This is a genomic window from Algoriphagus confluentis, assembly GCF_036245625.1.
In the GTDB taxonomy this organism is placed as follows: Bacteria; Bacteroidota; Bacteroidia; order Cytophagales; family Cyclobacteriaceae; genus Algoriphagus; species Algoriphagus confluentis.
This window is the reverse complement of the sequence record NZ_BTPD01000020.1, coordinates 1-56,430: the sequence shown is the minus strand read 5'-3', so window position 1 is coordinate 56,430 and position 56,430 is coordinate 1. Positions and strand designations below refer to the sequence as shown.

General features: G+C 37.6%; 54 protein-coding genes and 1 pseudogene. 40 read left to right on the top strand and 15 right to left on the bottom strand.

Annotated features, from left to right (window positions below; genetic code table 11):
* From AAA943_RS21945 to AAA943_RS20790, 11 genes and pseudogenes are all read left to right on the top strand, one after another.
* Positions 1-162: pseudogene (locus AAA943_RS21945) on the top strand (IS30 family transposase); the annotation flags it as partial.
* A gap of 102 nt (positions 163-264) precedes the next feature.
* A complete protein-coding gene (locus AAA943_RS20835; protein WP_338226321.1) occupies positions 265-624 on the top strand; it encodes a hypothetical protein in 360 nt (119 codons plus the stop codon).
* A gap of 191 nt (positions 625-815) precedes the next feature.
* Positions 816-1,808 (top strand): glycosyltransferase family 2 protein, encoded by a 993-nt coding sequence (locus AAA943_RS20830; protein WP_338226319.1) that lies wholly within the window; start codon positions 816-818, stop codon positions 1,806-1,808.
* On the top strand, positions 1,805-3,625 hold the full coding sequence (locus AAA943_RS20825) for an ABC transporter ATP-binding protein (RefSeq protein ID WP_338226318.1): 1,821 nt from the start codon (positions 1,805-1,807) through the stop codon (positions 3,623-3,625). The genes AAA943_RS20830 and AAA943_RS20825 overlap by 4 nt, the downstream gene beginning before the upstream one ends.
* Positions 3,622-4,563 (top strand): glycosyltransferase, encoded by a 942-nt coding sequence (locus AAA943_RS20820; RefSeq protein WP_338226317.1) that lies wholly within the window; start codon positions 3,622-3,624, stop codon positions 4,561-4,563. The genes AAA943_RS20825 and AAA943_RS20820 overlap by 4 nt, the downstream gene beginning before the upstream one ends.
* Complete coding sequence (locus AAA943_RS20815) at positions 4,560-5,555, top strand: glycosyltransferase family 2 protein (RefSeq protein WP_338226316.1); 996 nt, start codon at positions 4,560-4,562, stop codon at positions 5,553-5,555. The genes AAA943_RS20820 and AAA943_RS20815 overlap by 4 nt, the downstream gene beginning before the upstream one ends.
* Positions 5,504-6,247: a glycosyltransferase family 2 protein gene (locus AAA943_RS20810; protein ID WP_338226315.1), complete on the top strand. Its 744-nt coding sequence runs from the start codon at positions 5,504-5,506 to the stop codon at positions 6,245-6,247. Before AAA943_RS20815 ends, AAA943_RS20810 begins: the two co-directional genes overlap by 52 nt.
* Entirely contained in the window at positions 6,244-7,110 is an 867-nt protein-coding gene (locus tag AAA943_RS20805) for a glycosyltransferase family 2 protein (RefSeq protein ID WP_338226314.1), read from the top strand. Before AAA943_RS20810 ends, AAA943_RS20805 begins: the two co-directional genes overlap by 4 nt.
* A 224-nt stretch (positions 7,111-7,334) precedes the next feature.
* Complete coding sequence (locus AAA943_RS20800; RefSeq protein ID WP_338226313.1) at positions 7,335-8,171, top strand: alpha/beta fold hydrolase; 837 nt, start codon at positions 7,335-7,337, stop codon at positions 8,169-8,171.
* A gap of 1 nt (position 8,172) precedes the next feature.
* Positions 8,173-8,667 (top strand): RNA polymerase sigma factor, encoded by a 495-nt coding sequence (locus AAA943_RS20795; RefSeq protein ID WP_338226312.1) that lies wholly within the window; start codon positions 8,173-8,175, stop codon positions 8,665-8,667.
* Positions 8,654-9,229, top strand: a complete 576-nt coding sequence (locus AAA943_RS20790; RefSeq protein WP_338226311.1) for a hypothetical protein — start codon at positions 8,654-8,656, stop codon at positions 9,227-9,229. Before AAA943_RS20795 ends, AAA943_RS20790 begins: the two co-directional genes overlap by 14 nt.
* A 288-nt stretch (positions 9,230-9,517) precedes the next feature.
* Here the strand turns inward: AAA943_RS20790 and AAA943_RS20785 are convergent, their stop codons facing one another.
* Positions 9,518-10,354: an alpha/beta hydrolase family protein gene (locus AAA943_RS20785; RefSeq protein WP_338226310.1), complete on the bottom strand. Its 837-nt coding sequence runs from the start codon at positions 10,352-10,354 to the stop codon at positions 9,518-9,520.
* A 295-nt stretch (positions 10,355-10,649) separates the two neighbouring features.
* On the bottom strand, positions 10,650-11,033 hold the full coding sequence (locus tag AAA943_RS20780; RefSeq protein ID WP_338226309.1) for a DoxX family protein: 384 nt from the start codon (positions 11,031-11,033) through the stop codon (positions 10,650-10,652).
* A gap of 267 nt (positions 11,034-11,300) precedes the next feature.
* Here AAA943_RS20780 and AAA943_RS20775 point away from each other — a divergent pair, with 267 nt between their 5' ends.
* From AAA943_RS20775 to AAA943_RS20750, 6 genes are all read left to right on the top strand, one after another.
* On the top strand, positions 11,301-12,146 hold the full coding sequence (locus AAA943_RS20775; protein ID WP_338226308.1) for a hypothetical protein: 846 nt from the start codon (positions 11,301-11,303) through the stop codon (positions 12,144-12,146).
* Between the two features lie 371 nt (positions 12,147-12,517).
* Entirely contained in the window at positions 12,518-15,142 is a 2,625-nt protein-coding gene (locus AAA943_RS20770) for a TonB-dependent receptor (RefSeq protein WP_338226307.1), read from the top strand.
* 53 nt (positions 15,143-15,195) lie between these two features.
* Positions 15,196-16,194, top strand: coding sequence for a DUF4249 family protein (locus AAA943_RS20765; RefSeq protein ID WP_338226306.1), 999 nt, complete (start codon positions 15,196-15,198; stop codon positions 16,192-16,194).
* An 890-nt stretch (positions 16,195-17,084) separates the two neighbouring features.
* The gene (locus tag AAA943_RS20760; RefSeq protein WP_338226305.1) at positions 17,085-18,146 is read left to right on the top strand and encodes a hypothetical protein; all 1,062 of its coding nucleotides are present in this window, start codon (positions 17,085-17,087) and stop codon (positions 18,144-18,146) included.
* Positions 18,147-18,724: 578 nt separating this feature from the next.
* The gene (locus AAA943_RS20755) at positions 18,725-19,117 is read left to right on the top strand and encodes a fibronectin type III domain-containing protein (protein WP_338226304.1); all 393 of its coding nucleotides are present in this window, start codon (positions 18,725-18,727) and stop codon (positions 19,115-19,117) included.
* A 760-nt stretch (positions 19,118-19,877) separates the two neighbouring features.
* The gene (locus AAA943_RS20750) at positions 19,878-20,987 is read left to right on the top strand and encodes a sialidase family protein (protein ID WP_338226303.1); all 1,110 of its coding nucleotides are present in this window, start codon (positions 19,878-19,880) and stop codon (positions 20,985-20,987) included.
* A gap of 61 nt (positions 20,988-21,048) precedes the next feature.
* Here the strand turns inward: AAA943_RS20750 and AAA943_RS20745 are convergent, their stop codons facing one another.
* The 6 genes from AAA943_RS20745 to AAA943_RS20720 form a co-directional block, all read right to left on the bottom strand.
* Entirely contained in the window at positions 21,049-21,444 is a 396-nt protein-coding gene (locus AAA943_RS20745; protein WP_338226302.1) for a TfoX/Sxy family protein, read from the bottom strand.
* Entirely contained in the window at positions 21,422-21,811 is a 390-nt protein-coding gene (locus AAA943_RS20740) for a VOC family protein (RefSeq protein WP_338226300.1), read from the bottom strand. Before AAA943_RS20740 ends, AAA943_RS20745 begins: the two co-directional genes overlap by 23 nt.
* Before the next feature lie 69 nt (positions 21,812-21,880).
* On the bottom strand, positions 21,881-22,696 hold the full coding sequence (locus AAA943_RS20735) for a DUF6597 domain-containing transcriptional factor (protein ID WP_338226298.1): 816 nt from the start codon (positions 22,694-22,696) through the stop codon (positions 21,881-21,883).
* Between the two features lie 223 nt (positions 22,697-22,919).
* Positions 22,920-23,708, bottom strand: a complete 789-nt coding sequence (locus AAA943_RS20730) for a hypothetical protein (protein ID WP_338226297.1) — start codon at positions 23,706-23,708, stop codon at positions 22,920-22,922.
* Between the two features lie 463 nt (positions 23,709-24,171).
* Positions 24,172-25,002: a DUF3108 domain-containing protein gene (locus tag AAA943_RS20725; protein WP_338226296.1), complete on the bottom strand. Its 831-nt coding sequence runs from the start codon at positions 25,000-25,002 to the stop codon at positions 24,172-24,174.
* 166 nt (positions 25,003-25,168) lie between these two features.
* Positions 25,169-25,702, bottom strand: coding sequence for a protease complex subunit PrcB family protein (locus tag AAA943_RS20720; protein WP_338226295.1), 534 nt, complete (start codon positions 25,700-25,702; stop codon positions 25,169-25,171).
* A 319-nt stretch (positions 25,703-26,021) separates the two neighbouring features.
* On the opposite strand from AAA943_RS20720, the gene AAA943_RS20715 reads away from it, so the two are divergent.
* Entirely contained in the window at positions 26,022-26,825 is an 804-nt protein-coding gene (locus AAA943_RS20715; RefSeq protein WP_338226294.1) for a glycoside hydrolase family 16 protein, read from the top strand.
* Positions 26,826-26,885: 60 nt separating this feature from the next.
* Here AAA943_RS20715 and AAA943_RS20710 read toward each other — a convergent pair whose 3' ends face one another.
* A complete protein-coding gene (locus AAA943_RS20710) occupies positions 26,886-27,566 on the bottom strand; it encodes a hypothetical protein (protein WP_338226293.1) in 681 nt (226 codons plus the stop codon).
* A 296-nt stretch (positions 27,567-27,862) separates the two neighbouring features.
* Between AAA943_RS20710 and AAA943_RS20705 the strand changes: the two genes are divergently transcribed.
* From AAA943_RS20705 to AAA943_RS20695, 3 genes are all read left to right on the top strand, one after another.
* Positions 27,863-28,492, top strand: coding sequence for a response regulator transcription factor (locus tag AAA943_RS20705; protein WP_338226292.1), 630 nt, complete (start codon positions 27,863-27,865; stop codon positions 28,490-28,492).
* 96 nt (positions 28,493-28,588) lie between these two features.
* A complete protein-coding gene (locus AAA943_RS20700) occupies positions 28,589-28,984 on the top strand; it encodes a Crp/Fnr family transcriptional regulator (protein ID WP_338226291.1) in 396 nt (131 codons plus the stop codon).
* Between the two features lie 653 nt (positions 28,985-29,637).
* Positions 29,638-30,558 carry an NAD(P)-dependent alcohol dehydrogenase gene (locus AAA943_RS20695; protein ID WP_338226290.1) on the top strand — a complete coding sequence of 307 codons (921 nt, stop codon included), beginning with the start codon at positions 29,638-29,640 and terminating at the stop codon, positions 30,556-30,558.
* A 15-nt stretch (positions 30,559-30,573) separates the two neighbouring features.
* Here the strand turns inward: AAA943_RS20695 and AAA943_RS20690 are convergent, their stop codons facing one another.
* Positions 30,574-33,744: a sensor histidine kinase gene (locus tag AAA943_RS20690; protein WP_338226289.1), complete on the bottom strand. Its 3,171-nt coding sequence runs from the start codon at positions 33,742-33,744 to the stop codon at positions 30,574-30,576.
* 664 nt (positions 33,745-34,408) lie between these two features.
* Between AAA943_RS20690 and AAA943_RS20685 the strand changes: the two genes are divergently transcribed.
* From AAA943_RS20685 to AAA943_RS20665, 5 genes are all read left to right on the top strand, one after another.
* Entirely contained in the window at positions 34,409-35,047 is a 639-nt protein-coding gene (locus AAA943_RS20685; RefSeq protein WP_338226288.1) for a Crp/Fnr family transcriptional regulator, read from the top strand.
* A complete protein-coding gene (locus AAA943_RS20680; RefSeq protein ID WP_338226287.1) occupies positions 35,016-35,624 on the top strand; it encodes a hypothetical protein in 609 nt (202 codons plus the stop codon). The genes AAA943_RS20685 and AAA943_RS20680 overlap by 32 nt, the downstream gene beginning before the upstream one ends.
* 43 nt (positions 35,625-35,667) lie before the next feature.
* Positions 35,668-36,174, top strand: a complete 507-nt coding sequence (locus AAA943_RS20675) for an outer membrane protein (RefSeq protein WP_338226286.1) — start codon at positions 35,668-35,670, stop codon at positions 36,172-36,174.
* 64 nt (positions 36,175-36,238) lie between these two features.
* Positions 36,239-37,108, top strand: a complete 870-nt coding sequence (locus AAA943_RS20670; RefSeq protein ID WP_338226285.1) for an alpha/beta fold hydrolase — start codon at positions 36,239-36,241, stop codon at positions 37,106-37,108.
* On the top strand, positions 37,105-37,506 hold the full coding sequence (locus AAA943_RS20665) for a DoxX family protein (protein ID WP_338226284.1): 402 nt from the start codon (positions 37,105-37,107) through the stop codon (positions 37,504-37,506). Before AAA943_RS20670 ends, AAA943_RS20665 begins: the two co-directional genes overlap by 4 nt.
* 99 nt (positions 37,507-37,605) lie before the next feature.
* Here the strand turns inward: AAA943_RS20665 and AAA943_RS20660 are convergent, their stop codons facing one another.
* Positions 37,606-38,217 carry a hypothetical protein gene (locus tag AAA943_RS20660; protein ID WP_338226283.1) on the bottom strand — a complete coding sequence of 204 codons (612 nt, stop codon included), beginning with the start codon at positions 38,215-38,217 and terminating at the stop codon, positions 37,606-37,608.
* Positions 38,218-38,501: 284 nt separating this feature from the next.
* A complete protein-coding gene (locus AAA943_RS20655; RefSeq protein WP_338226282.1) occupies positions 38,502-38,996 on the bottom strand; it encodes a hypothetical protein in 495 nt (164 codons plus the stop codon).
* A 174-nt stretch (positions 38,997-39,170) separates the two neighbouring features.
* On the opposite strand from AAA943_RS20655, the gene AAA943_RS20650 reads away from it, so the two are divergent.
* The 6 genes from AAA943_RS20650 to AAA943_RS20625 all read left to right on the top strand — a co-directional run bounded on the left by AAA943_RS20650 (position 39,171) and on the right by AAA943_RS20625 (position 44,435).
* Positions 39,171-40,307 (top strand): helix-turn-helix domain-containing protein, encoded by a 1,137-nt coding sequence (locus tag AAA943_RS20650; RefSeq protein WP_338226281.1) that lies wholly within the window; start codon positions 39,171-39,173, stop codon positions 40,305-40,307.
* Between the two features lie 253 nt (positions 40,308-40,560).
* Positions 40,561-41,460 carry an alpha/beta fold hydrolase gene (locus AAA943_RS20645; protein ID WP_338226280.1) on the top strand — a complete coding sequence of 300 codons (900 nt, stop codon included), beginning with the start codon at positions 40,561-40,563 and terminating at the stop codon, positions 41,458-41,460.
* A gap of 197 nt (positions 41,461-41,657) precedes the next feature.
* Positions 41,658-42,125 (top strand): hypothetical protein, encoded by a 468-nt coding sequence (locus AAA943_RS20640; protein ID WP_338226279.1) that lies wholly within the window; start codon positions 41,658-41,660, stop codon positions 42,123-42,125.
* A 44-nt stretch (positions 42,126-42,169) separates the two neighbouring features.
* Positions 42,170-42,778, top strand: coding sequence for a DUF2306 domain-containing protein (locus tag AAA943_RS20635; protein ID WP_338226278.1), 609 nt, complete (start codon positions 42,170-42,172; stop codon positions 42,776-42,778).
* A 118-nt stretch (positions 42,779-42,896) separates the two neighbouring features.
* Entirely contained in the window at positions 42,897-43,685 is a 789-nt protein-coding gene (locus tag AAA943_RS20630) for a CPBP family intramembrane glutamic endopeptidase (RefSeq protein WP_338226277.1), read from the top strand.
* 180 nt (positions 43,686-43,865) lie between these two features.
* Complete coding sequence (locus tag AAA943_RS20625) at positions 43,866-44,435, top strand: hypothetical protein (protein ID WP_338226276.1); 570 nt, start codon at positions 43,866-43,868, stop codon at positions 44,433-44,435.
* A gap of 75 nt (positions 44,436-44,510) precedes the next feature.
* On the opposite strand, the gene AAA943_RS20620 is transcribed toward AAA943_RS20625, so the two are convergent.
* Positions 44,511-45,008: a hypothetical protein gene (locus AAA943_RS20620; RefSeq protein WP_338226275.1), complete on the bottom strand. Its 498-nt coding sequence runs from the start codon at positions 45,006-45,008 to the stop codon at positions 44,511-44,513.
* Positions 45,009-45,705: 697 nt separating this feature from the next.
* Between AAA943_RS20620 and AAA943_RS20615 the strand changes: the two genes are divergently transcribed.
* The 8 genes from AAA943_RS20615 to AAA943_RS20580 all read left to right on the top strand — a co-directional run bounded on the left by AAA943_RS20615 (position 45,706) and on the right by AAA943_RS20580 (position 52,523).
* Entirely contained in the window at positions 45,706-46,278 is a 573-nt protein-coding gene (locus AAA943_RS20615) for an RNA polymerase sigma factor (protein ID WP_338226274.1), read from the top strand.
* Positions 46,275-46,742, top strand: a complete 468-nt coding sequence (locus tag AAA943_RS20610) for an anti-sigma factor family protein (RefSeq protein WP_338226273.1) — start codon at positions 46,275-46,277, stop codon at positions 46,740-46,742. Before AAA943_RS20615 ends, AAA943_RS20610 begins: the two co-directional genes overlap by 4 nt.
* A 39-nt stretch (positions 46,743-46,781) precedes the next feature.
* Positions 46,782-47,225, top strand: a complete 444-nt coding sequence (locus AAA943_RS20605; RefSeq protein WP_338226272.1) for a DUF6249 domain-containing protein — start codon at positions 46,782-46,784, stop codon at positions 47,223-47,225.
* A 121-nt stretch (positions 47,226-47,346) separates the two neighbouring features.
* Positions 47,347-49,029 carry a serine hydrolase gene (locus AAA943_RS20600; protein WP_338226271.1) on the top strand — a complete coding sequence of 561 codons (1,683 nt, stop codon included), beginning with the start codon at positions 47,347-47,349 and terminating at the stop codon, positions 49,027-49,029.
* Positions 49,030-49,524: 495 nt separating this feature from the next.
* Positions 49,525-50,097 carry an RNA polymerase sigma factor gene (locus AAA943_RS20595; RefSeq protein WP_338226270.1) on the top strand — a complete coding sequence of 191 codons (573 nt, stop codon included), beginning with the start codon at positions 49,525-49,527 and terminating at the stop codon, positions 50,095-50,097.
* Complete coding sequence (locus AAA943_RS20590) at positions 50,094-50,561, top strand: anti-sigma factor family protein (RefSeq protein WP_338226269.1); 468 nt, start codon at positions 50,094-50,096, stop codon at positions 50,559-50,561. The genes AAA943_RS20595 and AAA943_RS20590 overlap by 4 nt, the downstream gene beginning before the upstream one ends.
* A 39-nt stretch (positions 50,562-50,600) precedes the next feature.
* Entirely contained in the window at positions 50,601-51,053 is a 453-nt protein-coding gene (locus AAA943_RS20585) for a DUF6249 domain-containing protein (RefSeq protein WP_338226268.1), read from the top strand.
* Between the two features lie 96 nt (positions 51,054-51,149).
* On the top strand, positions 51,150-52,523 hold the full coding sequence (locus tag AAA943_RS20580; RefSeq protein ID WP_338226267.1) for a serine hydrolase: 1,374 nt from the start codon (positions 51,150-51,152) through the stop codon (positions 52,521-52,523).
* A gap of 1,063 nt (positions 52,524-53,586) precedes the next feature.
* Here the strand turns inward: AAA943_RS20580 and AAA943_RS20575 are convergent.
* Together AAA943_RS20575 and AAA943_RS20570 are read right to left on the bottom strand one after the other, a co-directional pair.
* Positions 53,587-54,174 carry a GrpB family protein gene (locus tag AAA943_RS20575; RefSeq protein WP_338226266.1) on the bottom strand — a complete coding sequence of 196 codons (588 nt, stop codon included), beginning with the start codon at positions 54,172-54,174 and terminating at the stop codon, positions 53,587-53,589.
* A 758-nt stretch (positions 54,175-54,932) separates the two neighbouring features.
* On the bottom strand, positions 54,933-55,613 hold the full coding sequence (locus tag AAA943_RS20570; RefSeq protein ID WP_338226265.1) for a hypothetical protein: 681 nt from the start codon (positions 55,611-55,613) through the stop codon (positions 54,933-54,935).
* Between the last annotated feature and the right edge of the window lie 817 nt (positions 55,614-56,430).

Genomic DNA, 56,430 nt, shown 5'->3' with positions numbered 1-56,430 from the left:
ATTAGAGCTTTCTTACCTAAAAAAACTGACCTCAATGAAATCTCAACAGAACAAATACAAGCAATCGAAGCTAAAATCAATAACAGACCCGTTAGAAAGTTTAATTACCTTAGTCCAATACAAAAACTCAAACAAAAATTAGGTGTTGCACTTATAAGTTGAACACGGCTTACCTCAATTTTCTTAACAGGACTAGTAGGAATTGCTTTTGCTCAAAACCAACCCTATTCACCCAGACCCAAGGAATTTAAAATCATCACTATTTTGGAGTCCATTGTTCCAATGGGAATTGGTCGAAGTGTCATAATCGATAATCAGGCATACGTGGATTCAAAAGATTTCACTACAACAAGAACTGAACAAAACCGAAACGGGCAAAAGGATATCAGGAGAAAAGATGTAAGAATAAAGGACATTGAGGAAACCAAATTGCTCAATTTCTATTCTTTACCAGGGATAAATATTGAAAACATTGCCTCCAACGACGCTATGATTTCTTCCAAAATTAACGATTTGCTAGAACAAGGATGGACTTTAGAATTTGTGACCTCCGGAGTTGAAAGCGATTCCGGCCTAGAAGATGGAAAGGGAATATTTATTACCAGATTATTTTTCGCCAGATAGAACCAGAACATTTTCCCTGACCACTTTATAACGGGAAACATAAAAAATTCAAATCGCTGATTTCATGGGTATTAGGGAATAGCATCAATAGCAAAAAAGAAAGGCATTATCGAATTGTGATTTTTTTTCAAGAATAAAGTAGCGATTCACCCAGACTAATTCGTTCTAGAAAAAACTAAACCACTAAAATTTTGACCACAAAAATTTCTGTGGTCCTGCCTAATTTCAATGGGCGGGACCTCCTAGAATCCTATTTGCCATTTACTTTTAAAGCCCTCCAGAATACTGGATTATTTTTCGAGATTATCCTGGTAGACGATTGTTCTACTGATGATTCGATAAAATGGGTTAAGGAAAATTTTCCTTCTATAGAAATTATTCAAAACCAAACCAACAGAGGTTTTGGCTATTCATGCAACCAGGGAATCAGAAAAGCCACCGGAGAACTGGTATTTCTTTTGAATTCAGACATTCAACTGACTCCCGAATATTTTCTCCACCAGCTAAAATATTTTGAATTGGAGGACACATTTGGTGTTATGGGCCAAATTTTAAAATCCAAAAATTCAGAATTAGAAATTGGCGCTAAAATCCCAAGAAGAAGAGGATTGATGTTAAAAGCAGACTTCCAATATCTTCCGGAAAAATCAGCTGTAAATCCCCCAACTTTATTTTTATCAGGAGCAAATGCACTTATTGATAGAAAAAAGCTCCTCACCTTAGGAGGATTTGACGAGGTATACAGCCCTTATTACTCCGAGGATTTAGATTTATCAATAAGAGCATGGAAGATGGGATGGAAATGTTATTTTGAACCAAGTTCCCTTTGCTTTCATTTAGGATCCTCTTCTATCAAGTCAAGTTCCTCCAAATCCAAAATAAAGGAGATTTATTTTAGGAACAGAATGGTTTTCCACGCCATCCACCTGGAGAGCCACCAGCTCGGATTGTGGAAGCTCCAAATCTTCTTCTTTGATGTCTTACCCAAATTACTACTAGGTAAAATTTGGATTGTAAAAAGTTACCAGGGCTTAAATCGGTTATGGCCTGAAATCTTACAATCTAGAAATAACCTTTATGGTCTTAGAACCAAAGAAAGATCAATTAAATCTTTGCGAGAGGTAGAAAAGGAAATAATAAGCCTTATTCCTCCAACATCATATTTAACGGGAGTAAAACCATGAGCACTTATTTCAGACTTTTAGGTTTTGCACAGCCTATAAGCCATTACGCAATTCCCTATTTATTGCTAATGGTTCTAGCCACCTTATTTGGAACCCTAAATCTGGCATTATTAGCTCCTCTTTTAACTGCATTATTTTCAGAACCGGGTGTAGAGGAATTGAGCGAACCATCAACTTGGACTGATTTAATGGGGTGGTTTGAATATTTAACCCTTTGGGTGCAAAAAGAATTGGGGCCAAATACGGCCCTTCAATGGATTTGTGTTGCAATCCTTTGTTCAGTGTTTTTCAGTAACCTATTTAAATATGGCTCTTTTAGAGTAATGGAGAATTTTAGAATCCATACTTTATTGAATTTAAGAAGGTCAATATTTAATCGGGTATTGGACAAAGACCTAGCCTATTTTAATGAGCAAAGAAAGGGACAGATCATTTCAAAAATTGCTTCCGATGTACAGGTAGTTCAATATTCGGTTACTTCAACACTTCAGGTGGTAATCAAGGAACCTATCCAACTTATCTTTTATTTATTGGTTCTATTCAGCATTTCTGTAAAGCTGACTCTTTTTTCAACCTTGGTAATTCCAATTTCTGCATGGATCATTTCAAAGATTGTCCAAAAACTCCGCTCTCAGGCTAAAGAAGCTCAGGAAAGATTTGGGATGATGATCAGCTATTTGGATGAATCGTTAACTGGTATAAGGATAATCAAGGCATTTAATGCTTCTGAAAGAATAAAGGAAAAGTTTCACCATGAAAATATCCAATATTCTAATCTAGGAAGAAAAATGGCCTATAGGCAGCAATTGGCTTCCCCGGTTTCGGAATTCTTAGGAGTGGCTATGGTATCCATATTAGTTTTATATGGAGGGAATTTAGTTATGTCTGGTCAAGACACCCTTTCTGCATCAGGATTTATAACCTACATCGCCATTTTCTCCCAAGTTATGCGACCTGCCAAAGCCTTATCAGAAGCATTTAGTCAATTGCATACAGGACTTGCCGCAGGTGAAAGAGTCTTGGAAATTTTGGATGAAAAGGATCCTTTTCAAGAAAGTAAAGAGTCAATATCCATTCTAAATTTTAGAGAAGGAATCAAATTTAATCAGGTCTCATTTGCCTATGAGAAAAAAAGAGTTTTAAGGGATATTAGCTTATACATTCCCAAAGGGAAAACCATTGCGCTTGTAGGTCCATCTGGAGGCGGAAAATCCACTCTGATGGATATGATACCCAGATTTATTCGGCCCACTTTGGGGAACATAACCTTAGATGGAATCGATTTAAACTCTATAAACGCCCATTCCCTTAGATCCATGATTGGAATGGTAAACCAGGAAACCATACTTTTTCATGATAGCATCAGAAACAACATTGCTTTTGGAAAGCCAGATGCTACCCAGGAAGAAATTGAGAAAGCAGCCCAAATTGCCAATGCACATGAATTCATTTTGAACACCTCTGGGGGATACGAAACGGTAATCGGAGACAGGGGAGCTAAACTTTCAGGAGGTCAGAAACAAAGAATTTGTATAGCAAGAGCTATTCTTCAAAACCCTCCTATTCTATTGTTGGATGAAGCTACATCTGCTTTGGATACAGAATCTGAACATTTAGTTCAGGATGCTCTCCAGCAATTAATGAAAAACAGAACAACTCTAGTGATTGCTCACCGGTTGAGCACCATTCAAAAAGCAGATCAAATTCTGGTTATCGAAAATGGGGAAATTAAGGAGGAAGGGACTCATTTTGAGCTACTTTTCAAAGAAGGGATTTATAGCAGACTAATTGATAAGCAAAGTTTTGAACAGGCATGAGCAATCCCCTCATTTCTATAGCACTTTGCACCTATCAAGGAGAGCGGTTCTTGGCAAGACAACTGGACTCACTATTGGCTCAAACCTACAGGCCGATAGAGATTGTAATTCAAGACGACTGTTCTACTGATCAAACGTGGGAAATCGTAGAGGCTTATAAGAGAAAATTCCCGGATATTATCCGGTCTTTTCGAAATAAAATTCAACTAGGAATAAGGTCAAATTTTGAATCAGTATTTCAAAAATGCCAAGGAGAGCTAATTGCTCCGTGTGACCAGGATGACATTTGGGATTTTTCCAAGCTTGAGGAAATGTCTTCCAGAATTGGGGACCATATTTTAATTTATCATGATTCAGCATTGGTGGATGAGTCCGGGGTCTCATTGGGAAGAAGAGTCTCAGAAAAATTCCAGTTTGCCAAGGGTTCTGATCCTGCCAAATTATTGTTAATGAATTGTGTTTCAGGGCATAGTATACTTTTTAAAAAGCAACTATTAGCTCATGCTCACCCATTTCCAGCAAAAGGTTACTATGATCATTGGTTGGCTTTTACAGCCATGTGTTTTGGAACAGTGGACTATTTAGATAAAACCTTGGTTTTATTCCGACAGCACCGAAACAATTATTCAAGCTTTACAAAAATGAAAAGGCATCGCTCCAATCATTCCATAAGGAAAATGGAGCAAGAAAATTATTGGTTATATACATGTAAAAAAGTGTTGGGGGATCATCCCTCAACATCTGCTGAGATTCAGCTAATAGAACATGCCCAGCGAAGAGAAAGTCAATTTTTTTCTCCTCGTCTAGGTTGGTTGATCTGGAAAAACAGAGGTCGATTTCTTTACCTCATTCCCGGCACTTCTTTGAGGAAATTTTTCTTCGCTCTGAGATATTGTTTTGGACTTAAAATCAAAAGACTAAAGTTCTTCAGGCTATGAAAGTATCCATCATCATTCCCTGCTATAATTACGGGCATTACTTACCTGACTGTATAAATTCTATACTAAACCAAACTTATCCAAATTGGGAAGCATGGATAATTGATGACGGTTCGCTGGATTGCACACCTCAAGTAGGACAATTTTGGGCGCAGAAGGATTCAAGAATTCATTACAAAAGGCAAAAAAATCTGGGAGTTTCACGGGCTAGAAATTTTGGTGTTGAACTATGCACCGGAGAGCTAATTCAATTTCTGGATGCGGATGACCTGTTAAGTCCAGAAAAACTAGAAGTTCAAGTTAGAGAATTTGCCCAAAACAAGAGTATCGACATTTCTTACACTGAAAATTTCTATTTCCAAGACGGAAACCCAAATGAATTCTACCTGGATCAGGAATTCAACAATAGAGACTGGCTGAGGAGATTTTCCGGTTCCGGAGAAAAAGCCCTTTCCAATCTTATCCTGAATAATCTGGCAGTTATCAGTAGCCCTTTGATTAAAAAAGACCTGGTTTTAAAGACCGGAGGATTTCAAGAGAAAATTGCCCACACTGAGGATTGGCAATTTTGGCTTCAGTGCGTATTGGCTGGTGCAAACGTCAAATTCATTGCACATTCTAGAGCTTATACTCTGATTCGTGTACACCCCCGAAGTGTAAGTCAAAATATTACCAAAATGCAGTATGGAGAACTTGCTCTTAGGACTTGGCTGGATAATGAACTTCGAAAATCAGAAAAACTTAATCATAGGGAAAAGCTGATTTTAATCCGAAGCAACCTACACAGAAAAGCTCTTCTAGTAAAACACATGATGTATTTAGGTCCTCTAAACAACTGGAATCATCTCCTAGAAATAAGCCGATTAATCCCTTGGTATAAAGTCATTTGGTTTTATCTAAAAGCATTGAATCGTAAAAGAAAAAACAAAAAGGAACACCCATGGAAGTCATTGATATCATCATCCTATCCAACGGACAAAGCAAGGAGTTGAGAAATCTAACGGAAAATTCGATACAAACTCTGCTTGATTCAGAGCCAGGTGACAAAATTAGATTTAACATTTTAGTAATTGAGTCTGCTAAGACTCTTCCTTATCATTATCCTTTTTGCAGAACCTTATTTCCAAATCAGGAATTTGGCTATAATAAGTTCATGAATTTAGGCCTTAGGATGACTAATTCATCTTTTGTCTGTCTTTGCAATAATGACCTTGAGTTTCATCCGGGTTGGGCAACTGCCATTTTAGAAGAATTCTCTAAAAATCCTGAGATAAAAAGTGCCTCTCCATTTTGCAGGTTTAATCACCCACCAAGAGGTTTTACTCCTAACCAAGGGGTGCACTTGGGTTATGGAGTAAGAGATGAAGTAGCGGGTTGGTGTTTATTTTTTAAAAGGGAGATACTCCAAATCACCGGTCCACTTGAAGAACGATTGAAATTTTGGTATTCAGATAATGATTTCGCAAAAACACTGGAAAAACATCATATCCTTCATGGATTGGTCACCAATTCATTTGTGGACCATTTGGAAAGTCAAACATTGAAAACAAAAAATGATCGTGAAAAACTAAGGCTCACCGGAGATGAGCGCTATTTCTTCGAATATAAATGGGGGGAAAGAAACTATTTCTCCTACCTAAACCATAAACGGAAACAATTCTTCAAAAAATTACAAACCCCATGAAAAATACCCCTCCTCTTCTATCAGTGGTAATCCCGGTATTTAATTGCGCAGACTTTCTTAACGAAACAATTGAATCTGTCTTTTTAAGTTCCTATAAATCTTTTGAACTCATTTTAGTCAATGATGGCTCTGTTGACCGATCACTTGAAATTTGCCTAGATTGGAAAAATCTTTATCCTGATCAAATCCGGGTAATCCATCAAAGAAATCAAGGTCCGTCAGTTGCCAGAAACCATGGAATTGAGAATGCAAATGGAAAATACATCCTCCCTTTAGATGCAGACGATAAAATCCATTCCGATTATATGAGTGAAGCAATTGATTTTCTTGAGAAAAATCCTGACACCAAACTGGTTTATTGCCTGGCTGAAAAATTCGGGATAAAACAAGGGCCATGGAATTTAAAATCCTTTTCACTAAGCAATTTGGCGTTGGATAATATGATTTTTGTTTCCGGAGTGTATAGAAAAAAAGACTGGGAAAAAACCGGTGGATATGATCCTCGTTTTCTTTGGGGATGGGAGGACTGGGAATTCTGGATAAATTTTCTAAAAAACGGAGGAAAAGTATATAGACTTCCTTTTGTTGGCTTTTATTACCGAACAAGAAAAGGTTCAAGGAGAAAGTCAACCGATAAAAAAGGTAAAGAACTCACCATTTGCCTTCTCAATAAAAAGCATCCAGAATTTTTTGAAAGGTATCTCAACGGACCTCTTAGAAACCCAAGAGGATCTTCCATTTACATCAACAGAATCCAAAATTTCATACTCTGGATAAATACGCTTATCCTAAAAAAAGGTGAAATTGAAGGCCGAAAAAAAAGAGTTCCTAATTTTCAAAATAGTGGAATACTAAAAAGGTAACTTTTCAACTCAAGCTCTAAATTCAGAAATTTTCCTATCCAACTATAAAACTCCTTTTTACCGGACTTTTAAAATATATTTTGATTCCGCCTAATTGACCCAGGTTACCAGTAGGATTTCCAAGTCAATGAAATTTTATTCTCTTTATTTTGGTAATACTAACCTTCATTGAGTAACAAATCATCGGCTCTTGCATCTAAAGGAAAAATAAAGAATCCTAAATCATGAGAGCCAAAGGAAGTATAATTCTGTTACTGATTATTTGCTTAAACCAATTTTCACATGCTCAAAATTCATTTCAAGTAATTGTAAAAGGTAAAGGGAGCCCTGTATTGCTTTTCCCCGGCATAGGTTGCTCAGGTGAGGTATGGAATGAAACTGTTGAAGAACTTTCCAAGACTCATGAGTGCCATGTTTTTACTTTCGCAGGATTTGGTGGAGTTCCTGCCATAGAAGGGGCATGGTTAAGCACAATTAAAAAAGATATCGTTGGTTATGTAAAAGAAAAACAATTGAACAAACCCGCTTTGTTGGGACATAGTCTTGGAGGTACCCTCAGCCTTTGGTTGGCTTCTACGGATGGGAATCTTTTCAGTCAGGCGATTATCGTGGATGCCCTTCCCTCCATGGCTGCACTGATGATTCCAGGATATCAGGGAAAGCTGATAGAATATGAAAATCCCCAAAACAAGATGATGTTGACCATGGACGCAGCTGCCTTTTCTGCTATGAATTCCAAAACTGTGGAATTTATGTGCCTTACTCCTCAAAAGCACAGTCAAATTTTATCCTGGTTGAACAAGGCAGATCGGAAAACCTATGTTTATGGTTACGTGGATCTTTTAAATCTGGATTTAAGAGAATCCATTGCACAAATCACCATTCCGGTTTCCATTTTAGCAGCGACCTATCCGGATAGACAAACAGTGGAAAAAAACTATAGAATTCAATATCAGCAAATACCTACCGCAGACCTTCAATTTGCTGAAAATTCAGCTCATTTTATCATGTATGATCAACCGGAGTGGTTTATTGACCAACTAATAACAAGACTCAGATAAGGTGGAGAGGAAAGCCGAATTCACAAAAATTTTTGATGCATACTATCCAAAGGTATTCCGATTGTGCAAAGGTTATTTTAACGGAGATGAGCAATTGGCATTAGACACTTCCCAGGAAGTATTCCTTAAGGTTTGGGAAAATATTAACTCATTTAAACAGGATTCTGAACTGGGAACCTGGATTTATAAAATTGCGGTAAATACCTGCCTTATGCAGATCAGAAAAGACAACAGCAGAAAGGAAAAAAATTTCACCCCATTCTTTCAGCTGCTTTCTGAGAATTATTCTTATGAAGAAGAATTAAAAATCAAGAAAATGTATGACTGCATCCAAAAACTTGACGAAAGGGGAAAGGTCATCATTTTAATGGTATTGGATGAGGTTCCTTATCCCCAAATCGCCAAAATTATCGGAATAAAGGAGGACGCCCTACGGGTAAACATCCACAGAATCAAGAAGAAATTAACCCTATGTGTTCAAAATGGAGAAGTTTGACGAACTGAAGAACTTGTGGAACAGGCAATCTTTGGGCCTAATCCCAACCCAAGCGGATGAGTTTTTGGTTAAAATAGAAAGCCATATCAAACAGATGAGAACCGGGCAACAGAAAACCCTGTTTACCTTGATCATTTTATTGGTAATCCTAATCAGCTATTCCCTTTGGGTACTCCACACCGGAACCTCCAGATATACCTTAGGTTTGGGTTTAATGATTGGGGCTATTATGGTTCGTGTGACTTTTGAAGGTCTCAGTATTTTCAAATTCAACAGCGTCAAACCCGACTTGGCTATGATAGAATTCAGGGAAAAAATCACCAAATTCTACTTCTGGAAAAACAGAGTAAATCGGATATTCATTCCGATCTTATATGGCATTTACCTTTTGGGATTCACCTTTTTAGTCCCTGTATTTAAAGATACTTTATCCTCCGGAATGTTTCTTTATGTAATCCTAAGTGGATATGGATTCTTGTTTTTATTCACCTTTGTTGTCAGAAAAAAGGTCAGAAAAGAAAAAATGATACTGGAATTTCTCAAACGTGTATCAGAGACCTGATTTGATCCTTCCTGACTGGTCAAAAATCTGACATTCTGAGGTGCCTTACCCAGGGAAGAAAATTAAAAACTGGAGATCCTTCAACACATGGAAGACTCCTTGACCCTTAGGCTGTTTGAACATTCGTGTACCTTGAGGTAAATCTTTTGACTTTTGATCTCAAGAAACACCTATCTGTATATAAAAGGCAGCTATTCAATTCAATACTTTGCTTTATATAGCAAACCTTCCTGAGGGAATTTCCGGATTCGTCGACTTAAATGGGCAAAACCTATAAAGCAACTAGAATCAGTCCAATGCTTCTGCCAGGATAATTTTCCAGAAATTGTCCTGAAATTCATTTCGGAACATACCGAAATGTCCGATTTCTTTCACCCCAAAATCCTTGGGTTCAAAATGGATTCTTTTGATTTTCGCATTGCTAAACTGGCTGGTTAACCATTCTACACCCAGCTTAGGAGCCAGGTCATCTCCTTCTATACTGATTGAGGTAATTTTACTTTCAATGCTTTTAAAAAAAAGACCCTCTTCAGGAAATTCCGAATAAAAGTAATGTGAGCTTCTACCCCAAGAAGACCATTGCATGGCTACTTGCTTGGGGAGATTCTCCATTTTACTTAAACTTTTTGAGGGAAAATAATTGAAAAATGAACTCAGGGAGGGAAAAATCACATGCCAATAAATCCACATTTTAAGTTTATCCATTCCTTCCCAATGATTCCAATAGCCGGACTGACTAGCTACCAAAATTATTCTATCCAGTTGAAAGGAAGACCTGGAGAATCCTACCAATTGGCCTCCAATGCTATGGCCCAATAAGGTAATTTTAGCCAAGGAATAGTTGGATTTTGCAAACTGAATGACTGCATCAAGGTCATACATTCCCCAATCAGAAAGCCGCGTGGATAATTTTTCTATTGGGCTATTCAATGAATGGCCAATGCCATGGTAATCGAAGGTAATCACCGTTACCCCAAAGGATTGAAGGTAATCGGAAAAGCTTGAATAAAATCCCTGCTTTACCCCAGTTGCAGATGAAATAATCAGGACCAAATCCCCTTCACCTTCATAAACGGTGGCCGAAACAGCATATCCCTTATTGGTAGAAATGGAAATTGATTTCATGTCAGTGAAGGAAAAAAATCAAATTTATCGGGAAAACCCGTCCAGTAAATCTGAATTGTTCGAGAAGGAATTCTTGGAAGATAATAGTCCATTAGTCGTTTTGGAGCCGAAGTGAATATTGCGAAAAATGAATATATAGAATGAAATCCCAGGTAGTCTTAATTTTTCAGTTGTTAAGACAAAAATTAGACTAAGGTCCAGAAAAGAAGAGGATGAATCGAGATCCTATCTTTTCTGGGCATGGGCCCTCAAGCAAAAAAATCGATCGCTTTTTTTCTCTATACGGGCAACTGATTCATAGTTTCCTCGCCAATAACTTTAGATTGACCTGAAGGATCAACATCAAAAGGAAGAGCAGCAACAAATTAAGCCCGGGAAATCCCATTTCATCCCAATTCAAAAAATGAATTCCTGTCGCACCTAACATCACTCCGGAAAGTAGAATAATTGCGTATTTGAGTGTTTTGGTAAAAAGAAGCAATACAGCGCCAAGAATTTCTGAAAAGCCCACAAAAAACATAATCGGAATTCCCAGGTTCCATCGGATAAAATTTTCAGCCATAACACTTTGGGAATCGAACTTTCCCGAACCTGCTATGGCAAAAACCAAAAATAGACTGATTCTGATAATCAGCTCCAATACTGTTATAAGTTTACCCTGGGTATTTACTGTCTTCATTGATCAAAACTCTATCAAATTCTAAATCCGGCACTTCTTGTTAAGGATTCAGCTTTTCAAAAAAGCATCATCTCTGCTAGGCCGACAATGATTTACTGCCAGTAGAATCTGTAGGTTCTCTGAAAACTACTTTTTAAACAAAAAATGGGACAAAGGTCTACTTTTTGAGTCTTCCTGTCGCGTTCCTTCTTCCGGTTCGTCCCCAATTAAGCCATCAGTCCATCTTGCTGATCCAATCTGCCAGAATAAAAATCTCAATGCGCTGTTATGTTCCAATCCACCTTTTATTCCAAGATCCTACTGGGGATAATACTAGCCACCTTAATTTCCTGCTACCCTGATGAATCCGTACCCGATTCTTCCTCCCCAACCTACCATCATTTATACCCCACCGAAGAAATTCTAAATCACCAGAGAGAAGACTTAAGGTCTGCTTTAGAAAAAATAAGAGGAAGCATCGGAAAAAAAGGAAGCGGTTCAAAAACGATTTGGAGCAGAAAAAACGATTGGGGAATAGGGCTATACTTAAGTGCCAACCACATTTATCCAGTTTCTGGCTGGGCAAAAAGAAGTCCGGAGTGGTTTGAGCATTCAAACAATAATCTTGGAATTTTTGAATCCTCACAGGTACCTTCCCCAGACGGTTCACTATTACCCGGTAATATTCTATCAGCAGATTTCCCCTTGCTTCATTTGGAAATCTCACCCGAAGCAACAAATTCTTCCATTCTTCCAGAAGAGGATTTTTACCTTGGATTGACAGACAACCAAAAGATTGAGGCTAAACTCTTTCCCCAATATCCCCAAATCTTGGATAAATCGACTCCCTTACAGCTGTTTGACCCTTACCAAAGGACTTTGGCAGACAAAACCTGGGCAAAGCCCAGTCCGGGGGAAACAGCAATAGGCATGGGATTTCCTGGGGATACTAAAAATTTTCCCAAAGGTGCCGTAGCTATAGGAAGGGTGCTGACCTTAGCAGAGGCCGAAGTCTGTTGGAGTCGGTTAAAAGAAGCAGGAGATTCAGAAGGGGAAATCCCCTTTCGCCCGGAGGTGGAATTCTTTTTGGATTCTCAAGGTCTTCCCCGGAATGAGCGGAGGTGGGGTGTTTAATTTTCAGGGCCAATTATTGGGAATTATGGTTCGGGCCTCCAACGAAAAAAAAGCCCCCAAGATTATCCGAGTAGTTAAGGTAGAGTATATACTAAAAAGGCTGCAATTGTTTTTATCTACCCTTAATGAGGAGGAAAAAGCCTATTTACTCATATTTCTGCAAAGAGAACTGGAAAACGTACAGGAAATTCAAGCTGCTCTTCCTTCAGATCCTGAATTTAGAAAATAATCAGGGGGCTGGATAATGATTTTTCTTTCAAAGCCAATCTAATCCTCCCGTTTATTTCACCTATGTCCAAAAAGAAAGGGATTACTTCTGAAATCCTCTTCCCCTTTGGCAAAATCAGACATATTGGAACCAATTCTCTAGCATGAAACATTTCATTTATTTAGTCTTTCTGGTCGTTTATATTCCCAGTGCCTTTTCTCAGCAAGCCGATATCCCAGGAACCTTTAAAACCAAAATCCAAGAATATAGGACACAGACCGGGAAACAGATTTTACTATTGGACAAGGATGTGAGCAAGCTCCGAATCCCTTCTTCAATTGAAAGCATCGAGGGACTTCCTGAGGCCTTGGTCAAGGACACAGACTATTCGTTTTTTGAGTTTCAAGGCAGCTACATTATAATTTACCCCTCTTATCTAAAAACCCGATTCCAAGCTTCAGAATCGGAAACATCCGCTGAAAAAAAGAAAAGGTTATACCCGGTTCAAGGAATAATAAAGGACAATGAGTTTCAATCCAATATTGCCGGGGCCTTATTTTCCATTCCCCAGCTTGAATTGGCAGCCAGCACCGATGAAAAAGGGAAATTTGAACTTCAGGTTCCAGAAGGCACTTACCTAGCCTATTTCAGCTCCATGGGAAAAACTTCAGAAAGAAGAATAATCAAAGTCTATGGAGAATTATCCTTAAGCGTTGAACTTTTTGAATCCATCAATGAATTGGATTTGGTTACAGTTTCGGATCGGGCCATTGATGCAAATGTGATGAGCACTTTACCGGGTGCAGCACGAATGCCCATGGAAGACTTAAAACTTCTTCCCCCATTGCTCGGAGAAGTAGACTTGGTAAAAGGAATGTTATTATTACCCGGAGTCACCACGGTTGGTGAGGGGGCCTCAGGTTTTAATGTCCGAGGTGGAGGAGTTGATCAGAATCTTATCCTGATGGACGGAAGTCCCGTCTTTAACCCTTCCCATATGTTTGGTTTCTTCGGGATTTTCAATCCTGATGCTGTAAAAGATGCCCAACTCTTCAAAGGAGACGTTCCTGCCGAATTTGGAGGACGTTTAAGTTCTGTATTTACTATCAGCACCAGATCCGGAGACAAGGAGGAATGGAATTATGCAGGGGGGATAGGATTCCTTTCCAGTCGACTGGGTCTAAATGGACCTATTGGAGAAAGGACCCAAGTTTTCGCATCAGGTAGAGCAGCATATCCCAATTGGATACTAAAGAGAATTCCCAATATCCAACTCAACAACAGCAAAACCAACTTTCAGGATGCCAACTTAAGGATCGATCACAGAATCAATGATCGAAATACCTTAGCCTTAAGCCTGTATTCAAGTTCAGACTATTTCAAATTCGGAACAGATACAGCCTATACTTGGAGAAGCAACCTTGCCAGTCTAAAATGGAGCAATTCTTGGGGAGAAAACTTGGGGAACGAGATGATTTTGGCCTATTCTGGCTATGACTATTCTGTTGTAGGAGAAAAATTCCCTAGTGAGTTTGAAATGAATTCCACCATCACCTATTTCAGTATCCAGCAAGGTCTGGAATGGGAAGGCAAAAAATGGGAAGGAATCAAGGCAGGCTATCAAATCAACAGGTACGAATTGGGGTTGGGAAGTTTACTTCCAAAAAACAGCGATTCAGCAATCAAACCCGTGAATTTACCCCGAGAGCAAGGCTTGGAGGGAGCTGTTTTTGTTGAGGTTCCCCTAAAATTTTCAGAAAACCTTCAGGGACAGGCTGGCTTGCGCTATTCAAGATTTGTGGCTCTTGGACCTGGTGAAGTTTTGGTTTATGAAAGCCAAATTCCCCAAAAAACAGATAGAATCGTCGAGATTTTGCCCTTTGAAGAAGGAGAGGTCATCCAAAGCTATGGAGGACTTGAACCCAGGCTGGCAATGAGATATTCAATTTCTGAGGAATTTTCTCTTAAAGCCTCCCTCAACCGCAACCTGCAATACCTACATCTTTTGACCAATAATTTTGCATCAGCACCGGTTGATTTGTGGAAATTGAGTGATAGGTATATCCGACCTCAGGAAGCTTGGCAGTATGCCATAGGCTTGTATCGGAATTTTAAAATGAATACCATCGAAACGTCTTTAGAAATGTATTATAAAGACATGCCTCAGATCGTTGAATACAGAGATGGGGCGCGCCTGTTTTTAAACCCAAATCTAGAAACTGATCTAATTATGGGTGAAGGGTATGCCTATGGATCAGAATTATTGATCCGAAAAAACGGAGGTAGGATTAATGGGTGGGTAGCTTATACTTTTTCCCGAAGTTTGAGAAGGGTCAATTCAGCCGAAGACATTCAAATTAACCGAGGAGAATATTTTCCTGCCAATTGGGATCAGCCGCATGATTTGACTTTTGTAGGGAGTTATAAGCCTGTCAGAAGAGTTTCCTTCAATGCTACTTTTAATTACCGAACAGGAAGACCTATTACCCTTCCCAGTGGAATATATGATATCGGAGGGAATTTAGTCATCGACTATCAGGAAAGAAACCAAGCAAGAATCCCCGACTACCACCGACTGGATTTGGCAATGACTTACTATTTCTACCAAAAGAAAAACAGCAAATACAAAAGCCAACTCACACTTTCTGTCTATAATGTTTATGGAAGAAGAAATGCGTTTTCCTGGTTTTTCCAACCCAATCCTGATTCAGGAATTCCTAAATCATACAGACTGGCAGTAATAGGAACAATAATTCCTTCTATTACCTATAATTTCTCCATCCAATGAAATCAACCCAATTCTTCTGTTGCCTTGTTCTTGCCCTACTTTTTTCTTCCTGCGTGGACGAAATCAAACTTAACTTAAGTAAGGAAGTAAGCCCTGTGCTGGTTGTAGATGCCTGGATAGGCCCTAAAGAAGGCCAATCCTATGTTCAGGTTTTTACCAGTGGAGCCTATGTATCGGGATCAGCGGACATTGGAACTGTCTCTGTTGAACTTGTTGATGTTTTTTTGGAACGGGAGGATGGGAAAAAAATTCCATTTAAAAGACAATGGGATGATAAATATTATCCACAAGAAGAAATCAATCCTGAAGAAGGAGAAAGTTTCAGACTGATTTTTCAAACGATTGAAGGTGAAAATTTTGAAAGCTCATGGGAGAAGTTCCCACCATCAGTTCAAGTAGAAGATATGGAAGTAAATGCTATAGAGAGGCTTGTCCTTATTCCTAGTCAAGCTGGGAACCTACTACAAACCAGAACTTTTGCTGAGGTCAATGTTGAAATTTCAGATCCCGGTAAGGGGAATTTGGGGTACCTGAGTACCTCTAAAGGAATCTCGGAATTATTCACAAAATCCAATTTTGATAACTGCCTTTGCACCTGTTATCGAAATGAGCCCAATTTATTTAAGGGAATGAACTTCCAACTCAACGAAAATTTCGAGGGAAGATCCTATCAAAAAAAAATTGGAGAAATCCCCTTATCCAGTTTTGGGAGATTTTATGTAGAGACAACCTTAAGAGTTCTCAACGTGTTTGGAAGTGAATATTTTGAGCAGGTAAGTATTCAACAGCGGAATACAGGAAGCATTTTTGATCCAGCTCCATTCCGGATCAAGGGAAATATTCGAAAATCAAACGGAGGAAATGAAGTTGTTTTGGGCGGCCTTTTCTTATTCCAAGAAACCAGATATACAAAAATGTTTTCAAGAAGCGAGATTAGACGGCAAAGCCTTTCACTTAACCATTACCTAGAACCATTAGTCAGTGTGGCATTTTCCTGTGACGAATATTTCACTGATGCATCTCCTTTTAAGCCAAGTCCTTTCCTACCATGAAGAATTTTATTCTCCTGCTTACATTTTATTTGATTACAAGCAATTTTTCAATTGCTCAGAATTTGGAAAACCAAGTTCTTGAATTGGAAAACTTCATAATTCAAACTGATCAGGATTTATACCTTTCAGGAGACCGGATTTGGTTTGGGGCCAAACTTTTAAAAAATCATAACAGTTTCAGATACAGCAAACTGGCCTATATCTCCATTGTGGATCATAAAGGTCAAGAGGTTTATCGGGAGAAAATGCTACTGAGTGGACAGGACATGATATTTGGAGATATTTTCCTTTCAGAAAATAGCCCATCCGGAGTTTATTCCCTGCTGGTTTATAGCAGATGGATGACCAGTTTCAATAACTTTCCTGTTGCCAGAAAAAATTTCCTGGTTTTTAATCCCCAATTGCCTGAGGTTTCCGGAGAGCCTTCATTGTTTGTGGAATTAAATCCAGTTGAAAATCCCAGTCTAATTCTCCTTCACACCTCACCTGAACCGGAATTGATTGAACTGCAGAATTCCGATGGAAAGACCCTTCAAATTATAGAGCAGGTACCAAGTCTTAAGAAAACCTTTATGAAGATCCCTGCCGAAAAAAATCTCAGCCTGATTTTTAGAAATAAGAAATATTCCGTTCCTCAATTGGACTGGATCTGGAACCCACTTGAACACTCCCTGAAGCGGGAAAACTTCAATTCCGATGGGAAGTATTTGGTTGTCCATACAGATTGGAAAATTATTGAGGAAATCGAACTGAAGGAAGGAAATAACCCGATAGACCAATCTTTAATTATCGATTACGAAACCTACAAACTAACGGTCTTAAACCATCAATTTAAACCCGTTTGGACCTATCAGGTTAAAAATCCGGCCTTCGTACCCCATGGAAAAGTAATGCTTACTTCAGTCAATCCCATAAATCAGCCCATCCAAGCTGAGCTTTCCGGATATCCCAACCCCTCTCAAGAAGCATTTGTCTTGGTAAAACAAAAAGAAGATAGTTTTCTTGAAGATTGGGTAGATATCCTAAACCATCCCAATTGGAAACAATTTAATTCACAGAATTTTCAACCCGTTTCTTCGGTAAGTAACCTTCACTTGATAAAGCATGATACTATTTATTTAAAGGATTACAGCCCCATGTTCGGATATAAACCCCAGCAATTGGATCCGACTGTCTATTTTCCTGAAGTTACAGTTCCCAAATCTTTTTCTTTTTCACTTCCCAAGTCTACATTCGATGAAAAAATAAAGCGTAAAATTTATCAAACTCATTTTGAAGTCCGGGACGAAGTAGTAGAATTAACTTCTCCCTTTACACCCGATGAAGTTTTTATTCTTGAGGATTATTATGCATTTGAATCCTTTGAAAAATTTGCCAAAGAGATTCTTTTCCCTCTAAAAATCAAAAAATCAAAAACTGAAAATAGAAAAGAACTTTGGGTAGCAAACACCGATAATTACCAGGTAAAATTTGACAAAAAACCATTGGTACTAATAGATTTTTATAGAATAACAAACTTGGAGGAATTATTGTCCATAGACATAAATACACTCGAGAAAATAGAAATTTATTATCACAGAAACACTGTTCAAAAAACAAATTTAGGCGAAGAGGTAGGTGATGGTCTAGTGTTGATTTACACTAAAAACAATGAATTTGCACTTAAAAATAACATCCCCAATTCCAGGAATTTTTTGAAGGACGTCCGTGTCCCTCGCTCACCCATCATGAAAACTGATCTACCCATCCCATCCTCCAATTCATTACAGGCCATGTTTCCCCAGCTAAAACTCACCAAAGGGAAAACAAAAACTCCAACCTTTATCCCAGATACTGCAGGAGAATGGGCTCTGGAAGCTCTCATATTCGAGAAGGATAATTATTATCGAATAAGTAAACAGTTCCGGGTAAACCTAGATAAATCGGATGGAGAAATCGAGAAACGAGACTAAATTAATAAGACATTATTCCAGTTAACCAATCATTCTTAAGGATTCCCATATTTTGAACCAATCTAAAAAATACAAAATAAAATTTTTTTAAAATTACTTTGAATACTTTTGTCTTAGTCATCAGAAGACGCCCAATTCCCGGTAGAATTCATTAACATTTCTGAACGATTCATATGCCATAGTCACCAAATTGATCTGAATCTCAGAAAATTCTGATTTTTCCAAATAAAATAAAGCTATAAACTTTGTAATCTTTTAGACCCTTCTATTTTTGAAAAGCTTTAAAAATTGCTCTATAACAATTAAGAAAAAATGTTAAAAGAAAAACTTGAGATTGGAATTGAATTTAGAGAACATTAAACAAAAATATTTAAAAATAATCAATCCCAGAAAATCAAACTCTAATGAATCCGCTAACTTAAATACCGAATATTGGGTGATTGCATAAATAAATAATTAAATTAAGAAAAATGGAAGTAAATTTGAATTAAAAATAAACCACATTTTTTTAATAAAATCCTGTAGCAAGGCTGTTCAATAAACCGTTATATAGATGTAAAATTTAAACCATCTATTCTATGAAAAACAAACAAAAATCAAATTTGGAAAAGCTAATTAGCATGTTAGCTATTATCATCTTCTTTGCGTCGGCTTGCAATGATGACGATGATAAAAAACCAAATCTAGTTCTTTCAACACCAGTTCTTCAAAACCCCTCAGAAATTACAGCAACATCTTTTAAAGCCAGTTGGAACAGAGTAGACAGAGCCACGACCTATTTAATTGATGTTTCAAAAAATTCGAATTTCAGTAGTTTGGAAGCTGGATACAATAAGAAAGAAATAGCCAGCCTTAGTACAACAGTGTCTGGACTCACAGCTGAGACAAAATACTACTATAGAGTATACGCCAAAACCGGCACCGTAGTATCAAGAGCTTCAACGGCTAAGGAAGTAACTACAATTAAATAATTCTTGAAAATTTTCTAAGCCGAATTATACTCTATATACCCGTTTGATAGAATAGGAGATTTGAAGAGTATAAAGAAAAGCAAGAATATTAATAGGCTACTTGGAAACCCCGAGTAGCCATATTTTTTCAAAAAAAGCAATTCCAGATCAACCAAGAAAACCAAATCCACTAAACTTCATTATCATCATCCAAATAAAAAATACCATCCATTAAGTTTGCTACCATTTACAAAAGGATATTTAGCTCCAACCAAAATCATTTGTTGCTTTAGTAAAGAATTTTGAGAATTCTTTAATGCATTTAAAAGTGATTCTGGGACTTCTCAAAAAAAAAATCAAATATGTGACATAATGAATTCACAATTCCCATCACGATAAAATTGTAAATACATAGACCTTAAATAATTAGAAGAATCAAAATAATAGACATTTGTCTAAATAAAATCAACAAATATTATTTTACCTTTTGCTCAAATTCTAGTTAAATCAATCAAGATTCAATAAATAAATCCTTTCTTAACAAATCCCATTGGGGATAAACGAAATCAAAAGATCAAATACATAAATAATAAAATTGAAAATCATATTAAGTCATTATAAACCCTCCCAAACGTTGAATCAGAAGAATAAACTTTTCCAAACAACTCAGAAAAAGTTCCTCACTCCTAATATATATCAAAAAGAAAAAAAGAGATTTAAATATATCAGAACAAATAGCGAAAATAAAAAGTAATTCGTTCCAAACTAAAACAAAATTTATATGAACCGATTAAATTCAAGAACAATTCTATTTATCACTGCTTTATTGTTTTCCATTACAGGATGTATAGAAGACAATGAGTCCTCACCAATCACTTCGGGACCATTTACCTTTGTGAGTCAAGAACTTAATGGAATTTCAGTAAATGAGCTTGTAATAAAGGGCGATTGGATATTTGCTGCTACTACGAATGGAGTATATGGTAAAAAGCTTAGTGCGGCAGGATCAAAATTTCTTCCATTAGGACTGCAGAAAAATGATGTTAGAGACATTCATGCCTTTACAACCAGCGAAATGATTGCTTCTGTTGTGAATTTCACTTCCACGAATACAGAAGTAAAAATTTTTAAGACTACAAACAGCGGTAAAAATTGGAATTTATTTGAAACCAATTTTGGGGGGCCTGATGAGAATTTTAGAGATGGATTAAATGATTTTGAAGAAGTTCCAGGAGAACCCAATCATCTCTATGCCGCTGGCCAGTTAGTGGTTGCAAAATCATTGGATAAGGGAAAAACTTGGACACCTGTTTGGGGGGACTGGGGAATGGCAGCTCAACCATTAATGACCATAGCTGTAAATCCACTAAAACCAGATGAACTCTGGGCCGGAGGACAGGGATCAATTGAAAATGGTTACCTGATAAAAATAAAAAATGATCAAGAAGAGGAATCATGGTACGACTTAGTCCCAAACCCAACAACCGTAAAAGAAATAGTTATTGATAGAGAAAGCCCACAATCGATTTATGTTGGTTGGGAAGGAGAATTGTCCAAAACAACTGACAATGGTAAAACTTGGCAAACCTTGATAGATGCCAGTGAAAATTCTGATTTTTTCTTTGGAATTGGTCTGAGCCCCACTGTTTCCTCACGGATTTATGCAGGCAGATGGATTAAAGGGAAAGACCAACAAACATTGGAAATTTACTACAGTGATGACAAGGGTATTACATGGCAATCGAATAAATTTCTTCAAATCACAAAAGGAGGAGTTTGGGATTTGAAGGTTACAAGATCAGGAAATAAAGACCGAATCTTTTTAGGACTTGATAAAGGAGGGGTGGTAGAATTGATCAATGAAAGTCAAGTATCTACTCTTCTGGAATAAATAGCAATCCTGAAAACAAGCAAATCAAAAAAAAGGAAGCCAAAAGACTTCCTTTTTTTACTTATTTTCCTGAACGATTCTTAGGTGTTGACTTTCGTGCGCCCTTATTAAAATCCAAACAAATGAACATCAAATAGTCAAAATCATCCTTGTTTTTGTAGCCCTGGGAATTAAAATAACAATACCCCTTATATTCCTTTCCTTTCATAAGCATAGTTTCATAACCATTACGTGTGGAAAGAAACTCCTGCAAAGCTGGGTCAAATCGAAGCATCAGGCGGTCTTCATTCACACAAATACATGTTTTTCCATTAACCAGGAAATTTAGTACCGCAAACATCTCTTTTTCTTCTACTTCGATTTCGGGAATTTCCGCTAAATATGCCCGAACCCTATTCACAAGAACATAATCATACCCCATGATTATTTGAGGGTTAATTCCTGGAATGTAAGCCAAGGGTATTCCCCTCACTGTCCAAAAAAATTGACACAAATCCAAACTCCCCGATATTCATTTTGGGCTGAATTACCTTACCTCCGGCATTTTCAATTTTTGCTTCAAGCAACGAACAATCTTCAGTTTCAAAGTATACTATGGTATTACTTGGTCCAGGTTCCCAACCCTGTTTTTCAACAATTGCGCCAGAGATATTTGGGCTTTGAGGATTAAAAGGAAATAGTGCTTGCTTTCCCCATTCGATAGGCAGTTCAATCAATTGAACTTCAAATACTTGTTCATAAAATTCCTTTGCTTTTTCCAAGTTGGCTACATAGATATCAAACCAACCCACGGGATTACCTTTAATCATTTTTTCGTTTGTCAATTACTGTTGCAAAATCGCAACTCAAAATTGCCCAATAACTTTTCCGAAAAATTGTAAAAATGGGACAGGTCAGGTAATCGTGTCAAAGATCAAAGACATTTTCAAATTTTCCCCATAGAACTTTTTGGGAGTCAACCCGGTAAATTCCTTGAACTCTTTAATAAAATGCGCCTGATCAAAATAATCGTTTTGGTAAGCTAAGTCAGTCAAAGAATCAATATTTTGGGACAATAACGTCTTCAATACCGTTTGGATTCGGATAGTTTTGGACAACTGCTTAGGACTCAATCCAACATTGGAGCTAAATTTCCTCCCCAGTTGCCTTCTATCGATATTTAGGTGCCTCGAGAACTCACTGATCTTAAAATTGCCCTTCTTAAATTGAATTGTTTGGATGGCTGACTTAACGACAAAGTCCAAAGCAGCCCGATCACTTAGTTGTTCTACAAGGAATTCTTCAATAAATGAAATTCTTTCTGTGGTTGTTATTGAATTAAGTATTTTTTCTCCAAGTTCAATGCCTTTTGCCCCAAACAATCTATCCAAAGTAACCACTTCATTTTCCATGTCTTTGATCGGTATAGTTGAAAAAGGCAAAAATCCATTAGGATGAAACCTTACCACAAATGAACCTGTAATTCCGATTGGTTCCACAACAAAAGGTTTGGTCAGTTGCCCTACCAAAAAAAATTTTGGAAGAAGGACTTGTTGCCCGTCTTCTCTATGGTTTATATAAGTGTCTCCGTAATGGAATATCAGTTTGATTGTACCGTCAGACACAATTGTGTTCTTTCTGGGGGTGGAGCCCAAATCCCCTTGCAAGTCCCAATAGCATTGCACATACTCTGATAAACAAAAATCGGGATGGAATACCTGAGGATTCATTTATACCCAATTAACTTGAATAATTTAATTAAGAATTAATGATAAAGAAACGAAGGAGCCTTAATCCTCTCTCACGACTCATTATGGTCTTTGCTTAAAATGTTCAAAAAGAAGCAGGTAAAGATTTACCCTTTATTATTTAAAATCAACAAAAAGACCTAAAAAACTTGATAGCATTTAATGTACAAAAATTGCAAAAGAAACACGGTTAATGATTGTCAATTCAATTTTGATCCTCAACAACCAGTGGCATTTTAAAGGAAAACTTTTTGTTAGTTATGATCAGATCATATACTCCTGGTTTTAAAGCCAAAACACAAGACTCATCTTTGCTTTTGATTTCTACGATATCTATTGGGATACCAGTATGAACATTTTCACCTTTTTTATAAGCTAATACCATTTGTGGATATCCCCTTAGCTTTTTGGGAATTGTAATTTCAACTTTCTTATAGAAATCATCAAAAATCCAAGATGGTCTTTCAGAAAGAAAAGCTGATTTGGGATGAAGAACTGCCAAATCAGTATAGGCCTCTCCCCTCCTATACCCCAATGGAATTCCATCTTTCCCAATAAGAACAGTGGATTGGGAAATCTCCATAGCCTTCAACAAAGGATGACTCCAATTAAAATTCCCTTTCTCTGAGTACATAACCTGATCAACGGTAAACGGATCTATCCCCGTATATTCTGTTAATCTGGCTGCCATGGCTTTTTCCCAGGAGTTGTGGATTCCCTCCAGGGCATGATCAAAACCAACATGAATTAAAAATTTCTCTTTTGGTCTGGCTTCCAGCATAGCCTGAATATTCTTTGCCTGTGAAATTTCCCTATACTTCCCATCCTCTCCTCCTGTTGCTTCATAGGCAAAAAGATGAAAACCAATCTCCCGTGCATCTCTTACCAAATTCCCAAATTGGGGATCCTGAATATAGTAACCGGTATCTTTTATGGGATAGTTTCGCTCATGGAGCAATGAATCCCTATGTGCTCCATTATTAAGAGCTTCCAAGCCCAGATTGGTATAGCCCAGATTGAAAAGATCCTGCAACAAAGATCTGGTGAAAGCTCGGTGAAATGAGTTTTGATGAGCTTCATTAATGATGATTACCCGATGAGATTCTGCTTGTTTTAGAATGTAATCCTTAGCCTTTACAGGAAAATAAACAGCCCTAAGGGAGTCTGTTTTCTCTTTGGAATAATTTATCTCCCTACCCGGAAAAGCCAAATCCCAATGAGTCAAGGCTCCTCTGTAATCCCCTTTTAGTGCAAACTCTGAAGCTGAAATTTGGTATCGCCAGGGGAGTGTATCCTGTTGAGCTTCCCGCTCAATCTGCTCTGAAAACTTATAGGAGATTTGGTAATCTAGTAATTTAGTGAGGATGAATTCAGATTTACAGCTTTGAAAAAAAATCATTGAGGCAAGAATTACCCCTACAATTCTCCACTTTGATCTCTCCAGAAATTGACAATGGTTATTCACTAAAAGCAAATTTAATTTTATATCTAAACATATTTTTCCCGAATTCCTGTACCAATTTGAGCACTTCTCTTGTTTGTTTGCTGATATAAAATGTTTCTTTGTTTCCCGGGCTTTCATGGACCAACACCCAACAATCTATCAACTGACCGTCATAACCTGTTAAGGTATCAGAACCACTCACTTTGTAAAAAACATGCTTTAGTACCGATCCTGTACCCGGGTCATAATAGGGAATTCCAAAAGTCACACCAGATCGGTAAGGCAGGATGGGAAAGGTCTCCAAATCCAAATGCCAATTTAGAAAATATTCCCCCTGACTGGATTTAAAAGCCTTCCAAACCGCATTCAGTCTTTGGTCACTTACCGTGTCGGATAAATATTTTCCGTTCACTTGGACAGAATTTTCCAAAAAATCCACTTCTGTTTCAGTGACTATTTTTTCCGGAGAATTCCTGGATGCCTGAACTTTCCACCAGGTATAGTGATAAAACGGCTGAAATGTTTCCGCATCAGCTATAGATTTTACCACATGTAAAACACTGTCTTTGTCCTCCCATTCTTGGGTAATCTGAATGGATGCTCTGCCTCGGTAGACTACCGGGCTAATTTCTCTGGTCCAAAACTGGCTTTGGGTGCGTGTTGCCTGTTCTCCCATTTTAAAGTAAACCAGGTACCGATGTACACCCTGCTTAAGCACAGCAGTGTTAACCTCCTTGGGAGTAATGTATACCGTGTCGTTTACCCTGCCTAAGGTATATGCTGAAGGCGCGATAAGCAGGATAACAAACCCTAAAATTCTCGAAATATTCCTAAATTTACACATGATTTTTCAATAAGCTCAGTAAGCTATACACTCTTTTTATGGATTAATTTTTCTAATAAAATCATTACAAAAAGAAACTCAGGGAAAGAATTTCTCCCCCCAGAGTTTCAAAAAATATTCACTTCCCAATCTATTTATCGGAATTTCCTACACCTCGTTGTTTAACCTATTCGAAATAAACTTCCATGGGCAAATTGGACTTAGGAAGCTTAATCCAGAGGTTAGGACAAGTAATTACGGTTAGTTTCACACCGGTTTCAATCTTTTCTTTTATCCCTACGATAATTTTCCCGTTTTCCTCCCAAACTTTGGTAACTTCCAAACTATAACCCGAATCAGAACGAATTCCACTGAAAACGGCCAAAACCATTTCAGTTTCAAAATCAACTTCAGGTAAAATTATATCTCCGGCATCATGCTTCTTCCAAATTGCCTCTAGCTCTAGCTGCGTGTTCGCACGGAAAACAGAGCGTTGGTCTATCTGGGTATAAAGTCCGGATTGCAATAAGGTAAAGGTAAGCTGTCGTGAATTGGTCCCAACTCCCATATTCAATGGGATAAGTTTTCCCTGAGCATCTGAAAAGCCCTTCCCCATCAATTCCAGAGAATTCTCAATTCCCGGTTTTTCATCTTCTGCACAGGCAATCAACCCGATAATGCTAATAATAGCCAAGCTGAAGGAAATAAAAACCTTTTTCATACACATAAAATTTTTGATAGTAATTTAATTGACGACTATAAGTCGAAGCTGAGCATAGAATATGCTACAGCATGCGCAGTTTAGTTGGAGAGAATTTGAATTTTATGGACATATGTCTATTATTTGGAGTTTGTTTGGTATATGAAGCCTGAAAATTGGGCTAAAAAAATCCCTTGAAAGACTTTAGCACATTGAATAAATAGCCCAAGAAATTTCAATTATGTCTTTTAAGAAAAAATCCCTCCCCCTAGCTTTTCTTTTCCTATTTACGGTGTCATTCTTATCATTTCCAGAATTAAAGGTCCAACAAAAAAATGAAATGAACGACAAAACAATCAAAGCCAAAGGATACCAACTGGTATTCAACCAGGATTTCGAGGAAAAAGAATTGGATTTAAAAGCCTGGATCCCTTTTTATCTTCCCCATTGGAGCTCAAGAGAAAAAACCAAGCCCAGATTTACTCTTGAGAATGGAAAGCTCATCCTTAAAATTGACTATGATCAAGCACCCTGGTCTGAAGAATTTAACGGTCCCATAAGAGTTTCTTCCCTGCAGACCGGGGTATTTTCAGGTCCTTTGGGCACTTCTATCGGTCAACATCGAATACATCCCAAAGCTATGGTGCGGGAAGAGCAAATACCAGCGCATACATTTTTACCAAGATATGGCTATTTCGAAATAAGAGCCAAAGCCTCTGCAAATCCTGACAATGTTTCAGCCTTATGGATGATTGGCTATGAAGACCGGCCTGAACATTCTGCAGAGCTTTGTTTAGTAGAGATTAAGGGGAGTAATGTAGAAGGCAATAAAGCTGTGATAGGGTATGGAATCCGTAAATTCCAGGATCCTGAACTTCAGGATGCATTTTTTGAAGAAACATTTGAGCTGGATGTCACCGAATTCCATACTTACGGTATGGAATGGACCCAGGAAGAGGTGAGTTTCTATATTGATGGAAAGCAAATCCGGACCATTGGTCAATCCCCTCAATATCCTATGCAGCTGATGCTAAATATTTACGAAATTCCTCAGGAAAATTCGGATAGGAAACCCGAAAACTACCCACAAAAATTTACCGTGGACTATGTCAAAGTTTTTCAAAAGCAAGAATTATCGAACTGATTTCAAAAAATAAAACAAAAAGGCAGGATAAAAACCCTGCCTTTAGTCTTGAGTTGGATTTCACTTCTCCACGGATTTCAAAGCATTCTGTTCCCAGATTGTTTTGCCTTCTTTATCTTCTTCCTTAACGCCTACAAAATCTTCTTTGGAGTTAAAGACCCATCCATCTTTAGGCCCTGATCCGAGAAGGAGCCTTCCATTAGGATGCACAATCTGCAAACCTCTTGAACCATCCTCCAAAATGAACATATGCATGGACTCTCCTACCTCTGGATCATCCATCCCTAAAACTGTCCTATACTTCCCGTCCTTTGTTTTGGAAAGGCCAAAACCTGCATATTCATGTCCCTTTTCATCAAATACTGATATACCGGCAGATTCAAATTGTCTGACTCCGACACTTGGGTCAGGGATTTTCGTACCTATGGCCATCCGATCATATCCTTCTTCGTTAAGGAAAACGATTCCCTCTGCTTTGTTATAAAATTCATTTTTATAACGATCGGCAAATCCATCCCCTCCCCTTTCTGCGGACCATTCCTGGATAACTCTTTCATGATTATCCCTAAATCGTTGTTTTGAGTCCGGAATCGGATATCCGATTAGCATCCGTTCTCTTCCGTTGTCATCGAGAATGACCAAGCCTTTTACCCTCAATACATCCTTCTCCGAGGGTGCTGAGGAAGAAAAAAGGACTATTCCGACACGGCCAGTACCAGAAAAAATGACCCTTTCATCCAACGCAATTGGTGTTTCAAATTTTTAATTTCTTCTTCCATGAGTATAATTTTTTAAGGCTAATACTGAGAAGATGCTATGGATTTATATTCGGTTGCCTCCCAAAAAGAAATAAATGGACAAAAGCTGAGTTTATGGACATAGGTCTATTTTTCAAAGAAAAAATAAACTAAACATCCCTTTGGGCTGAGGCAGGCAAATTATTCGAAGATTCCCGCAAAATATCAAGTATATACCCCAAATTGGGGGATAACAAATCCTCAAGGATTCAAGTACTTAGTAAGGTTATCCAACAGCTTATGGAATTTCAAAAAAGAATAGTACTCATTGAAGATGATCAGGAACTACGAGAATGTTATAAACTGATGATCAAATCCGTTGACAAGTATTTGTATGTAAATTCTTATGACAGTTGTGAAGAAGCATTTTCCAATATATCCAAAGACAGGCCTGACATCATATTAATGGATATCCAATTAACCGGGAAAATTTCAGGTATTGAAGGAACCCGGTTCATCAAATCCAAATACCCACATATTGATGTGGTAATCATTACGGTCTACGATGATTCTGAACTGGTATTTGAAGCGCTCCGTGCCGGAGCTTCAGGCTACCTTACCAAAAGTTACAACTACTTGGAATTGGTCAACTCTCTTGATGAACTTGCCCGAGGGGGAGCTCCAATGAGTTCAAAAATTGCAAGAATGGTGATACATAATTTCCATTCAAACCCTAATTCCCCTTTATCAGAAAGGGAAAAAGATGTTTTAAGGCTGATTGCAGAAGGAAAATCCTATTCTCAGGTAGCCGATTTACTTTTTATCTCCAAAGAGACTTCTAAAACCCATATCAAAAACATCTATTCCAAACTTCAGGTAAATTCCAAGTCTGAGGCCATAGAATTAGCCAAATCAAAACGATACATTTAATAGTAGATGGAGTAGGGATTGAATTAGGAACCTCAGTCTTCTTCTGCCACCAAAACTATCTTTGAATTATCATTTTCCTTTCCCACTCCAAAAGCCATGCAGCACAGGTTACTTGATTTTATTTCCAAGTACATGACTTTGACTGAGCAGGAGAAGGAATTGATCATTTCCTGTGACATTTTCCGAAGCGTAAGTAAAGGAACTCTCTTACTGCGGCAGGGTCAGTATTCCCAACAGGGATTTTTTGTATTGAAAGGAATCCTGAGAACCTATTATGAAATTGATGGAGAAGAAAAAACCACCGCCTTTTATTCGGAGTTGGAAGGATTGCTTCCCGTTTGTGTTACCAATCAACAACCTTCTGAGTACTTTGTGGAGACGGTTGAGGATTCCATAATTTCAGTTTCCAATCCCAAAATGGAATCCATAATATTTTCACAATTCCCAAGGTTTGAAACCCTATGCAGGATATTGGGGGAAGAGTTACTGTAAAAAAACAAATTGATCTGGATGAGTTTAAAATCAGCTCTCCTGAGCAAAGATATTTGAACTTGGTCAAAAGCAGACCCGACCTACTTCAACGAGCACCTTTGAATCAATTGGCCAGCTTTTTAGGAATCAAACCCCAATCTCTAAGCAGGTTACGAGCGAGACTTATTTATAGAGATCGAATGCTAAATTAACTTAGGTTAATTTTTTTTAATGCCAGCTGGATTAATTTTGAATCAGAAACAAAACCAACTGACTATGAAAATCCACCTTAGCTCAAAGTATACCATCGGGAGCACATTCAAATTTAAGGTCCTTTTTTGTTCTCGAAACTAATACTACCAAGGGCCTTTTGCTACTAGTGGACAATAGACAAGACTTGAAAGAAAAAAGCGATAAGGGAAAGTTCATTCTGTTTCAGAATTTATTTTAATGTCAAAATCCTTTTCATTTAACTCCCTATGGTAAAATTTCTCTGCAATTTTCACCTAGGGAATGCTCCTTTTTAAGCGGATTTAATATTCCACCCCTTGGTTTTACCTAAAAAAATAATAATGATAGGGAAATCTATTTTTCTAGCGGATTTCATTAAAGAGGATTCTGTTACCAATCAGAAAGAATTAACCTCAAAGCCACTGGTCGACCAATCCCTTCAAATGAAGGCGGCAGTTTGTAGCCACTATGGACCTCCCGAAGTGGTGAAAATCCAACAAACGGACATGCCTTTACCCGGAGAGGATGAGATTTTAGTGATGGTGATAGCAGCAGATTTAAATGCAGCGGATAAAAGAGTAAGAAGGCTGGAAATTAGCGGTTTTCTAAGGCCTCTCATGCGAATGGTTTTAGGCTTCAACAAACCCAGGAGGCCCATTTTGGGGACCGCCTTTTCGGGAATCGTCATACGCAAAGGAAAAAAGGTGAATTTCTTTCATCCTGGAGACGAGGTTTTTGGAGTCACAGGATTGAAGTTTGGAGCCCATGCGGAATATCTGGTTATTAAGGAAAGTGGCTGCGTAGTTACTAAGCCCAAGCATTGCAGTTTTGAAGAAGCTGCTGCACTTCCCTTTGGTGGACAGACAGCCAGCTATTTTTTGGGAAAATTAGGGATCAAGAAAAGAGTGAACCCAAAGGTCTTGATTATTGGAAGTACTGGGGCAGTAGGGACAGCTGCAGTTCAAATCTGTAAATCCTATGAGATAAACCCTACGGTAGTCTGTAGTTCTCAAGGGTTGGATCTGATGAAAAAAATGGGGGTTGAGCAAATCATTTGTTATGATCAAACCGATTATACCAAGATTTCAGAAAAATTTGACCTTATTTTTGATGCTTTTGGGAATAGCAATAAAAAAGCATGCCTTAAATTACTCAATACAGGAGGAGCGTACCGAAGCGTTGGAGGTTTGGAAATCTCTTCAGACAGCAAAGAACAGCTGTATTACTTAAAAACCCTGGTGGACCAGGGAAAATTCAAGCCAGTTATTGACAGGTTCTTTTCTTTGGATGAGATAGTCGAGGCCCATCACTATCTGGACTCGGGAAGAAAAAAAGGCACAATCATTATCCGGATCAAACCCTGAGAATCAGCTACATGGTTACAGGGGAATCCTAATCCCTATTAGGGTCCCCCTTCCATTGTTTTTAAAGACGACGTGACCTTGAGAACGTTCAGCTCGGAATAAAATATTTTTCAAGCCTCTTCCCTTGCTGAATTTCTCGGATTCCAAGCCCACTCCGTTGTCATAGATCAGAAAAAGCACTTGGGATCCCTGCTTCCGGACCATCAAAGTACATTCTGTAGCCTGGGAATGTTTGAGCACGTTGGTTAACAATTCCTTGATGATCAATAAAACATCCCTTACCCTGTTGGGTTTTAACGGAACAGCTGTCAACCCGCTTGAAAAATATTTAAAGGATATGGAGGAACCATCAAAAAGTTGTTCTCCAAAATCTCTGATCTGTATGCTTAACTCATCGAGGTTGTTGTTGGATTCATCCAAGGACCAAATAAAATCCCGGGTATCCCGGTACAGATTTTTTGCGGTGTGTTCTACCTTTTCTATGGTTTCACCAAAATGAATTTTCTCTTTCATTTGGAGCTTGGCCATAGATACCAGTGCAATAATTCTGGCCAGTTTGTTGCCAACCTCATCATGAAAATCCCTGTAAATATTTTTATAAACTCCAATAAGCTCTTCCTTTAGGGATTCCCTTTCAGTTACGTTTCTTAAATTTAGAACATATCCGGAATGAGATTGTCCTATTTGGCTGAAAACTCTATTGCCGACAACTTCAATGCTGAGCTCTTCATGGGTTATAACATGGGAGAGTTTGATCAATAACGGAGGGTTACCCGTATCTTTTTCAAGGTCAGATAGATAAGATTTCAGCTTCTGCATCTCTTTTTCATCTCCGAGAATCTCGATTATCTGCTTTCCCTTGATTTGCTCGGCAGGGATACCTAAAAACGCCTCAACGCTTGCGGAAATAAGATTAATTTTAAAACTGGTATCAATTAGGCAAACAATATCATGGGTATGAGAAGAAATGATCTGTTCATTTCTTTGAAAAAAATTTTTCTCTTTAATAGTTTTTAACAACTCGAGATTTTTCATCTCTAGATCGAAGGTTCTAGCCCGCACAATTTCCTCCAGGTTTTTGTTGATCTCCAAAACCTCCTGAGTTCGCTCATTTACCAGTGCGGTAAGTTTTCTGTTTTTCTGAATATTCCTTTTTTCAAAAGCATTCAGTAAGCCAAAAAACACAAGCCAAAAAAGTATAAATATTAAAAATAAACCCAGGTTTGTACTCCAGAATGGAGGCTCAATTTGAAAGATATAGGGCATTTTGTAATCCCTGATCTGCCCGTCATCATACCGGATTCTAACAGCAAGAGAATAGGATCCTGATGGAATATTTGTAAACTGAGCGGTAGGATCTGATTGCCATGGACCCCAGGAATCCGAAAAACCTACTAATTTGAAACTATACATTACACCCTCGCCACCTTGAAATTCAACTAGATTGACATTGAATAAAAAGTTGTTTTGATCGGGCGGAAAATGAATTAAGGAATCTGCAAAATCTCCTTTCCTGTAGGAAAGAGAATGAATTTGATCATTGATATGAAAACTCTCCAAATAGGGTGGGGACTTTTCTTTTTGCTGATATTCCGAATCAATCAAGAACAAATCATTTATAGTACCCAGCAAGAAATCCCCATTTTGATAGAATCTGTAAGAATTGAATGGAACTTCAAACGCTTGGACTCTTTCATCATAAACAAGCATACTACCATCTTTCCGTAAAAGTTCAGGCCCCATTTCTGTCGCAATCAATAAGGTACTGTCCGGCCCAAACCCTACTGTAGTAACAATCTTTCCCATTCTGGAGTTTACCACCCGTAAAACTTCTTCAGTCTGAATGTCAAAAAGCACTGCTTTTCCAGCAGAAGTCCCAAACCATACTTTTGAGTCGGAAATCGGGTAATGAGATATTACCTTCCCTTCTACTTTAGGGGGATCATATGGAGTAATAACTTCGTCTTTCCACAAAAACAGATCCACAGAATTTCCAAAAAGTATTAGGTCATCTGAAAAAAATGAAATCTGTGAAATATTGGAAGGGCTAAGATTTTCTTGAATATACTCCTTCTTTATGGTGAGATTAGAGTCCAACAAAAACAACCCATCCTGACATCCCAGCAAAATGTCTCCATTTTCCAATGGGACAATTCTAAGAGTCTGAGTATTGGGTAAACCAGGGATTGTTATTTTTTCAAACTTTAGATCTTTGATATCGCCCTTATACAACAAATTTCTTCCACCTAAGAGGATTACTCCGGTTGAAGTAATCCCTCCCGCCTCCAAAATCGGAAACCAGGGTTTATTTGGGAGGAAAATAGACTGTAAGCCTTCTTTCTGAGAATATTCCCAAAGAGAATTCATGGTTACCACAAGGGTAGATTCAGGTTTCCCGGGTAAGGGAAGTAGATTGGTCACATAGCCCAGGCTTTCCCCCTGATTTAGAATTCTTAAAATACTCTGATCATAAATTTTAAAAAGACCTTCTTGATAAGTCCCCATCCAAATAGTACCATCTGCAGTCTTAAAAATCTTGGTAATTTGAGATTTGCCAAGGCTTGAAAGCGGTTCCAAAGGAAATACTCTGCCATCTTTATATAAATAAATTCCAGAAGGGCCTGCCATCCAAATCCGATCAGATTCCTCCATAAAAGTGAAAAACCGAATATTCTCAGAAAACCTCTCGAGGTTTTTTACCCTGAGGTTCATATCCATGGTCAACATCTTTCCTAAACCATAAAAAACCATTTGGCCTTTCAACACAAACCCTTTTTCCACTGGAAAATCAATTGGAAGCGGTTCAGAAAGCTTCTTTTCCTGCGGATCATAAGTATGCACTTTTCCCCAATAGTCAATTCCAAGCCACAAGCGATCACTTACCTCCACAAAATCATTGAGTGGAAATGGAAAAGGTTGAGACCCTATTTGATAAACCCCATCGTTTCCCTTAACAAGAAGACCCGACTTTTCATTATTCGAAAAGACAATATCCCCACTGGCAAGCTTTTTTAATAAATACACCATAAAATCACCAGTGAAAACCTCTTTAGGATAGGTCCATCCTGGTTTGTATTGCCAAATCCCTGTATGATGTACAAAAACAACCTCATCCTGAATAGAGACCAGCCTCCTTACCACAGGAAAATCTGCAATAGAATCTGGTAAAAGAGGCTTAAAATTCATTCCGTTATGAACCAAGATCCCTGAACCATAGGTGGCCAAAAGAAGCTGGCCATTCTTATCTGAGTCTAAATCATAGATGTAATTAGGTATAAGTCCCTTTGATCTATCAATTCTGATAACTGGAAGGGCCTTCGAGTTTGATGAAGAGCCTTGGGAAAAGACGTGGACCGAAAGATGGAATAAAAAAATAGATATAAGTAAGCGAAAAGGACTAAACATAAATTAGGGTAGAAATGGAGAATTCTGTTTCAAATTAAAAGGATCTTCCTTGGAATAAAATACCCCAAAATAAGGTATGGATTGGTCATGATTCTTTTAATAAATTAATAGGTTATGTATTCCTTGATCAAAACTTAAGAACATTACGGAACCTAACTAGGATAAAAGCATGAGAGTCCCAAAGCGCATTCTACCCTAATATATTGTTTGGAGTTAAGTGAAAGTGGTTCAAAATGTTTTAACTACTGCTAAAAATGGGAAATTTCAAGCTAAATGGATTATTCAAAATTTAACCCATTTTGGGGGTTTCTCGCGGATTTATCGACTCATACTTTTACTCTTGAAAAGATCGCTTATCTAAGATTCTGAACAAAAAGAAGAATCAATTAACAAAAGCAAAGTAAGAGGTTAAGCAGGATTTTCATCACATCTAAACCGCTATGCAATGAAACCTACCCATCTAAAACTATTAGAAAGCCATTTAAATAGCCTTAGAATTTTAGGAAGTGAAGAAATCGAGTCCTTCATAAGTAAAGTGAAGTTACGTAAATTCAGAAAAAACGAATATCTTATTAAAGAAGGAGAAATCAGCTCCGAATTAATTTTTGTAACCAAGGGTATTTTCCGGACCTACTTCACGCCATCACAGGGATCTGTTGTAACATACGGATTTACTTTCGAAAATAACTTCCTTGCTGCCTATTCATCCTTTATTACCCAAAAAGAATCCGGTGAAAATATTCAAGCAGTAGTTAACTCTGAGGCATTTATAATCGCTAAAGATCAGCTAGAGCAACTGGCAAACCAATACCCAGGTTGGACCAGATTTCTAAAAATATACTCTGAGCAGCAATACCTACATATGGAAAGGCTTCTAAAAAGGGTCTATCAAGAAAATGCAGAGACCCGCTATGTTCGGTTGATTAAAAATCAACCTCATTATTTTCAGCATTTGCCTTTAAACCATATTGCTTCTTATTTGGGAATTACCCAAAGGCACTTAAGCAGAATAAGAAAAGGGATTATGGTCAAAGAGATGGAAGATTCCAAAAATGGAAAGAAACCTTCTTCATCTCCTAATTGAACCGAGAATGGTTTGGGGAAAACTTAAAATCCAAAGAATTCGACCATTAGTGGTACTTCTAATCTTGGTTTCCTGCGGAGTCAGTGAGGATTCGGAAAATAAGCCATTGGAAAAATTGAGTGACGCTAGTTGGCAAATGGGAGATTTCATTTATAAAAGAGGTGTAAGTATACAAAGTACAAGTAGGCCAAATCCGCAGGGTCCAGAATTAAGAACTTTCGTCATCTCTACTTCAGGACCTGGAAATCATGGCCCATTTTCAGGTTCTTCAATTACTGGTTACCTCTATGAAATGGGTGATGGTGAATACCGTGTAGTAAGTGAAGATTTCTTCTTTGAAAAAGGGCATACTGGAAAATTCATCACATTCAACTGTTCAATCGGGATAGGAGTTTCAACCGGTTCTACAATGTATTCTACCTCCAATTCTCAGGAATCTGTTAATGTAACTATCAAAGATTCTGAGTATGTATTGACCACGGAGAAGGAAATAATTTTGGAAAAGGAATTAGATGTGCATGGAGGGGTTACCGGAGCCAAAAATCAATATCCGTTTAAAGCAAAGTCAATCTTTTAAAAAAAATTAAAGAAAACTAAACTAAACTTACAACTACAATTAAATGAAAAAATCACTTATCATTCTCATTTTCTTCTTCGGAATAATCTTGGTTGCAAAAGCACAAGAACTTTCCCACCCACGTATTGGTGTTGGATTCCAATCCAGCTTCCCCTCGTTTGGATTGAGTGGAAAATACGATTTTACTGAAAAACATACCATACAGGCCGTATTGGGATTTTCAGGTCCATTCACTTCAATCTATGGAAGATACCTATACAATTTTGAAGAAAAAGGGGATTCCTTCGTTTATAAGCCCTACCTACTGGGGCAAATAGGTACATATTCTTACAAATACCAGACTTTTGACGGTCAAGGAAGACCTATTAATGAACGGGAAAACCATATAGGCTTTGGATTGGGAGCAGGTTTGGAATTCCATGTTCCTGAAATAACCGAAGCAGTAAGACTGAACATAGAATTGGGATTCAATCAAGTAGGATTTGAATTTTATGATTATTCAGGATTCCTAATAGGAATTGGCGGACATTATTATTTTAATCTAAAATAACAAAAAGGGAGCGAAAAGCTCCCTTTCTTATTTCACCCCTCATTCATGTAATTTAAATGAAGCTATGAATTTAGATGAGGCCAAATGGATAAATAGAGGTAGTTTCAATTTATATGGAACTGACCGAATCTTTAGAATTCAGGAAGGAAAAGGACCTCATTTGCTAATTATTCAGGGCTTAAGCACATCAAGTTCCTCTTGGGTTAGTCTGGTAGACGGGCTAAAATCACACTTCAGAGTATTATTACCAGACTTAATGGGATTGGGTTTTTCTGATCGACCAAAGAGGTATTCTTATTCCCTTGAAGATAGCGTAAAACAGATCGTTTATCTGCTAAAAAAAAATAGAATCAGCTCATTTCATATCCTTGCCCATGATTTTGGGATAAACTTAAGCTGTCTTCTTATCCCAAAAATTAAGGAAGAGTTGCGGGAAGCGAAGTTGCTTTCCGTTAGCTTCATATTTGATAAAAACTTTTTCATCCCTAAACCCTATCATTGGGATCCCAAATCACCCCATTGGGTTAAAATTCCCAAATATACTCCTACCAAATCCAAAAGAATAAAATTGCATAAATTTTCGGACGGAAATTTAGATTTTGTCAATCGCATATACCCAATTGGACTCTCCGGTGTCTTTCAACGAATCTTCAATAAAGATTTGATACCAAAAGAACTTGCCAAACTGGACACAGATAAAGACTACTATTTTATGTTTTCACCATTAAATCAATTAAAGATTCCTATCAGTTTATTTGTGACCAATCCCATTCAACCTCAAAACGAGGAATCAATAAAAAAAATCAAAAATCTAATTCCAAAGGCTAAAGTAAGAAGGTTCTCCTTTCATTCAGAGAGTTATCTTCTGGAAGTAAATCTACCGGAACTGACTTCATTCTATTTAAAAATCCACCAAAAATTTATCAAGACATGAAATCCTTTCGTTTTCCATTCCCAAGTCAAAAAATACTCCTATCATTTTTGAGAGTTTTCCTAGGCTTTCTGATGGCCACACATGGAGCAGCCAGAATCTACTATCGATCTATTGGGGATTTCGGGAAATTCCTGGAGTCAAAAGGTTTTTTTCAAGGTTTTATTATAGCCTCTGGGATAACCGCTCTAGATCTTATTGGCGGTACTCTTCTGATGCTGGGACTCTGGATAAAATGGACCTCCTTATGGTTTATTTTCGTCCTTACAATGGGCATTTTTCTTGTACATCTACCGAATGGATGGTTTGTTGTAGGGCACCAAACCGGTGGTGTTGAATATAATCTGTTACTAATTATTTGCTTTCTCCTTGCAGCTTCAACCAATAGGAAGACCTATTAATCAATTCATACTGCATTTTTTTAATAATAAGTAAGTAAAAAAATAACCCCTTCTAAGTTAAAAGGGGCTAAAAATAAAATCCAAACTATCCAGATTCAATTATTTGGTTCTTTTCAAATCAGCTTTCACCCTTTCACCCTCATTCTTTATTTCAACAATTTTTTCTACATAAGCTAGAGACTGAGTTTGGTAATGATAAATTCTTTCAATCGGAGAAGAACCGATATACATATTTCCAATGTAGCTGTTCACATATCCCTCCGTCCTAGTGACTGAATAGGTATGGTCATAATCAAAATTGGTCATTAATAGATATTTTCCAGGCATTAATCCGCTAAAAGAATAATTACCTTCATCGTCCTTTACCTCCGTTTTTGCGATACATTCATAAGCTTCTTCGGGCAAAGTTAAAGGCTCCACTCCTTTTTTACTTCTTTTTTTGTTTTCCTTAGACCAAAATTTAAAGTAATCTGTATAAGGAATGAGAATTATTTCTGTCCCTTTCCTCGCCATCTGTTTGGGATTCATATTTAAAACAGCCATACCCTTAATTGGGGATGTATTATCCCTGGCAAATACAGATCCATAAATAGAAGAAGAACCATCTTTGATGAATGGAAGAGTACTTTCCTTATCAAATTTTATATCCTGAGCTAAAAGAGGAAAGGTCAAAAAAACTAAGGATAAATAAAGTGAAATGCATATTTTCATAAGATAGAATTTATAATCGAAACTAAGGCTTGATGGGCTTTAATTGAATTAAATTTTTCAATTATTTCCTAAATATAGACCTACGTCTAATAAATTTGGATTAATCAAAAAAAAGGGACCGTATGTCCCTTTTTCTATCTAACTAAACTAAAACCATATTACAATAACTGATCTTCTTTTGAAATACCAGATTGTAGCATAAAACAAGGGAAAACAAACCGAAAAAAAATCCCCCATTTGAATGGATAATTTCTGGGATTTCATCCCCCAAATTAATGGATGATTCAACTTCTTTTAAGTCTGAACTTACCTTCTGATACTGTGAAAAACTGACTTGAATTTGATGCCCCTCTAATTGTCCCGCTAAAGCTGCCTTCAATATACTTTTCAGTTAGGGAAGAAATTCGTATCACAAAATCACCTTCCTCACCCATTTGGGAGTGAAAAGTTTCAGTTCCTGAAAGGCTATATCTGAAGATCATAATCAATCCAGAATCTGACTCCTTGAACTCTCCGACGGAAATAGGTAAGGATTCAATGTCAAATGAAAAGGAAGGGAAGTTGGAAGTTGGGTTCTGTCCAGCAAACGCTGAAAAACTTCTTGCCTCTACAACTCCTGTAGCAGAATCCTGAAATTTAAATGACTGCCCAGAAAGCTTAGCACTAATAAAATAATCATCCGAAGGTTCTTGCTCTGTTTCCGAACAGGAAAACAACAGAAAAATAAACAAACCAAATATAGCACCCCTACATATGGAACTTTTCCAAAAACTATTCATTTCTTATTAATTTTTATTGATAAAGAATAAATGTGACAGAACAAAAATTCAATTCATAACTCTCCGCCTTGCAGAGCCTCATTTTTAGACCTGTGTCTAACACTTTTTTTCCTATGGACTACTTGGAACGGTATCTTTGTAATCTAGGGTCCAAATCAAAAAACCGCAACTGAAATGATTTATATCATAGGAGTCATTATATCTTTTTTTCTCTCTGTATTAGCCTTTACCAAAAAAAACAGCAAACAATCCGATTTGATTTTAGGGTTTTGGCTCACCATAATTGCCTTACACTTGGCAATTTATTCTTTGATATTAAATCAGCTCTATTACTCCTATTCCTTTTTGTTGGGCTTCAATGTCTTTTTACCCTTTTTCCATGGTCCTCTTCTCTATCTATATGTAAGGTCCTTTTCAGGAATTAACATTTTCAGGATAAGTATTTTATTCAGGCACTTTCTACTTCCTGTTGTGGCGATTCTTGCATTCCATGACTTTTGGATTATGGATATTGAAGACAAAATAAGGGTCTTTGAATCAGAGGGAGGAGAATTTAAACCGAGATTGGCGACCTCTTACCTGATTTTGGAACTGAGTGGAATATTCTATTTAATTCTTACAATACAAAAACTCCGAATTCATAAAAAGAGACTAAAAGATACCTATTCCTTTACAACCAAGATGGAGCTCAACTGGCTTAAATTCATCTTTTGGGGAATGTCCATAATATGGATTTGCATCATCTTTCTAGGAAACGACCAGTTAATATTTTTCACCGTAAGTCTGTTTGCCATTCTGATTGGCTTTTTCGGAATTCGACAGTCGGGAGTATTTTCTGATTTAGGGACTCTTGCCTTCTCGGAGTCTCAAACTGGGTTTACCCATTTTGAACCTTCCCAAATCCAGGCTCCGGACCAAGCTCCTGAAAAAGAAAAATATCACAAGTCAAGTCTTCGGGAAGATTCCGCTAAGGAGATCCATCAACTTCTTTTAGCGGTTATGGAAAACCAAAAACCCCATCTAAACCCTGAACTAAACCTTGGTGAATTGGCTGAACTGGTAAATACCCCAACCAATCATCTTTCTCAGGTGATCAATGAAATCGAACAGGTTAATTTTTATGATTTCATTAACCGATGGCGTGTCGAGGAATTTAAAACGCTTTCCCAAAATCCAGAATATTACAAATTGACCCTCACGGCCATTGCCTACGAATGCGGATTCAACTCCAAGGCAACTTTTAACAGAGCATTTAAAAAAATCACAGGGGAATCCCCTACCCTATTCCTCAAAACCCAAAAAGTTTCTTAGGTGGAAGGGAAATAATCTAAAAACCTTTGAAAATTGGTCTCATCCTACCCAAAGAGCCAAATGAACAGGCGCTATTCCTGAATTTTGAACTCAACTAAACCAAAAAAAGATGAGTTCAAAAAATCAAATAAACAGGAAATGGAAATTCTGTTTCCCTAATTTTTCAATCGCCATTAGCTTAATCCTCATACTTCTTTCGTGTACCGAAGGCAGGGAGATTACTGAACCGGGACTTTTGGTTCCCAAAACGGTTATGGAAGATTCATCTATCCCGGCCATTACCATAAATGGAATTCGGCTCCATGCTGAAGCTTTTGGGAATCCGGAGGATGATCTAATTGTATGCCTTCATGGAGGCCCAGGTTCAGATTTTGGCTACCTGTTAAATGCAAAAGAACTGGCTACCCGCGGTTATCGAGTTGTACTATATGATCAAAGGGGATCCGGATTATCACAACGTCTCCCTAAGTCTACCTACACGAGTAAACCTCAGGAAGCTATTCAAAACCTTTTCGAAGAGTTACAAGGAGTTATTAACCATTACAGAGTCAAGGAAGATCAAAAGGTCTATTTGCTTGGTCATTCCTGGGGAGCCATGCTAGCCACTGGATTCTCAGGAAAATCTCCCAGCGAAGTGGACGGGCTAATCTTATTTGAGCCAGGAGGCTTGGTTTGGACGGATGTAAAAGAATACGTCAGCAATTCTCGGGCATTTGGACTTTGGAGTGAATTACTCAATGACGTGGCATTTTTGGACCAATTTCTTACCGGATCTATTTCTCAACATGAAATTCTGGATTATAAAATCAGCATAGTAGACTCAGGAAACCCTATCACTGATGTAGAAGGAGACGATGGTGCAATTAGTTTTAGGTATGGAGCCGTGATTAATACTGCCCTGTTTGAGGTTGGAGAAAAGATCAAACCTGATTTTTCTATAGGTATAGAAAATTTCCAAAAGGATGTTCTGTTTCTGTACAGCGAACACAACCAAGCCTATCCCGATAGTTGGGCTACCCGAATCTCTTCGGTTTATCCCACCATCTCTCTGGAAAAAATAGCGGGCACTGGCCATAATGGGATGGTTACCAATACCACTGTTTGGCGCCAACAAACCTTACCTCTTATTCTAAACTACCTAAACCAACAATAAAAATCATTATGAAATATTATTTGCTACTATTTCTTTTTCTTTTACAAATACCAAAAGGCATTTCTCAGAGTTTTAACCCTAGCACCTGGAACCGAGAAAGCAAGAACCTAGCACATCTGGGATTAGGTTTTGAATTCTCAAGCATCCTTCAGGCTGGTTATGAAAGACAAATCAGCAAAAAGGGACATCCCAAATTTTTGTACCTGAACCAAACCATTCCTTTTGGAAATTCATTTCTGGACGACTTCAAAACAGAAATTGGATACGGCTCCTGGTATACCTATGAAAATTTCGGGGCCAATATTAGACTGGGCGGCATTTTTAGAAGACTTGAAATGGAAAAAGTTCGTCTGTTAAACTTTGGAAGTCAGGTAACGGTCAGTCTTGGCTATTACAAACCCAAGTTTTTCATTTCAGCCGAGGGTGGATTTGACAAAGCCATTGTCACTCACTTTAAGCATTCAGCATCCTACCGCAGCAGTGTATTTATTGACGGCTGGTATAATCCTTCTACAGGAGGAAATTTACATGCAGGAATCACTGCAGGACTCCTAGCCAAAAAGACTGATTACAGTTTGGCGATAGGAAGGATTGTAGCCCAGGATTGGCAGACCAATCCATTGATTCCCTTTTACGCAAAATTCTCCATTGCAAAAAGATGGTAAACCAATTCAAGGTTGCATGGATAATAACACGCTTATTCCAATTTTTGGGAATATCCCTATGCCTCCTGGTTGGCTTGATGCCTTATGTCATCCTGTATCTAGGGAAGAAGTTTCCGATAGAGTTTACCAAGGATCCCGAGCTCTATAAAAACAGGCTCTGGTATATTTCCTTTATTAGCCATGCCAGTCTTGGGGGAATCCCCCTACTGCTTGGTTGGCCTCAGTTTATTCCTTCATTTCAGCGAAACCATGTCCAAGCACATCGGAGGGTGGGAAAGGTGTATGTTTTCACATTTTTAATTACCACAATCAATGGATTCCTGATTTCCTTTTTCGCAACCCATGGATGGATACCTGCATTTGGTTTCGCAACCGTAGCTCTTATTGGATTTTACACCACCTTGCAGGGATATCTGCACATCAGAAACAGGAAGATTCTTCTTCATCAAAAATTTATGTACCTAAGTTATGGATGCTGTTTTTCAGCGGTCAATTTCAGACTGGTTCAAAGCCTCCTTTCTCTTGTTTCCAACAGTGAAAAGCTCAATTACCAGATTAGTGCATGGGCTGCCTGGGTGCCTACCCTACTATTGGTTTACTATTTTCAGTTTTTCCGCAAAAAACATCGAAAAGTAGAGTTTAAACCGAATTAATCTAAACAAGATCACCCAGCCTTACAAGCCAATGGCAGCTCACATGCACTAGGTAAAATAACACGATCCAAGCATTTAAATATTTGACCAATAACTGAATTACCTAAAATTCAACCCAATGAATAAAAATGATGAGCATGGCCTTTTTAAAAAAGATCAATATTCCCTGAAAGAAATACTTCTCATTTGGGTCTGCTCTGCTTTGCCCATGCCTCTCTTGGCTTTCTTGGCGCCAGCCAAACTGGCAGGTGCAGTTAACATTCCCTTGGTGATTTCATTTTGGCTTTGTTTGGTTGGCGGTTTATTCTGGCAATTCCTCCTATCCCTGCTAATCTTGAAAAAAGAAGGTCATGCTTTTTTTTCCTTTGAAACCTGGAAAAATCGACTGAAATTTCAACTTCCCAAAAACCCAAAAACCGGGAAATCAAATCCTTGGCTTTTCATTGCTGTACTTCCTTTTATCGGATTAAACGCAGTCATTTCCGCTGATATCGGTTTTCCGGATCTTGACAGTTTTATTTCTCCTTATTTTGAAAATCTTCCGAAATATGATCTTTCAGGCCTCGCCTCTCCGGAATACCAAGGAGCTTGGTGGATTCTAGGACTATATCTGGTCACTTTTGCCTTTAACTATATCCTGGGAGAAGAGATGATCTATAGAGGGATACTTCTTCCCAAAATGAAAGGTGTTTTCGGTAAGTGGGATTGGGCTGCCAATGGAGTTTTGTTTGGGATGTATCATCTGCATAAACCCCAGATCATATTTTCCACTGCCCTACTATTTGGGTTTGTTTTTGCATTTCCATCTTCCAGGCTTCAATCCAGTTGGATGGCCGTCATTATTCATGGATTGGAAGGATTGCTGGGATTGGCATTGGTGCTTGCGGTTATATTGGGCATGGGCTAAACCCAACTTCAAGCGATAAAATAAAAATTCATACCTCCTGGTAAGACTCGTTAAGGAAAACAGTTGAAATCTTAACTATGGTTAACAGAGAATAAGCTCAAGAAATGTCATTTTTGGCCTACAATAAAAATCAATTGAATGACATTTAAAATGAAAGGATTACAAAAGACCTATTTAGTAATGACGCTTTCAGTTCTGTTCGCCTGCCAGGAAAAAGCGGAGGAAAAACAAATTGCATCCGACAATCCAAAGTTGATTGAACTGGTTAAAAAAGATCAGGAAATGCGGTCGGGAGACATGAGTGGAATGAATGCAGGAATAGATTTGGAACACCGAAAACAGGTATTCGAAATGCTTGCCAAGGGAGAAATCAAGACTGCCAAAGACAAGATGAATGCAGCCCTGATTTTACAGCACACCAATCTGGGGTATTGCGGTGAGGAATTGATCAGTGAAAGTGTGGAGAATTACTACTTGGCTACTTTACTCTCAGAGCAGGCTTTCCTGGAAGGATTGGAAGATGCCAGGGCCATGTATGCAGCTAATTTGGACAGATACCTATGGCTTACTGTAGGCATTCAAAAATATGGTACCCAAAAAGTATATGTTGAAGAAGCAGATGACTTTTACTGGGTGCCGATAGACACGCTTACCACGGACCAGGAGCGAATTGAATTTGGAATTTCACCCTTGAAGGATCTCTTGGAACAAGCCTCCATGAATTCCTATCCCAAGCAAAATTTACTTTAACAGCCCAAAAAAAATCTGCTCCTAAGCTTAAAAATGAAAGTTTTGGAGCAGATTTTTATTTTTACCCAAAGTCAATCAACCTATTGGTAAACGAAATTCACCTTCCGAAACCACTAGGGCTTGATTTGTATCACTTTGTCTTCTCAAGGTCCCTTTAAAGGTACCTTGAACCACCGTACTGCTTAATGAGGTAATTGTAATCACAAAGTCAGTTTCGTTTCCAATTTTTGAACTATATATCTCAGTTCCTGAAACACTATATCGAAAAACCATATCTATTCCAGAATCAGTTTCTTTGTATTCCCCAATAGAAATCGGCACTGATTCAATTCCAAAAGAAAAGGATGGATATTCCGAACCGGGATTTTCCCCTGAAAAGCCTATAAGAAGCCTAGGCTCCACCACACTGGTCGTAGAACGGTTGAATTGAACAAGCTGAGAGCCAATTTTTGCTCTCGTGTAAAAACTCCCACTTGGTTCCTCCTCTTGCTTTTCACTACAAGAATTTAAAAAGGTGAGGGACAACATCAATAAAAATATGACCATCCCAAGTCTACTAGCAGATTTTGTCATCTGTGAGATTGATTTATGAATTTAGCAACCTAAAACTTGATATATCACCTGACATTTAAAAAGAAATCGTTTAGATGATGAGATTTTTTGGACCTAAGTCTTAAAAACTCAGATTTTTTTTGGAATAAAATTTTTCTGGTGATTTTGATATTCTGCAACTTGACCACCAGCTGTAATGAGATATTATTTACTCTTTCTTATTGGACTTGTCCAAATCCCTTTGGGTTCCGCCCAGGAAATCTCCGGATCAATCCTGATGGATTCCCTGGTAAATCAGCTTAAATCAATCCAAAGCAGCTTAATCTATTGTCTAGTTTTTTGTTGCAAATCCACCTCACTAATTTTAGAAAGTAACTTACTTCGGTTCCAATAGGGGCTTCTCAGATCATAAACAGTTCGCATATTAAACCTTTTTAATTAATAATTAGGATTTATAAAATCAACTAATGGAAGTTAAAAGAGGATTATTCATAAACCAAGAATTAAACTGAGTCAGAGTTTAGTTCTCTTCATAACCCGAACGAATAATTCATCTCCAATTACAGCTAGCATATTCCAAATTTGGACAGGCAATAACCTAAAGATTTCCTAATTTAAATTCGATGCATTACGCCTCCCATGACAAACTCTGCTCAACACAAAATAAAATACCAATTTTTTGCAACCGAATTAAAAGTTGAAGGTCTAATCAAGAAATATGAGTAAGGAAGGCTTTCAAGTTTCAGATGAAGATCTAGTTGAAAAAATATTGAATGGAAACATTCAAAGCTTTGCTATTGTGGTAAAAGACACAGAAAAGCTGGTTACTCAAATTGTGAGAAAAATGATCAGCAATGAAGATGATCAAAAAGATCTAGTTCAGGAAATTTACCTGAGGGCATATCAAAGTCTTTCCTCATTTCAATTCAAATCCAAATTATCTACCTGGATTGCAACCATTGCTTACAATAGAACGATTATTCACCTGCAGAAAAAGAAAATCCCGATTACCGACATCACCGAGAGCAGGGATGAGAAATTTCCGATTATTGAAAATCCGGAATCGGCTACGATTAAGGCAGAAGAAGCATTAATTCTTCAGACCGAGATTGCCAGACTCCCACCCTTGTACAAGACCTTAATCACTCTTTACCATCTGGAAGAGCTTCCTACCAAAGAAATTGCGGAAATCACCAATTTACCGGATGGCACAGTCAAAAGTTACCTCTTTAGAGCAAGAAAAATCTTAAAGGATAATATCTCTCAACATTATTCCCAATCCTCATCATGAAAAGCTCCCATTTAACCGAAGAAAATTTACAGGCCTATCTGCTCGGGGAAATCCAGGAGAAGTCTATTGCTGAACACCTTTCTACTTGTTCAGGGTGTCAAAAAAATCTTGAAGAGTATCATCGTCTGCTAGAGAGGATCCAGAAAATAAATCATGAACCTTTCCCCTTTGACCTTACGGCTCTGGCTATGGAAACTGTAATCCGCTATGAGAAAAAAAGAAGCCTCAAAAGAGAATGGGTATTTTGGGGCAGCTTGTTTTTTCTCCTTCTCGGAATTTCATCTTTATCCATTCCCTATTTCTCTGAAATAAAAGCCATCCTTTATCCCAAATCTTCCATTATCAACTTATTGACTATTGGAACCGGATTAGCTGTCCTGTTTTTCTTAACAGCTGACCTTATCCGCCAGTTCAACAAGAAAACAACTCAGCTATTTAAAAATAATATGCAACCGACTGCCTGAATCCCTGTCTAATTGGTTAGAATACAAAATCACTCAACAATGAAAAAATTAATCACAAGTCTATTGATTGCCGCTGCGACAGTTCGGGGCATTTCCAAATGCCAGGCCATGTCGGCAACTGCTTCAAATGAAGTTCCAGCTACCACCACCAATGGCTCTTTAGGTGAAATTATCCTTCCCATTCTATTCATCGTATTTCTGGTATTCATGCTGGTTTCTATGATTCGGTATTTCCTGGATTACCGGTTAAAAAATAAGCTCATTGAACGGGGAATGGCCGAGCAGTTATCGGCCTATTTGTTGGAAAAAAATGACCGGGAAAAGCAGAATGAAGCAATCAAATTAGCCATTTTGTTTTCCGGTTTGGGAGTCGGTTTGACTACTGTCTATTTTACTGCCCCCCTAGATATCCATTCTTTAGCCGTCATGGCTATCAGCTTAGGATTAAGTTATTTAGCCTATTTTCTTTACCTACGCAGGTAAAAACAAACTCCCAATCACTCGACTCTGCTTTTGAAAAATCAAAAACCTGAACCTAGGTTTCATGGCAGCTTATTGTCAAAAAATTAAAACCCTTAGTTAAAATAATCTCAACTCAAAACTCATGAAATATTTATTTACGTTGGTGGCAATATTTATAGCACACCTTTTATTTGGACAAAAACCAGAAAGCTCTGCAAACAAAAGCTCCTCTTTGGGATTCCAAATAGAAAAAACATCTGCATCAGAAATAAATTCCATTTTCAATCAAGCCTATCCCCCCGAATCCCCGGGTGCAGCAGTTTTGATTGCTAAAGACGATAAAGTAATTTATAGAAAGGCCTTTGGAATGGCCAACTTGGAATTACAGGTGCCCATGAACCCAGAAAATGTATTTCAGCTGGCTTCCATCACCAAGCAATTTACCAGCGTGTCCATTTTGATGCTGATGGAACAGGGCAAACTCAACCTGAAAGACCCTTTGACCAAATACCTTCCAGACTTCCCCAGAGGAAACGAAATTACGCTTCACCATTTATTGAATCACACCTCAGGGATTGTTAGCTATACCAACCTGCCCGAGTTTAGAGCAAAGACCAGATTGGATCTCAGTCCTGAAGATATCATCAGCAGCTTCAAAGATTTACCCTTGGAATTTAATCCGGGAGAAAATCAGGCATATAGCAATTCAGGATATGTTCTATTGGGTTTTATCATTGAGCAACTGTCTGGTATGAGTTATGGGGAATTTATCCAGAAAAACATTTTTGACAAGCTGGGCATGAAAAATTCCTATTACGCTGATCCCTACAAAATCGTTCCCAACAGGGCATCGGGATACCAACTCTACGAAGGCAATTTTGAAAATCCTGAGTACATGAGCCCTACTATTCCCTATGCGGCAGGCTCTCTGTTGTCCACCATTGATGATATGTTTTTATGGAACAAAGCCATTCATCAGAACACACTTATCTCCGAAAAAAGCAAACAGCTTGCCTTCGCAAATCAGACCTTATCCAACGGGAAGACTATCAACTATGGGTACGGTTGGTACATCAATGAAATTGCGGGTATCCCTACGATTGAACATCCAGGTGGCATTAATGGCTATACCACCTCTGGAATCTATATCCCGGAAAGCAATATCTACTCCATTGTATTGACCAACCTAGAAGATGGAATAGGCGCAGAACCCCATAATATAAAAGTTGTTTCTGCCCTTTTAGGTCAACCCATATCACAAAAAGTTGTAGCAGAAATCCCTGAAGAAGAATTAAAAAAATGGGTTGGAGCCTACCAGTTTGACGATGTACTCCGCTTTATATCCTATGAAAATGGTGCACTATACAGCATCAGGGAAGGTGGCCGCCCTTTAAAGCTTGAACCTTACTCCGCCAATGAATTTGGTTTCGAAAACCGGTCTGGAAATTATAAGTTTTCTTTGGTCAATGGAAAAAAGGAGGTTCTTTATTCAGACAGGATAGACAAAAGCATAGGTAGGGAAACAGACAAAAAACCTTTATCAGAAAAAGAAACCATCCAGCTACCTCCCGCAATCCTAGCCAAATATGTCGGCGTGTATGAGCTTCAACCTTCTTTTCAAATTGAAGTGGAAATGAAAAATGACAGGCTATATGCCTTGGCAATGGGTCAGCCTGCAATTGAGCTATTCGCACAATCAGAGAATAGCTTCTTTATCAAAGAGATAGGCGCTCAAATTGTGTTTATCAGTAATCCCGAAGGAATTGTGGAAGGTCTTAGCTTTTCACAGGGAGGCAATACCATGGAAGGAAAAAAAATCAAGTAGGAGAACCCGGTTTAAATAAAAAGAAACCAATTAGTAGAAATGGCGGGTTAGGTATTCCTTCCCCGCCATTTTTAATTCCCCTTCTCCCAAAAACGAAATAAACAAAAACTTTTTCATTTTCCCTACCCTTCTCAGGGGCAGCAAATCTGAGACAATGCTTTTGGAGACTCTAAGAGATAGTTTTCTTGCCACAAAAAATAGAAAGACTATCAATATCAAAAAAAGTCAAATCGGAATAAAAAAGGACACTCTCAAATCCCAAATTGGGGAAGAAAACAAGCTTAAACTAGATCAATTAGCCGATGCAAAGCAGATAAACAAAAGCTATTTAATAGAAAGGGGCTAAGGTTCTCTTTCAAAGAAATCCACCAAACCATGGGGAATCAAAGCCAAATCCAAGACCAAACTAAGGCAAATTAACCATCACTCTCGGGTATTCCCGAAAAAACAGATTTTTTGCAACCGAATTAAAAGTTGAAGGTCTAATCAAGAAATATGAGTAAGGAAGGCTTTCAAGTTTCAGATGAAGATCTAGTTGAAAAAATATTGAATGGAAACATTCAAAGCTTTGCTATTGTGGTAAAAGACACAGAAAAGCTGGTTACTCAAATTGTGAGAAAAATGATCAGCAATGAAGATGATCAAAAAGATCTAGTTCAGGAAATTTACCTGAGGGCATATCAAAGTCTTTCCTCATTTCAATTCAAATCCAAATTATCTACCTGGATTGCAACCATTGCTTACAATAGAACGATTATTCACCTGCAGAAAAAGAAAATCCCGATTACCGACATCACCGAGAGCAGGGATGAGAAATTTCCGATTATTGAAAATCCGGAATCGGCTACGATTAAATCAGAAGAAGCATTAATTCTTCAGACCGAGATTGCCAGACTCCCACCCTTGTACAAGACCTTAATCACTCTTTACCATCTGGAAGAGCTCCCTACCAAAGAAATTGCGGAAATCACCAATTTACCGGATGGCACAGTCAAAAGTTACCTCTTTAGAGCAAGAAAAATCTTAAAGGATAATATCTCTCAACATTATTCCCAATCCTCATCATGAAAAGCTCCCATTTAACCGAAGAAAATTTACAGGCCTATCTGCTCGGGGAAATCCAGGAGAAGTCTATTGCTGAACACCTTTCTACTTGTTCAGGGTGTCAAAAAAATCTTGAAGAGTATCATCGTCTGCTAGAGAGGATCCAGAAAATAAATCCTGAACCTTTCCCCTTTGACCTTACGGCACTGGCTATGGAAACTGTAATCCGCTATGAGAAAAAAAGAAGCCTCAAAAGAGAATGGGTATTTTGGGGCAGCTTGTTTTTTCTCCTTCTCGGAATTTCATCTTTATCCATTCCCTATTTCTCTGAAATAAAAGCCATCCTTTATCCCAAATCTTCCATTATCAACTTATTGACTATTGGAACCGGATTAGCTGTCCTGTTTTTCTTAACAGCTGACCTTATCCGCCAGTTCAACAAGAAAACAACTCAGCTATTTAAAAATAATATGCAACCGACTGCCTGAATCCCTGTCTAATTGGTTAGAATACAAAATCACTCAACAATGAAAAAATTAATCACAAGTCTATTGATTGCCGCTGCGACAGTTCGGGGCATTTCCAAATGCCAGGCCATGTCGGCAACTGCTTCAAATGAAGTTCCAGCTACCACCACCAATGGCTCTTTAGGTGAAATTATCCTTCCCATTCTATTCATCGTATTTCTGGTATTCATGCTGGTTTCTATGATTCGGTATTTCCTGGATTACCGGTTAAAAAATAAGCTCATTGAACGGGGAATGGCCGAGCAGTTATCGGCCTATTTGTTGGAAAAAAATGACCGGGAAAAGCAGAATGAAGCAATCAAATTAGCCATTTTGTTTTCCGGTTTGGGAGTCGGTTTGACTACTGTCTATTTTACTGCCCCCCTAGATATCCATTCTTTAGCCGTCATGGCTATCAGCTTAGGATTAAGTTATTTAGCCTATTCCCTCTATTTAAAAAAACAAAATAAATAAATTATCAACAAATCATTTATATCTGGAATTTTTGTCTCAATAAATAATCCTAAACACATTAAAATAAAATCATTAAAGAAATCCAGAATTCAAAAAATGAAATACCTATTCTTATTAATAGGGCTAATAATAGCTCAAATTACTTTTGGACAAAATCAAGTTCAAAAAATTGATAGTCTATTAAATCCACTATTCAAAAATGGTCAAATCAATGGAAATTTCTTAATTGCCGAGAAAGGGAAAGTGATTTATAAAAGAAGCTTTGGTTTGGCAAATGAAGAAACGAAACAACCGCTAAACGAAAAATCAATATTTGAAATAGCATCTGTTACTAAACAATTTACAGCTACAGCAATTATGATTCTTAATGAAGAAGATAAATTAAACTTAGATGATGATATTTCAAAATTTTTTCCTGAACTAATATTTTACAAAGGTATAACGATTAGACATTTGCTAAATCATACAAGTGGCTTACCCGATTATATGGAATTACTCGAAAAGAATTTTGATAAATCAAAAATTGAAACAAATAATGATATTATAACATTTTTTGCACAAAAACAACCTAAAGTAGTTTTTGTGCCAAGCTCAAAATATGAATATTCTAATACTGGATATATATTTTTAGCTTCAATTATTGAGAAAGTATCTAGTGAAACGTACGATGGCTTTTTACAGAAAAATATTTTTAAACCTCTAAAAATGAATAACACATTTGTTTACAAACGAAGATCTGAACCTAAAAAAATTGACAACTATGCTTACGGGTATGTGTATTCAGATAGTTTAAAACAATATATTTTACCAGATTACTTAGAAGAAACAAAATTTGTTAATTGGCTTGATGGAGTTGTAGGTGATGGGGGAATAAATTCAACAATAAACGACTTGTTAAAATGGGATAGAGCTTTATATACAAATAAGCTCTTATCGAAAGCAGCAATGATTGAAATGTTCAGTATTACAAGCTTAAAGGATAATACACAAATTGAATATGGCTATGGTTGGCAAATTGAAAATCATAATGAATTTGGAAAAATTGTATATCATGGTGGTGGATGGCCAGGGTACTCGACATTCTTTGCCAGACATCTTACAGATGACAAAACAATTATTATCCTTCAAAATCACGACAATATTACTTTACCTGTACATTCCATTAGAAATATTCTATATAGGAAAGATGAAGCAATGAATATAATTTCAAGTGCTGATCAATTGCAAAAATTTGTTGGTGCTTATGAAATTCAGCCAGGTTTTATTATTGAGGTTGAAAAACTAAACAACCAACTATATGCAAAAGCAGCAGGACAACCAACCCTGGAGCTTATTCCACAACCAGAAAATAGTTTTCTATTAGAAGAGATAGAAGCAAAAGTAATTTTTAATTTCAATTCTGAAGGCACTGTGAAAAGCCTTACATTTTCTCAGGGAGGAATGGAGATTGAAGGGAAAAAAATCAAGTAGGAGAACCCTGTTTAAATAGTAAGAAACCACTCAGAAGAAATGGCTGAGAGGGAATATCTAACCCGCCATTTTTAATTCACATTCTCCCAAAGACGAAATAAACAAAAACTTTTTCATTTTCCGTGCCCTTCTCAGGGGCAGTAAATCTGAGGTGCAGCTTTTGGAAATCGGTAGGATAGGTCTTTTTTACCCGATAAAATGAAAAAAATTTGAGATCAAAAAAGGTCTAATCGGAAGAAAAAAGAACGTCCTTAAATTCAAAAGTGTGGAAGAAAACAAGCCTTATCGAAATCAGCAAGCCAATGAAAAACGGTAAAAAACAACAGCAAGCTGCTACCTAAAGTATAGAACTGATATTAAAGAAATCCACCAATCAACCGGGAATCTATACCAGAGACAATACCAAAAACAGACAAAGCAAATCAAACTCTCGAAAATAAAGATATTCCAAAACCTTTTGAACCTCGGAAAGGCCTTCCAACTTATTTTCTCTGCAAAGTGTAACATGGGCCAGAATCAACCCAAATTGCTCCGGATTGAATCTTTTCCGAACAAACTCAATAGCTATGGATTCTACAGGATTCCAAAACAAAGTCAACTGAATTCTTTTCAGGTGGGATTAGAAAAACCCACTTGCCCCGAGGCAGAAATGAAGGCAAACATTCCTGATTTGGCAGATACCGGTCTTTTACAATTCTCTGAAAAATGACACTTATTAGCCCAATTAAAAATACCTAAATTGGGTGATTTACTTTTAAACATCTTTCCTGATATCCTATGGATCAGGCCCTTACACCCAATCTTTTGCTGATTTCTCTATTTTAAAGGTAAAGAGTTCTTTTCATTTAAAAAGTTAGCTCTCCGTTTTGAATTCCTATCCCCATGGCTTTTCTCTTCAATTTGATTTTTGCATCCCAAAGAGCACATCGGGGTATGGAATTAATTGCTAAACCCTTCACCTCAGAAAAGGATTTATTCAAAAGCCATGAAAAGTTTATTTAAAAATATAAAGCCTAGCAGATTTGAAAATTAAGAACACTATTTAACCCAAGAAGTAAATTGGTTACACTACTGAAGAATCAAGCCTAGACTTTAAATCCCCAAAATCTTTAAAAAGGCATCGGGTAGATTGCTTTTCCTTCGCTATACACTCGTCAACAAAAGCATTGACGTTTAATTCCTTCAATTCTGCATATCGTTTTCTATCCTGATCGGCCTTTTCAGCCAAGTGATATTTCATTTCCTGATAGGTAATTCTTGCCCAATCATTTTTCCTTAAAAAATCCCTAAACAGGACATGTCTTTCTAAAGGCCCACTATTTATTGGACAAGCATAAAGATGATGGGGGATCGAATCCAGTACTGGATGGTGAAAAATCCCATTACGCTTGAAAACTTCCCGGAATTGGATCCCCTGATTTCCGTTATGGAAATAGCCCAAATCCATCAATCCCCGTTTGATATTTTCCAAGTCAGCCTCTTGCTGATAAACAATATCAATATCTATAATGGGTTTGGCATCCAAATTCGCGACAGCGGTACTTCCCACATGTTCAATCCTAAATTCGATTCCAATTAACCCGTTTTCAATTTCCTGTTTTATATCCAGAAAGTGGGCAATCCAATTAGGTGTATATTTTTCAAGTATCATTTCTGGTTTCTAAATTTAAAAAAGGGTCCAAAAAAAGTGAAAATGACATCATCAGCAACCTAAGAACAGGTAAATGAGGCACCATCAAGAATGGTAAGTCTTTAAATGTATTTCCAGACTCAAAACTGGTATAAGCCCTCAAAAAACTGTCCCTATGCAATAAATGAAACTAATCACAGGGCAATTGAAATTGAGCTCCTTCTTAATTATTCAAAACCCAGTACCCAAATATTATTCATTACTGACTCCATATGCTTCCTCGGTTGAATTAATTCTCCATTTCCACGATTTATGGATAATCAACAATAAAAAGAATATCTCTATACTGGCAATAACAAGGTAATGGGGTGTTAAACTACCCCCTGCTACAACATAAATAAGTAAATAAAGCTGCGAAAATATTGGCCAATCGGTTAACCCTAATGGATAATTCTCTAGAAAAATAAATCATTAGTATCGGGATATTGGTAACTAGGGCAGCAACGCCCATAGTTAGTTCTATTTACCCTGGAATAGACAAGATATTTCCATTAACAAGTTCAATCATAATGGAGAAAATATCTGCAAAGATCATATTAATCAAGACCACTATCCACAAGGTGGAAAGTCTAGCTTTAAGATCGGAGACCCTTGTGATTTTCATCTAACGCTTAAAATTTTTACTTAATCCAATTTCAAAATGAAACTAAATTTCAAAAGAAGTTAAGTCACAGGATCCTGATCCTCAACTTATGCCTATAGAAAACTTAGAGGGATCCCTATTCGATTCCCGATACCACCAGATTGGTAAAATAGGCCTCTGTTCCTGGACCGATCCATAATCCTATGCTCCCCTGCTGATCAGGACCATGTTTTAAATCATTGATAAGCAGGGTGGGTTGAGCGTTTCCATGGACAAACAATTTGGCCTGATTTCCTTTTACCTCGATTCTTACTTTGGTCCAAACACCAGGCTCCAAATCCACATAGGATTCGTATTTCTCAGGAAACTCACGGCGCAGAGTCTGCCAAGGATAATCCGGAAAGGAAATGTATTGCACGGAATGATTCCTTCTGACTTGATCCTGGGCTCTTCCGTTAGTAGGACGAAGGTAAATACATTCAAATTTGGAATTGTCCTGATTGATCCGGAAAGCTATTCCCACAAATCCTCTTGCCTGTTCAGAGGAGTTTTCTGCAGGTTTACCGGTAAGATCAATCTCTATAATTCCGTCTTTAAAATTTAGGTGATTGATTTTCAAAAATTTGACTTCGGTATTTTCTCCTGCATCCACCACTTTGAGAGATTTTTTCCCTTGATAAAATTCCTCGGAAATATTTACTCTCACAGGAGTAAGGTTTTGGATTTCCAATAGAGAACTTGAGTTTTGCAAGTCTTGAGCATTTCCCCTACTAGTGAGTGAAATGAAAACGATGATAAGGAGGAAAATGGACTTCATTTGCGTGGAATTTGAATAGCGGAAATGGAATAATTACAAAATCTTTTCTTGGATACAGAAGTATATATAAGGTGAATCTATCAGTAGAGGATCTTTTAAATCGAGATTTCATTCTATCTCGAAAATTGCACAGGGAGAATTTTCAGGAAAGTCTACAAAATCCCAGGCTTTTCTGAAAAATCCCTTTACAAAGGAAGAGTTTCTTTCAATTCCTTCTATCACCTATTTTGGGGGATTCCATCAATTGTAAGAAATTTTTCTTAATCTCAACTAGTGTCTCCTGACAACAACATATTTGAATCCCTTTTGCTTATGATCAATACACAACTGATTTTCAGGGTTCAAGGCTCCAGAAACTTCCTGAAATAGAAATCCAAAGAAGCCAAACATTAAAAACCTGTTATAAAAGACATTGACGTTACTTATCGGAAAAAAGAAGCCAAGGAAAATATTTAATAAAGAGAAAGTTGGGAAAAGATGAAGAATATAGCTTATGCAACCGGGTAGAATAACTATAGGACTAATACCTCAAAAAGATATGCTATAATTGTATTACAAACAACATGGTTTGCCGGAAATTAAACCCGAAAGTCATGTATTTTTTTAAATACCTAAACTATTAATTCAAACCGAGCATTATGCTAAAACCCAGATTCAAGTAATAAGTGCAACACTAAAGGTTTAAGGAAGGAAGCCTAGGCTTCCTTCCTTAGGCTGAAGAATTAAATTAGTGTTGTCATGCAGAAATTCAATCATCTCAGCCCAGAGCAAAGGTACCAAATCGAAATTTTAATCAAACAAGGGGTGACTCAGACCG

Bases quoted from the DNA above. Each gene is read 5' to 3' on its own strand.
- AAA943_RS20785 (WP_338226310.1), bottom strand. From the start codon at position 10,354: ATGAAATCAATTTCCATTTCTACCAATAAGGGATATGCTGTTTCGGCC.
- AAA943_RS20810 (WP_338226315.1), top strand. From the start codon at position 5,504: ATGGAAGTCATTGATATCATCATCCTATCCAACGGACAAAGCAAGGAG.
- AAA943_RS20680 (WP_338226287.1), top strand. From the start codon at position 35,016: ATGGAAAGAAACCTTCTTCATCTCCTAATTGAACCGAGAATGGTTTGG.
- AAA943_RS20615 (WP_338226274.1), top strand. From the start codon at position 45,706: ATGAGTAAGGAAGGCTTTCAAGTTTCAGATGAAGATCTAGTTGAAAAA.
- AAA943_RS20700 (WP_338226291.1), top strand. From the start codon at position 28,589: ATGCAGCACAGGTTACTTGATTTTATTTCCAAGTACATGACTTTGACT.
- AAA943_RS20585 (WP_338226268.1), top strand. From the start codon at position 50,601: ATGAAAAAATTAATCACAAGTCTATTGATTGCCGCTGCGACAGTTCGG.
- AAA943_RS20775 (WP_338226308.1), top strand. From the start codon at position 11,301: ATGTTCCAATCCACCTTTTATTCCAAGATCCTACTGGGGATAATACTA.
- AAA943_RS20720 (WP_338226295.1), bottom strand. From the start codon at position 25,702: ATGAAAAAGGTTTTTATTTCCTTCAGCTTGGCTATTATTAGCATTATC.
- AAA943_RS20580 (WP_338226267.1), top strand. From the start codon at position 51,150: ATGAAATACCTATTCTTATTAATAGGGCTAATAATAGCTCAAATTACT.
- AAA943_RS20600 (WP_338226271.1), top strand. From the start codon at position 47,347: ATGAAATATTTATTTACGTTGGTGGCAATATTTATAGCACACCTTTTA.
- AAA943_RS20695 (WP_338226290.1), top strand. From the start codon at position 29,638: ATGAAGGCGGCAGTTTGTAGCCACTATGGACCTCCCGAAGTGGTGAAA.
- AAA943_RS20590 (WP_338226269.1), top strand. From the start codon at position 50,094: ATGAAAAGCTCCCATTTAACCGAAGAAAATTTACAGGCCTATCTGCTC.
- AAA943_RS20655 (WP_338226282.1), bottom strand. From the start codon at position 38,996: ATGAATAGTTTTTGGAAAAGTTCCATATGTAGGGGTGCTATATTTGGT.
- AAA943_RS20625 (WP_338226276.1), top strand. From the start codon at position 43,866: ATGACGCTTTCAGTTCTGTTCGCCTGCCAGGAAAAAGCGGAGGAAAAA.
- AAA943_RS20610 (WP_338226273.1), top strand. From the start codon at position 46,275: ATGAAAAGCTCCCATTTAACCGAAGAAAATTTACAGGCCTATCTGCTC.
- AAA943_RS20755 (WP_338226304.1), top strand. From the start codon at position 18,725: ATGAAAAACAAACAAAAATCAAATTTGGAAAAGCTAATTAGCATGTTA.
- AAA943_RS20805 (WP_338226314.1), top strand. From the start codon at position 6,244: ATGAAAAATACCCCTCCTCTTCTATCAGTGGTAATCCCGGTATTTAAT.
- AAA943_RS20780 (WP_338226309.1), bottom strand. From the start codon at position 11,033: ATGAAGACAGTAAATACCCAGGGTAAACTTATAACAGTATTGGAGCTG.
- AAA943_RS20750 (WP_338226303.1), top strand. From the start codon at position 19,878: ATGAACCGATTAAATTCAAGAACAATTCTATTTATCACTGCTTTATTG.
- AAA943_RS20675 (WP_338226286.1), top strand. From the start codon at position 35,668: ATGAAAAAATCACTTATCATTCTCATTTTCTTCTTCGGAATAATCTTG.
- AAA943_RS20650 (WP_338226281.1), top strand. From the start codon at position 39,171: ATGATTTATATCATAGGAGTCATTATATCTTTTTTTCTCTCTGTATTA.
- AAA943_RS20690 (WP_338226289.1), bottom strand. From the start codon at position 33,744: ATGAATTTTAAGCCTCTTTTACCAGATTCTATTGCAGATTTTCCTGTG.
- AAA943_RS20645 (WP_338226280.1), top strand. From the start codon at position 40,561: ATGGAAGATTCATCTATCCCGGCCATTACCATAAATGGAATTCGGCTC.
- AAA943_RS20685 (WP_338226288.1), top strand. From the start codon at position 34,409: ATGAAACCTACCCATCTAAAACTATTAGAAAGCCATTTAAATAGCCTT.
- AAA943_RS20595 (WP_338226270.1), top strand. From the start codon at position 49,525: ATGAGTAAGGAAGGCTTTCAAGTTTCAGATGAAGATCTAGTTGAAAAA.
- AAA943_RS20670 (WP_338226285.1), top strand. From the start codon at position 36,239: ATGAATTTAGATGAGGCCAAATGGATAAATAGAGGTAGTTTCAATTTA.
- AAA943_RS20820 (WP_338226317.1), top strand. From the start codon at position 3,622: ATGAGCAATCCCCTCATTTCTATAGCACTTTGCACCTATCAAGGAGAG.
- AAA943_RS20790 (WP_338226311.1), top strand. From the start codon at position 8,654: ATGGAGAAGTTTGACGAACTGAAGAACTTGTGGAACAGGCAATCTTTG.
- AAA943_RS20605 (WP_338226272.1), top strand. From the start codon at position 46,782: ATGAAAAAATTAATCACAAGTCTATTGATTGCCGCTGCGACAGTTCGG.
- AAA943_RS20725 (WP_338226296.1), bottom strand. From the start codon at position 25,002: ATGTGTAAATTTAGGAATATTTCGAGAATTTTAGGGTTTGTTATCCTG.
- AAA943_RS20800 (WP_338226313.1), top strand. From the start codon at position 7,335: ATGAGAGCCAAAGGAAGTATAATTCTGTTACTGATTATTTGCTTAAAC.
- AAA943_RS20630 (WP_338226277.1), top strand. From the start codon at position 42,897: ATGAATAAAAATGATGAGCATGGCCTTTTTAAAAAAGATCAATATTCC.
- AAA943_RS20665 (WP_338226284.1), top strand. From the start codon at position 37,105: ATGAAATCCTTTCGTTTTCCATTCCCAAGTCAAAAAATACTCCTATCA.
- AAA943_RS20815 (WP_338226316.1), top strand. From the start codon at position 4,560: ATGAAAGTATCCATCATCATTCCCTGCTATAATTACGGGCATTACTTA.
- AAA943_RS20770 (WP_338226307.1), top strand. From the start codon at position 12,518: ATGAAACATTTCATTTATTTAGTCTTTCTGGTCGTTTATATTCCCAGT.
- AAA943_RS20760 (WP_338226305.1), top strand. From the start codon at position 17,085: ATGCTTACTTCAGTCAATCCCATAAATCAGCCCATCCAAGCTGAGCTT.
- AAA943_RS20705 (WP_338226292.1), top strand. From the start codon at position 27,863: ATGGAATTTCAAAAAAGAATAGTACTCATTGAAGATGATCAGGAACTA.
- AAA943_RS20715 (WP_338226294.1), top strand. From the start codon at position 26,022: ATGAACGACAAAACAATCAAAGCCAAAGGATACCAACTGGTATTCAAC.
- AAA943_RS20570 (WP_338226265.1), bottom strand. From the start codon at position 55,613: ATGAAGTCCATTTTCCTCCTTATCATCGTTTTCATTTCACTCACTAGT.
- AAA943_RS20660 (WP_338226283.1), bottom strand. From the start codon at position 38,217: ATGAAAATATGCATTTCACTTTATTTATCCTTAGTTTTTTTGACCTTT.
- AAA943_RS20575 (WP_338226266.1), bottom strand. From the start codon at position 54,174: ATGATACTTGAAAAATATACACCTAATTGGATTGCCCACTTTCTGGAT.
- AAA943_RS20735 (WP_338226298.1), bottom strand. From the start codon at position 22,696: ATGAATCCTCAGGTATTCCATCCCGATTTTTGTTTATCAGAGTATGTG.
- AAA943_RS20620 (WP_338226275.1), bottom strand. From the start codon at position 45,008: ATGACAAAATCTGCTAGTAGACTTGGGATGGTCATATTTTTATTGATG.
- AAA943_RS20825 (WP_338226318.1), top strand. From the start codon at position 1,805: ATGAGCACTTATTTCAGACTTTTAGGTTTTGCACAGCCTATAAGCCAT.